At 60.1% G+C, this 54,028-nt stretch carries 41 protein-coding genes and 1 tRNA gene; 21 read left to right on the top strand and 21 right to left on the bottom strand.

Annotated elements, in window-relative coordinates:
* Nucleotides 1-202 precede the first annotated feature (202 nt).
* The 5 genes from HAT86_RS09485 (at nucleotide 203) to HAT86_RS09505 (ending at nucleotide 6,136) form a co-directional block, all read left to right on the top strand.
* The gene (locus tag HAT86_RS09485) at nucleotides 203-1,414 is read left to right on the top strand and encodes a helix-turn-helix domain-containing protein (RefSeq protein WP_167196401.1); all 1,212 of its coding nucleotides are present in this window, start codon (nucleotides 203-205) and stop codon (nucleotides 1,412-1,414) included.
* An 87-nt stretch (nucleotides 1,415-1,501) separates the two neighbouring features.
* On the top strand, nucleotides 1,502-2,632 hold the full coding sequence (gene ispG / locus HAT86_RS09490; protein ID WP_167196404.1) for a flavodoxin-dependent (E)-4-hydroxy-3-methylbut-2-enyl-diphosphate synthase: 1,131 nt from the start codon (nucleotides 1,502-1,504) through the stop codon (nucleotides 2,630-2,632).
* 72 nt (nucleotides 2,633-2,704) lie between these two features.
* The gene (locus tag HAT86_RS09495; protein WP_167196507.1) at nucleotides 2,705-3,451 is read left to right on the top strand and encodes an RNA methyltransferase; all 747 of its coding nucleotides are present in this window, start codon (nucleotides 2,705-2,707) and stop codon (nucleotides 3,449-3,451) included.
* Nucleotides 3,452-3,514: 63 nt separating this feature from the next.
* A complete protein-coding gene (ctaA, locus tag HAT86_RS09500; RefSeq protein WP_167196407.1) occupies nucleotides 3,515-4,654 on the top strand; it encodes a heme A synthase in 1,140 nt (379 codons plus the stop codon).
* Nucleotides 4,655-4,657: 3 nt separating this feature from the next.
* Nucleotides 4,658-6,136 carry a carboxypeptidase M32 gene (locus tag HAT86_RS09505; RefSeq protein ID WP_167196410.1) on the top strand — a complete coding sequence of 493 codons (1,479 nt, stop codon included), beginning with the start codon at nucleotides 4,658-4,660 and terminating at the stop codon, nucleotides 6,134-6,136.
* 35 nt (nucleotides 6,137-6,171) lie between these two features.
* Here HAT86_RS09505 and HAT86_RS09510 read toward each other — a convergent pair whose 3' ends face one another.
* The 3 genes from HAT86_RS09510 to HAT86_RS09520 all read right to left on the bottom strand — a co-directional run bounded on the left by HAT86_RS09510 (nucleotide 6,172) and on the right by HAT86_RS09520 (nucleotide 9,749).
* Nucleotides 6,172-8,046, bottom strand: coding sequence for a polysaccharide biosynthesis protein (locus HAT86_RS09510; protein WP_167196510.1), 1,875 nt, complete (start codon nucleotides 8,044-8,046; stop codon nucleotides 6,172-6,174).
* A gap of 237 nt (nucleotides 8,047-8,283) precedes the next feature.
* The gene (locus HAT86_RS09515; RefSeq protein ID WP_167196413.1) at nucleotides 8,284-8,907 is read right to left on the bottom strand and encodes a sugar transferase; all 624 of its coding nucleotides are present in this window, start codon (nucleotides 8,905-8,907) and stop codon (nucleotides 8,284-8,286) included.
* Entirely contained in the window at nucleotides 8,904-9,749 is an 846-nt protein-coding gene (locus tag HAT86_RS09520) for an NAD-dependent epimerase/dehydratase family protein (protein ID WP_167196416.1), read from the bottom strand. The genes HAT86_RS09515 and HAT86_RS09520 overlap by 4 nt, the downstream gene beginning before the upstream one ends.
* Before the next feature lie 201 nt (nucleotides 9,750-9,950).
* On the opposite strand from HAT86_RS09520, the gene HAT86_RS09525 reads away from it, so the two are divergent.
* On the top strand, nucleotides 9,951-10,973 hold the full coding sequence (locus HAT86_RS09525; RefSeq protein ID WP_231125870.1) for a polysaccharide biosynthesis/export family protein: 1,023 nt from the start codon (nucleotides 9,951-9,953) through the stop codon (nucleotides 10,971-10,973).
* 90 nt (nucleotides 10,974-11,063) lie between these two features.
* On the opposite strand, the gene gyrA is transcribed toward HAT86_RS09525, so the two are convergent.
* The gene (gene gyrA / locus HAT86_RS09530; RefSeq protein WP_167196419.1) at nucleotides 11,064-13,838 is read right to left on the bottom strand and encodes a DNA gyrase subunit A; all 2,775 of its coding nucleotides are present in this window, start codon (nucleotides 13,836-13,838) and stop codon (nucleotides 11,064-11,066) included.
* Between the two features lie 201 nt (nucleotides 13,839-14,039).
* Between gyrA and HAT86_RS09535 the strand changes: the two genes are divergently transcribed.
* The gene (locus tag HAT86_RS09535; RefSeq protein WP_167196422.1) at nucleotides 14,040-14,309 is read left to right on the top strand and encodes an usg protein; all 270 of its coding nucleotides are present in this window, start codon (nucleotides 14,040-14,042) and stop codon (nucleotides 14,307-14,309) included.
* A gap of 43 nt (nucleotides 14,310-14,352) precedes the next feature.
* Here the strand turns inward: HAT86_RS09535 and HAT86_RS09540 are convergent, their stop codons facing one another.
* Both HAT86_RS09540 and hemB read right to left on the bottom strand, forming a co-directional pair.
* On the bottom strand, nucleotides 14,353-14,913 hold the full coding sequence (locus tag HAT86_RS09540) for a lipid-binding SYLF domain-containing protein (protein WP_167196425.1): 561 nt from the start codon (nucleotides 14,911-14,913) through the stop codon (nucleotides 14,353-14,355).
* A 133-nt stretch (nucleotides 14,914-15,046) separates the two neighbouring features.
* Nucleotides 15,047-16,048, bottom strand: coding sequence for a porphobilinogen synthase (gene hemB, locus HAT86_RS09545; protein ID WP_167196428.1), 1,002 nt, complete (start codon nucleotides 16,046-16,048; stop codon nucleotides 15,047-15,049).
* A 119-nt stretch (nucleotides 16,049-16,167) separates the two neighbouring features.
* Between hemB and HAT86_RS09550 the strand changes: the two genes are divergently transcribed.
* From HAT86_RS09550 to HAT86_RS09560, 3 genes are read left to right on the top strand one after another with little or no spacing between them, the layout of a single operon-like run.
* A complete protein-coding gene (locus HAT86_RS09550) occupies nucleotides 16,168-16,701 on the top strand; it encodes a component of SufBCD complex (RefSeq protein WP_167196431.1) in 534 nt (177 codons plus the stop codon).
* 48 nt (nucleotides 16,702-16,749) lie between these two features.
* The gene (gene mfd / locus HAT86_RS09555) at nucleotides 16,750-20,211 is read left to right on the top strand and encodes a transcription-repair coupling factor (RefSeq protein ID WP_167196434.1); all 3,462 of its coding nucleotides are present in this window, start codon (nucleotides 16,750-16,752) and stop codon (nucleotides 20,209-20,211) included.
* Entirely contained in the window at nucleotides 20,204-20,797 is a 594-nt protein-coding gene (locus HAT86_RS09560; protein ID WP_167196437.1) for a GNAT family N-acetyltransferase, read from the top strand. Before mfd ends, HAT86_RS09560 begins: the two co-directional genes overlap by 8 nt.
* 33 nt (nucleotides 20,798-20,830) lie before the next feature.
* On the opposite strand, the gene HAT86_RS09565 is transcribed toward HAT86_RS09560, so the two are convergent.
* From HAT86_RS09565 to HAT86_RS09575, 3 genes are read right to left on the bottom strand one after another with little or no spacing between them, the layout of a single operon-like run.
* Entirely contained in the window at nucleotides 20,831-21,418 is a 588-nt protein-coding gene (locus HAT86_RS09565; protein WP_167196440.1) for an HD domain-containing protein, read from the bottom strand.
* Nucleotides 21,415-21,657, bottom strand: a complete 243-nt coding sequence (locus tag HAT86_RS09570) for a hypothetical protein (protein ID WP_167196443.1) — start codon at nucleotides 21,655-21,657, stop codon at nucleotides 21,415-21,417. The genes HAT86_RS09565 and HAT86_RS09570 overlap by 4 nt, the downstream gene beginning before the upstream one ends.
* 4 nt (nucleotides 21,658-21,661) lie before the next feature.
* Nucleotides 21,662-22,315, bottom strand: coding sequence for an alpha/beta hydrolase (locus tag HAT86_RS09575; protein ID WP_167196446.1), 654 nt, complete (start codon nucleotides 22,313-22,315; stop codon nucleotides 21,662-21,664).
* Between the two features lie 152 nt (nucleotides 22,316-22,467).
* Between HAT86_RS09575 and iscR the strand changes: the two genes are divergently transcribed.
* The 9 genes from iscR to HAT86_RS09620 all read left to right on the top strand — a co-directional run bounded on the left by iscR (nucleotide 22,468) and on the right by HAT86_RS09620 (nucleotide 30,654).
* Entirely contained in the window at nucleotides 22,468-22,929 is a 462-nt protein-coding gene (gene iscR / locus HAT86_RS09580) for a Fe-S cluster assembly transcriptional regulator IscR (RefSeq protein WP_167196449.1), read from the top strand.
* Between the two features lie 61 nt (nucleotides 22,930-22,990).
* The gene (locus HAT86_RS09585; protein WP_167196453.1) at nucleotides 22,991-24,034 is read left to right on the top strand and encodes a cysteine desulfurase family protein; all 1,044 of its coding nucleotides are present in this window, start codon (nucleotides 22,991-22,993) and stop codon (nucleotides 24,032-24,034) included.
* Between the two features lie 25 nt (nucleotides 24,035-24,059).
* Nucleotides 24,060-25,583: a Fe-S cluster assembly protein SufB gene (gene sufB, locus HAT86_RS09590; RefSeq protein WP_167196456.1), complete on the top strand. Its 1,524-nt coding sequence runs from the start codon at nucleotides 24,060-24,062 to the stop codon at nucleotides 25,581-25,583.
* Nucleotides 25,584-25,670: 87 nt separating this feature from the next.
* On the top strand, nucleotides 25,671-26,273 hold the full coding sequence (locus HAT86_RS09595; protein ID WP_167196459.1) for a hypothetical protein: 603 nt from the start codon (nucleotides 25,671-25,673) through the stop codon (nucleotides 26,271-26,273).
* A 32-nt stretch (nucleotides 26,274-26,305) separates the two neighbouring features.
* Nucleotides 26,306-27,061: a Fe-S cluster assembly ATPase SufC gene (gene sufC / locus HAT86_RS09600; RefSeq protein WP_167196462.1), complete on the top strand. Its 756-nt coding sequence runs from the start codon at nucleotides 26,306-26,308 to the stop codon at nucleotides 27,059-27,061.
* The gene (gene sufD, locus HAT86_RS09605; RefSeq protein ID WP_167196465.1) at nucleotides 27,061-28,350 is read left to right on the top strand and encodes a Fe-S cluster assembly protein SufD; all 1,290 of its coding nucleotides are present in this window, start codon (nucleotides 27,061-27,063) and stop codon (nucleotides 28,348-28,350) included. The genes sufC and sufD overlap by 1 nt, the downstream gene beginning before the upstream one ends.
* The gene (locus tag HAT86_RS09610; RefSeq protein ID WP_167196468.1) at nucleotides 28,350-28,835 is read left to right on the top strand and encodes a YIP1 family protein; all 486 of its coding nucleotides are present in this window, start codon (nucleotides 28,350-28,352) and stop codon (nucleotides 28,833-28,835) included. The genes sufD and HAT86_RS09610 overlap by 1 nt, the downstream gene beginning before the upstream one ends.
* Complete coding sequence (locus tag HAT86_RS09615; protein WP_167196471.1) at nucleotides 28,832-29,434, top strand: Yip1 family protein; 603 nt, start codon at nucleotides 28,832-28,834, stop codon at nucleotides 29,432-29,434. Before HAT86_RS09610 ends, HAT86_RS09615 begins: the two co-directional genes overlap by 4 nt.
* Nucleotides 29,434-30,654 carry a cysteine desulfurase gene (locus HAT86_RS09620; protein ID WP_167196474.1) on the top strand — a complete coding sequence of 407 codons (1,221 nt, stop codon included), beginning with the start codon at nucleotides 29,434-29,436 and terminating at the stop codon, nucleotides 30,652-30,654. The genes HAT86_RS09615 and HAT86_RS09620 overlap by 1 nt, the downstream gene beginning before the upstream one ends.
* Nucleotides 30,655-30,657: 3 nt before the next feature.
* On the opposite strand, the gene HAT86_RS09625 is transcribed toward HAT86_RS09620, so the two are convergent.
* The gene (locus tag HAT86_RS09625) at nucleotides 30,658-32,151 is read right to left on the bottom strand and encodes a fused MFS/spermidine synthase (protein WP_167196477.1); all 1,494 of its coding nucleotides are present in this window, start codon (nucleotides 32,149-32,151) and stop codon (nucleotides 30,658-30,660) included.
* Nucleotides 32,152-32,462: 311 nt separating this feature from the next.
* Between HAT86_RS09625 and HAT86_RS09630 the strand changes: the two genes are divergently transcribed.
* A tRNA-Arg gene (locus tag HAT86_RS09630) sits at nucleotides 32,463-32,539 on the top strand.
* A 449-nt stretch (nucleotides 32,540-32,988) separates the two neighbouring features.
* On the opposite strand, the gene HAT86_RS09635 is transcribed toward HAT86_RS09630, so the two are convergent.
* The 4 genes from HAT86_RS09635 to HAT86_RS09650 all read right to left on the bottom strand — a co-directional run bounded on the left by HAT86_RS09635 (nucleotide 32,989) and on the right by HAT86_RS09650 (nucleotide 38,041).
* Nucleotides 32,989-34,584: an ABC transporter ATP-binding protein gene (locus tag HAT86_RS09635; RefSeq protein ID WP_167196480.1), complete on the bottom strand. Its 1,596-nt coding sequence runs from the start codon at nucleotides 34,582-34,584 to the stop codon at nucleotides 32,989-32,991.
* 3 nt (nucleotides 34,585-34,587) lie between these two features.
* On the bottom strand, nucleotides 34,588-35,427 hold the full coding sequence (locus HAT86_RS09640; RefSeq protein ID WP_196780577.1) for an ABC transporter permease: 840 nt from the start codon (nucleotides 35,425-35,427) through the stop codon (nucleotides 34,588-34,590).
* Between the two features lie 12 nt (nucleotides 35,428-35,439).
* The gene (locus HAT86_RS09645) at nucleotides 35,440-36,405 is read right to left on the bottom strand and encodes an ABC transporter permease (RefSeq protein WP_167196483.1); all 966 of its coding nucleotides are present in this window, start codon (nucleotides 36,403-36,405) and stop codon (nucleotides 35,440-35,442) included.
* Between the two features lie 91 nt (nucleotides 36,406-36,496).
* Complete coding sequence (locus HAT86_RS09650) at nucleotides 36,497-38,041, bottom strand: ABC transporter substrate-binding protein (protein WP_167196486.1); 1,545 nt, start codon at nucleotides 38,039-38,041, stop codon at nucleotides 36,497-36,499.
* Nucleotides 38,042-38,274: 233 nt separating this feature from the next.
* Between HAT86_RS09650 and HAT86_RS09655 the strand changes: the two genes are divergently transcribed.
* Nucleotides 38,275-38,973: a GntR family transcriptional regulator gene (locus HAT86_RS09655; RefSeq protein WP_167196489.1), complete on the top strand. Its 699-nt coding sequence runs from the start codon at nucleotides 38,275-38,277 to the stop codon at nucleotides 38,971-38,973.
* A 15-nt stretch (nucleotides 38,974-38,988) separates the two neighbouring features.
* Here HAT86_RS09655 and eda read toward each other — a convergent pair whose 3' ends face one another.
* The 7 genes from eda to HAT86_RS09690 form a co-directional block, all read right to left on the bottom strand.
* A complete protein-coding gene (gene eda, locus HAT86_RS09660) occupies nucleotides 38,989-39,636 on the bottom strand; it encodes a bifunctional 4-hydroxy-2-oxoglutarate aldolase/2-dehydro-3-deoxy-phosphogluconate aldolase (RefSeq protein WP_167196519.1) in 648 nt (215 codons plus the stop codon).
* 8 nt (nucleotides 39,637-39,644) lie between these two features.
* Nucleotides 39,645-41,468: a phosphogluconate dehydratase gene (edd, locus tag HAT86_RS09665; RefSeq protein ID WP_167196492.1), complete on the bottom strand. Its 1,824-nt coding sequence runs from the start codon at nucleotides 41,466-41,468 to the stop codon at nucleotides 39,645-39,647.
* Between the two features lie 117 nt (nucleotides 41,469-41,585).
* A complete protein-coding gene (locus HAT86_RS09670; protein ID WP_167196495.1) occupies nucleotides 41,586-45,347 on the bottom strand; it encodes a translocation/assembly module TamB domain-containing protein in 3,762 nt (1,253 codons plus the stop codon).
* Complete coding sequence (locus HAT86_RS09675) at nucleotides 45,347-47,176, bottom strand: autotransporter assembly complex protein TamA (RefSeq protein WP_231125871.1); 1,830 nt, start codon at nucleotides 47,174-47,176, stop codon at nucleotides 45,347-45,349. Before HAT86_RS09675 ends, HAT86_RS09670 begins: the two co-directional genes overlap by 1 nt.
* Before the next feature lie 72 nt (nucleotides 47,177-47,248).
* Nucleotides 47,249-50,341: an efflux RND transporter permease subunit gene (locus HAT86_RS09680; RefSeq protein ID WP_167196498.1), complete on the bottom strand. Its 3,093-nt coding sequence runs from the start codon at nucleotides 50,339-50,341 to the stop codon at nucleotides 47,249-47,251.
* Entirely contained in the window at nucleotides 50,338-51,459 is a 1,122-nt protein-coding gene (locus tag HAT86_RS09685; RefSeq protein ID WP_167196500.1) for an efflux RND transporter periplasmic adaptor subunit, read from the bottom strand. Before HAT86_RS09685 ends, HAT86_RS09680 begins: the two co-directional genes overlap by 4 nt.
* 154 nt (nucleotides 51,460-51,613) lie before the next feature.
* A partial coding sequence (locus tag HAT86_RS09690; protein ID WP_231125872.1) for an ATP-binding protein occupies nucleotides 51,614-54,028 on the bottom strand: 2,415 nt, incomplete at its 5' end.

Here is a 54,028-nt window from a genome sequence, read left to right on the forward strand (position 1 = left end):
GCATGGCCCCAAGGAAATGGATGCGCTGATTGGCGCGATGGATGAATTATGGAGCCACTGCGCGCTGAATCGCGTCGAAATGACAGGATAATATTCGGTTAGCTGTAAAACGCCTTGCCTTGTGTTAAGATTAGGAAAACAACGGACATGCTGTCGAATCGAGTCAGGCGAAAGCGTGTAATAGGTGCAAGGGGCAGGCCGCATGATCGGGCGCAAGTTTACGCGCAAGGCTGAAGATCAAGAACCAGAGCCGCGAGGCTTTGACGATTTTGACTTGCGCCTCGGCGATTTGATGCGCGGAGAGCGCGCGACACTCGGAAAATCCCTTCTGGACGTTGAGCGAGAACTTCGCATCAAGGCGTCTTATGTGGCGGCGATTGAAAACGCCGATCCCAGTGCTTTTGACACTCCGGGTTTTATACCCGGCTACGTGCGCTCGTATGCCCGATATCTGAATATGGACCCCGACAAAGCCTTTGCCGCGTTCTGCGCGGAAAGCGGATTTTCCACAGCCCACGGGATGTCTGCCGAGGCGTCGTCGGTGCGCAAGCCGCAACCGGCGGCACAAAAACGATCTGCGCGACCGGTTGATCCTCTGGTCTCGCCCAATACGCCCTTTGCCCCGGCCAAAGAAAGCATGCTATCGCGGATTGAACCCGGCGCCGTTGGCTCGGTTCTGGTCTTGGTGGCTTTGATCGCCGCGCTTGGCTATGGCGGATGGAGCGTTTTGAACGAAGTTCAGCGTGTGCAATTTGCCCCGGTTGAAAACACCCCCGACGTTCTGGCCGATCTGGACCCGCTGAACGATGCGGGGCAGGGGTCGGATGAAGACCGTGACTTGGCCGGAGGGTTCGCATCGCCAGTGGTGGATGACCGGCTGGACCGCCTGTATCGTCCCGATGCGTTGGACGTGCCTGTCATGGTGGCGCGGGACGCACCGATTTCCACGCTGGATCCGTCACAAATGGGCACATTACGCCCTGATCTGCCGCGGGCAGATCGTTCAAGTACGGTTGAAGTCGCGGACAAGCCGCAAAACCTGCCAAGCCCGCAAGTCGTGGAAGACCCGTTACCGGGATTGCGCGTTGTCGCTGTGCGCCCGTCTTGGGTGCGGGTAAAGGCCACCGATGGCAGCGTGATCTTCGAAGGGATCATGAACGCAGGCGATACGTATGACGTGCCACAAACCCAAGAGCCGCCGACAATGCGCGTCGGCGAATCCGGTGCGATTTATTTTGCGGTCAATGGCAAGCATTACGGACCGGCTGGTGCGCGCGGCTCGGTCACATCAGACTTGGCGCTTGAGGCCGAGGGCCTAAGCACGGCTTACGACGTGGCCGATATCCAGCAAGACGAAGATTTGCTGCGCTATGTCGCCGAACTTGAGACCGGGGACCGCACGCCGCAGGACTAACCGTCGCGCCGCGATTGCACTGCGTGCGCTCGCGCCCTATCTTGCGCCTTGACACAGTCCATTTCATACAGTCCTTGGGGGCAAGCGATGTCGCTTAATCCGATCCGTCCATGGCGCAATATCGAACGCCGCAAAAGCCGCCAGATCATGGTGGGCAATGTTCCCGTTGGGGGCGATGCGCCGATCACCGTGCAAACCATGACCAACACAATGACAACCGATATCCCCGGCACAATCGCGCAAGTGCAGGCCGCTGCGGATGCAGGGGCGGATATCGTGCGCGTGTCGGTCCCCGACGAGGATTCGGCCCGCGCGCTGAAAGAAATCGTGCGCGAAAGCCCGGTGCCCATCGTGGCCGATATTCATTTCCACTACCGCCGCGGGATCGAAGCCGCCGAAGCCGGGGCCGCGTGCCTGCGCATAAACCCCGGTAATATCGGCAGCCCCGAACGTGTGCGCGAGGTGATCAAAGCGGCGCGCGATCACGGCTGTTCGATGCGGATCGGCGTGAACGCCGGTAGCTTGGAAAAGCATCTGCTGGACAAATACGGCGAACCCACGCCCGACGCCATGGTCGAAAGCGGATTGGATCATATCAAAGCCTTGCAAGATAACGATTTTCACGAGTTCAAGATTAGCTGCAAAGCGTCGGATGTTTTCATGGCGACCGCCGCCTACCAGATGCTGGCCGAGCAGACAGACGCCCCCATTCACCTTGGCATCACCGAGGCCGGGGGGCTGACAACTGGCACGATCAAATCTGCCATCGGGTTGGGCAACCTGCTGTGGATGGGCATCGGCGACACGATCCGCGTCAGCCTCAGCGCCGATCCGGTGGAAGAGGTCAAGGTTGGGTATGAAATCCTCAAGTCGCTTGGCCTGCGCCATCGCGGCGTGAATATCATTTCCTGCCCCTCCTGCGCGCGACAGGGGTTTGACGTGATCAAGACGGTCGAAGCTTTGGAAGAACGGCTGGAGCATATCAAAACCCCGATGAGCCTGAGCATCATCGGCTGCGTGGTCAATGGCCCCGGTGAGGCCTTGATGACCGATGTCGGCTTTACCGGCGGCGGTGCGGGCAGTGGCATGGTGTATCTGGCCGGTAAGGCCAGCCACAAAATGTCCAATGCCGAAATGATCGAGCATATCGTCGAACAGGTTGAAAAACGCGCCGCCGAGATCGACGCCGAAGAGGCCGAGCGCCCGGCCGCCGAGTAAAAGGCGCGGCGGGGCTTTTCAGTGTCGCGCCGCTGTCATATGAGGCAGGCAACCACTTTACCCGAGGATGCCATGCCCACCGATACCCCACAGCCCTCTTTCGTTCTGGTGCGCCCACAAATGGGGGAAAACATCGGCGCGGCGGCGCGCGCGATGTGGAACTTCGGACTGGACCGCATGTGCGTTGTGGCCCCGCGTGACGGCTGGCCCAACCCCAAGGCGGTGGCCATGGCCAGTGGTGCGGGCCGCTTGCTGGACGAGGCGCGGCTGGTCGATAGCCTGCCCGAGGCGGTGGCCGATTGCCATTTTGTCATGGCCACCACAGCACGGGCGCGCGGGCTGACCAAACCGGTGTTCAGCCCCGAACGCGCCATGCAAGAGGCCGCCAGCCGGATCGCCGAGGGGCAAAAAGTGGCCGTGCTGTTTGGCCCTGAACGGGCAGGGCTTGAAAACGACGATGTCGCGCGCGCCAATGCGATCATCAACGTGCCGGTCAATCCCGAATTTCCCAGTTTGAATTTGGCCCAATGCGTGTTGCTGACGGGTTATGAATGGCGGCGCGCGCAGGGCAATATCGTGGATGAACGTGTCGATATGGCGCGCGCGGATTGGGCCGAACAGATCGAGATTGAGAAACTGGCCGAGCACTATGATGAGCGCCTGACGCAGGCGGGATTCTTCTTCCCCGAGCACAAAGCCGAAGGCATGCGCACCAACCTGCGCAACATGTGGAGCCGCATGCCGTTGACACGCGCCGATGTGCAGATGCTGCACGGTGTGCTGCGGCAGATGGTCCGCTGGAAAGAGCGCGGCCGTTGACCGCGCTTGAAGCAGGCAGGGGCGCGCACTACTCTTCAGCGCAGAGCAGTCAAGGAAACAGGCATGACGAACAAGCGCAGCATTTTCGAGGACGTGACCGAGGCGCAACCGCGCCGTGAGGTGCCCAAAGGTGGTATGATTGATGCCGGGCGCCGTGGCGCGCGCGGCGCGATCCGTGTTTGGTTGATGCTGCTGTTTGCCTTGGTGGTCGTGATGATCGCCGTGGGCGGCCTGACGCGCCTGACAGATAGCGGCCTGTCGATCACCGAGTGGAAACCCCTGACCGGCGCCTTGCCGCCCATGAGCGCGGCGGATTGGCAGGTGGAATTCGACAAGTACCGGCAAATCCCTGAATATCAGTTGCAGAATAAGGGCATGAGCCTGTCTGAGTTCAAGGTGATCTATTGGTGGGAATGGGGCCATCGGCAATTGGGCCGGGTGATCGGCCTTGTCTGGGCGGTTGGTTTCTTTGGCTTTTTGGCCGCGCGCAAGATCCCTGCGGGCTGGACCGGGCGGCTGTTTTTGCTGGGTGTTCTGGGTGGCGCGCAGGGCGCGATCGGCTGGTGGATGGTCAGTTCGGGCCTTGAGGGCGAGATGTTGGATGTCGCCAGCTACCGCTTGGCCACGCATCTGGGGCTGGCCTTTGTCATCCTTGGGTTCATTGCGTGGTACACCATGCTGTTGGGTCGTGAAGAGCGTGATCTGATGCAGGCTCGGCGCGGGAAAGAGGCAAAGCTATTTGGCCTGTCCACGGGCTGGATGCATTTTGCATTTTTGCAAATTCTGATCGGGGCTTTGGTGGCCGGGATCGACGCCGGGCGCAGCTATACCGACTGGCCGCTGATGGCGGGCGGTTTGCTGCCGCCAGATTTCTGGATCGCGGAAATGGGCTGGCGCAACTTCTTTGAAAACCCCGGTCTGGTGCAATTCATTCACCGCATGGTGGGCTATGCTCTGTTGGCATATGGTGTAATGGTCTGGCTTAAGGGGCGGCGCAGCGCCTATGTGGCCACCCGTGCGGCGTTTACGGCAGCCTTTATCGCGCTCTGTGCGCAGGTGGTTTTGGGCATTGTCACGGTGCTGTATATTGCCGCTTGGGAGGTGGCGATCGTGCATCAGGTGCTGGCGGTTGTACTGTGGGTGCTGATCCTGCGCGCCCGGTTCCAAAGCCTTTATCCCGTGGCCCAATCGGTGCGGGGATAAGCCATGACCGCCTTTGACCGTCTGATGGCATGGTCGCGTGAGACCCAGGCACTGGCGCAAGTGGCGGGCCGTCTTGGCTGGGATCAAGAAACCATGATGCCGCGCGGCGCAGCCGGGCAACGTGCCGAGGAAATGGGCGCGATGGAGGCTGTCTTGCATGCGCGGCGGACCGACTCAAAGGTTGGTGAGTGGCTGGCCGAGGCTGAAGCCCCCGACACCGCAGGCCACGCGCAATTGAGACTCATTCGGCGTGACTATGAACGCGCAATCAAGGTGCCCGGCGATCTGGCCGCCGCATTGGCCCGCCTGACCAGCCGGGCGCAGGGTGTCTGGGCGCAAGCGCGCGCGACCGATGATATGGCGCTGTTTGCGCCGGTGCTGTCCGAGGTTGTTGAGCTCAAACGACAAGAGGCTGTCGCACTGGCCGATGGAACAGGGCGCAGTCTGTATGACGCCTTGCTGGATGACTACGAGCCGGGCGCCAGCGCCGCGCAGATCCAAGAGATGTTCAGCCAGATGCGCCCGCGTCTGGTGGCGCTGCGCGAACATGCGCTTGCCGGCCCTCAGCCGCCCGCTTTGACAGGCGACTTCGACGAGGTCGCGCAAATGGCCTTGTCGCGTGAGTTGGCAGAACGGTTTGGCTATGATCTGGGCCGGGGCCGGATTGACAAGGCTGTGCATCCGTTCAGTTCGGGATCGGGCGATGATGTGCGGATCACCACGCGGACGGTCGCCAATGATCCGTTTAACTGTCTTTATTCCACGATTCACGAAGTGGGCCATGCCTGTTACGAGCAAGCGATTGATCAAGCCTATCACCTGACCCCGGTGGGGCAGGGTGTGTCCATGGGGGTGCATGAAAGCCAAAGCCGGATCTACGAAAACCAGCTGGGCCGTAGCCGCGCCTTTTGTGGGTTTCTGTATCAGCAGATGCGCGACCGGTTCGGTGATCTCGGCGTCGACGGGCCGGATACCTTTTATGCGGCGGTGAACCGGGTGCATCGGGGCTTTATCCGCACCGAAGCGGACGAGGTGCAATACAACCTGCATATCATGCTGCGGTTTGATCTGGAACGCGCGCTGATGGCGGGTGACTTGCAGGTGCAAGATCTTGAAGCGGCTTGGAATGATCGCTTTGCCGCTGATTTCGGCTATGCCGTGGATCGTCCGGCCAATGGTGTTTTGCAGTATGTGCATTGGTCTGTGGGGCTGTTTGGGTATTTCCCGACCTACGCGCTTGGAAACCTTTACGCGGGTTGCTTGCACACGGCGTTGCGGCGCGACCTGCCAGATCTGGATGACGCGCTTGCACAGGGTGATCCGGGTCCGGCAACAGGGTGGCTGGCCGACAAGGTGCAGCGCCACGGCGGGCTCTTCGCGCCTCAAGAGGTGATAACACGGGCGTGTGACGGGCAAGCGCCCGATGCGGAGCCGCTACTGAGCTATCTTGAGAACAAATTCGGCGCGCTTTACGCGGGCTGAACCTGCAAGCATGCAACGCCTTTGGTGGCTGGCGCCTACTCAGCCACCACCAAGCGAGCAGCGGGCTTTTTCGGCGGCATCTCGATCCAAGTTTTCAGGGTGTCTTCCAGCAGTGTCATATCCCGGGTCTCAAGGGATTTGCGCAGGTTTGAAAGGGCCTTGGCCGTTTCCAGTTCTGACAAGCCGTATTCCTGAGCGCGCATGATCTTGGGATGTGGCGTCGACAACAAATTGCCTGAGCCGATCAACAATTCCTCGTGGAGCTTTTCGCCGGGTCGCAGGCCGGTGACTTGAATCTCGATGTCGCCATTCGGATTCGCCGCATCGCGCACGCACAGGCCCGCTTGTTCGATCATACGCCGGGCCAGATCACGCACCGGCACCGGACGACCCATGTCCAGAACGAAGACATCACCGCCATACGTAAAAGAACCTGCCAGCAATACCAAGCGGACGGCCTCGGGGATGGTCATGAAATAGCGGGTCACATCGCTATGGGTCAGGGTGACAGGACCGCCATTGGCAATCTGTTCTTCAAACAACGGCATGACCGATCCAGATGATCCCAGAACATTGCCAAAGCGAACCATGGAAAAGCGGGTATGCGACGACCGCGCCGCCAGATCCTGCACGATGAGTTCCGCAAAGCGTTTCGAAGCGCCCATCATGGATTTCGGGCGCACGGCCTTGTCGGTTGAGACAAGGATGAAACGGTCAACATTGGCTCGGCGCGCCGCCTCGGCCACGGTTTTGGTTCCCAGAACATTGTTGCGCATACCGGCAAGCGCGTTGTCTTCGACGATGCACACGTGTTTATACGCCGCGGCATGCAGCACGATGTTGATGCCGTGGCGCTGCATCACTTCGGAAATCAAGGCCTCGTCGCAGACCGAGCCAAGGATCGTGACGATCTCAACGCCAGTGTCCAATGCGCTTAATTGGCGGTGAACCGTGTAGAGGGAAAGTTCGTTATGGTCGAGCAAGACCAGACGCCGCGGCGCACAGGTGATCAACTGATGGCAAAGTTCCGAGCCGATGGAGCCCCCGGCGCCGGTGACCAAAATACTTTCACCTGAATAACTGAGGCTGACGCCCGGAAGCTCATGTTCCAACTGATCGCGACCAAGGATCGTATTCAGGTTCAAGGGGCGCGTTTCCCACGCTTGGCGCTGCGTATTGCCGACCAGATCGCAGAAGGACGGCAGAATATGCACCTCGCATCCGGCTGGCAGCAGGCGTTGCCGGATCGAGGCCTGAGTCGACAGGTTGACGCTTGGCATGGCCAAAACGATCCGGTCAATTTTTTTCCGGTCTACGATGGTTGGAATTTCTTTCGAGGAGTACACGCGCAGCCCGGCAATCGTGAGCCCTTGAAGGCGGCGGTCGTCATCTACGAAGGCAACCGCCTCCAATGCGTCGTCCGTCGAGAGCGCCGAGGCAAGTTGCTGGCCGGTCTGGCCAGCGCCGTAAATCAGAATGCGCCGCCGCGCGCGGTTGTCGCGGTAAAGTTTCAGAACCAATTGCCGGATGATGAGCCGCCCGGCGACACTGGCGATCAGAAACAGCATCCCGCCAACCGCGAATTCCTGTGGCGGTGTGGCGCTGCCAAGGGCCGCCGATGCGATCATTCCCATGGCCACCAACAACACGGCTGTCAGCGCCGTGTCACGTAACCCTTCGACTTGATAAGAATTTAGCTTGATCCGGTGCAGGCCTAGTAAAAACACAATGCCCGCAGCGGACAGCATCAAGATACCAAGCTCCAACAGACTGTGCCATTGCAACAAACGCTCGAACGCGGCAGGGCCAAACAAGACAAATTTTGCAAAAACAAAGCTGAACGCCGTGATCACAACGTCAAAACACAACAATAGTGTGTTTTTGCCACGGCGGCTGAGGGAGATCAGCATCTTATAAATCAAACTTACACCTCCGCACAGACACCGAACAAACGATCTAGACCTGACAAGATTTCCCTATGAGGGGAAGACGTGACGCACCATACGTAAATGTATAACAACTATAAGGCATTGTAGGGGGAATATATTTCCCTTCACAACCTTAATCATCATCAACGAGGGAATGAGTGCCTATTTTTTGGTCAAATGAAATCGTTTACAACCCGCAAAAAGGTTTAGTTCGTTCGATTAGCGCTTTTTGGCCGATGCGCCGATGATCCGCGCGACTGTTTCAAGAATCAATCTCATGTCAAAACACAGGCTTTGATTCTCCGCCCAGATCATGTCGAGCCGCGCTTTGACCGGGACGCAGCGGCGTGAATAGAGTTGATCGGTTTGCTCTGCGGTTTGGCAGGTTGCCAATAGCCGTTCTTCGGTGCGGTGATAGCGCAGGGTGGCCAGTCCGGTGACGCCCGGACGATGCGTCAAAACCTGTGCGTAAATTGCGGGATGCTTTTCGACATAGTGGCGCAAGGGGGGCCGGGGGCCAACAAAGCTCATGTCGCCACGTAGGATATTGAGCAGTTGGGGAAGTTCGTCGAAACGGGTTTTGCGTAAGATGCGCCCGGTGCGGGTGACGCGTGCCGCCTTGTCGCCGCCTGACACACCGGAATCATGGTTAGCCACTGTCATCGTGCGAAATTTCCATAAGATAAAGGCTTGGTCGGGCGTTTTCATACGTTCTGACAGGTAAAATACAGGTCGACCGTCACGAACCAAAATCAGCAAGGTAATCAGCAAAATTATGGGCGAAAGCACCAAAGCCAGCACCAGTGCCAGAACCAGATCGGTGATGCGTTTTGACACTCTCATGACCCCGCTTGCGTATTTTTGAGATCTTCGATCATTGCGACAGCATCGGCATCAAGCGCCACATCGGGCAGCGCAGAGGAAAGCCGCGTGACATCAAGCGTGACAGTTTGCACCGCCTCGGCCGGGGCATCGCGCCATGATATCTTGCGCCCGGCGGCGTGCAGCAAATTGGCCATGGCGACAGGGTGCCGTGCGGCCACATTCACAACGCTTGGCAGACGATCCGGGGGCAGGGCCGCCAGCCCGGCCAACACCCGTGCCAACATTCCGGGGGCAATGTAGCTGCGCACCGGGCCGCCGCCATCGGGAAACCTGTCCAGTTGCGCAAGGTTTTGACCGGTCAGGGCCGCAGCAAGGCTGTCGGCCCCGACGACATTGGCAAGCCGCAAGCAGCAATGAGCCACGGGGCTGTTCGTGGCAAGCCGTGCAACCCGCTGCTCCATGCGCAATTTCGCATGGCCATACTGTGTGGCTGGACGCGGCTGCGCGGTGGTTTCGCTCATGTTGCTGCCCGGTCCATAGATTCCAGCGGACGACATATGCAGCACACGCCGCGCCCCAAGCTGGAGGGCCAGATCGTGTGCGGTCTCAGCCAAACGGATGTTGCCGTTCAAAGCCACGGGATCGCCAGCGGTGATGCCCCACAGGGCGATGATCGTGTCACAGCGCGGCAACACATCTATCGGGTCGCCGGGGGACCACCGGATATCACCGGCATGTCCGTGTGAGACGGTCACAGTGGTTAATGCCGTGTCGCCCGCGCCCCAAACCGGGCCAAGCCGCCCGGCCAAGCGGCCCCCGGCACCTGTAACAAGGATATCGCAGGCTAATCGGTGTTTCATACGCACATCTTGGCAACAGAATTCAGGGGCTGAAAAATATTCTGTTTGTCTAGCATTGTTTACATGCGGTAGGAAACCGACAATAGATTGTATCGGAGAGCAGGTTTGCAACGTTTGGGACGATTGGTGTTATGCGCCACGGTAGCGGTCAGTGTCGCAGGGTGCAGTTTGCCAAGGGGCGCGGCTATTCAATCAGAAGTTTTGCGTGAGGATCAGGCTGAAGCGCCCAGTTTCCAAGTGGTCCCTGTCACCCGTGATGCGGCCAGTGCACTGGCACAGTGGCCCAAGACCGGGTGGAAAGGGCATTATAATTGGTTCAAGGACAGCCGCGGTGCCGATTCTTCGGTGATCCAAACCGGTGATACGATGCAGATCGTGATCTGGGATAATCAGGAAAACTCGTTGCTGGCCGGACAAGGCACGAAGCTTACGCAAATGCCTCCGACGACCGTGTCGTCATCGGGTAAAATTTTCATGCCCTATGTGGGACATGTGCCCGTGCGTGGGTTGACCACGGATGCGGCGCGCGACCGTTTGCAAAAACGATTGGAACAGATTGCCTCTTCGGCGCAGGTGCAGCTTGCCGTGACAGAAGGCCGTAACAATTCGGTCGATGTTGTGGGCGGGGTTGCGACGCCCGGCCGTATTCCGCTGGAATCACGTAACACCGGCATTCTGAGCGTGATCGCGCAAACGGGCGGCATCAAGGATGGTTTGCGCAACCCATTGGTGCGCTTGCAACGCGGGGGGCAGACCTATGATATTCTGGCCCGCGATTTGTTGGCTGACGCCAGCTATAATGTCCGGATTCGCGGTGGCGACCATCTCAACATTGTCGAAGATGAGCGCAGCTTTAACGTTTTGGGCGCCGCGGGCACCCAACAACTGATCTATTTCGAAAAAGAACGTATGAGCGTGATGGAGGCCCTGTCGGCAATGGGGGGGCTAGAGGCCAACCGTGCCAACCCGAAGGGTGTGCTTATCTTGCGTGAATACAAGGCCGAACATCTAAAACCCGGTATGGCAGGGCCCGACATGCAGCAGGTGGTCTTTACCCTTGATCTGACAAGTGCCGACGGCCTGTTTGCCGCGCGTCAGTTCGATATTCAGCCCAATGATACCTTGCTTGTCACCGAATCGCCGGTCAATGCGGCCCGGACGATCCTTGGTTTGATGGGGAATGTTGTTGGCTTCGGGAGTACGCTGAACAACGTGTCCAACTAAACAGCCCGTCTTGTAACAAAGCGCCCCGCAATCAAATGGTTGCGGGGCGCTTTTTATGTAGAAGTCGGGTTTGTTTCAGTCAGGCCGGGGCTATTCCGGCGCGCTGTCCGACGCGGGCGTCTCGGCAGTTTCGCTGATATCACCAGCATCAAGATCGGCGGCTTCCTCACCCTGATCCGCGATCCACGCGACGCTGACCACTTTTTCGCCTTTACCGGTGTTGAATACTTTGACCCCACCAGCACTGCGCGAGCGGAAGGAAATGCCCTGAATCGGCACCCGGATGGATTGGCCACGCGATGTGGCCAGCATGATCTGATCCTCAAGCGAGACCGGGAACGACGCCACCAAGGCCCCGCCGCGCATCGCCTTATCCATGGCCTGCACGCCCATGCCGCCACGGCCGCGCACCGGATAGTCATGGCTGGAACTGAGTTTGCCGGTGCCATATGCGCTGATCGTCAAAATCAGGTTTTCCGCGGTGTGCATTTCTTCAAACCGCTCGGCCGGAATATCGCCGGTGGGGGTATCTGCCTCATCGGCTTCTTCCGGTGCGCCCGCCAGGGCCCGGCGCATTTTCAGATAGGCGGCGCGTTCATCCGATGTGGCCTCGAAATGGCTGATGACGGACATCGATACGACCTGATCGTCACCTTGCAGACGAATACCGCGCACGCCTGTGGATTTGCGCCCCTTGAACACCCGCACCTCGGTGGTGGGAAAGCGGATCGCACGGCCCGAGTCGGTGACCAACATCACGTCATCGTCTTCGTTGCAGATCCGCGCATTGACCAGTTCTGTCCCGTCGGGCAGGTCCATGGCGATTTTGCCGTTGCGCTTGACGTTGATGAAATCCGACAGCGCGTTGCGCCGGACATCACCTGCGGTGGTGGCAAAGATAATTTGCAGATCGTCCCATTCGGTCTCGGGGCGGTCCACCGGCATGATGGCCGCGATCGACACGCCCTGCGGGATCGGCAGAATATTGACAATCGCCTTACCCTTCGAGGTGCGCCCGCCAAGCGGCAAGCGCCATGTCTTGAGCTTATAAACCATCCCGTCTGTGGTGAAGAACAACAGCTGCGTATGGGTGTTGGCCACGAACAGGGTCGTGACCACGTCCTCTTCTTTGGTGGCCATGCTGGACAGGCCCTTGCCGCCGCGCTTTTGCGCCCGGAAATCGGCCAGAGCTGTGCGTTTGATATAGCCGCCTTGGGTGACGGTCACGACCATGTCTTCGCGTTCGATCAGGTCTTCGTCGTCCATGTCGCCGGACCAATTCACAATCTCGGTGCGGCGCGGCACGGCGAACTGGTCTTTCACCTCGCGCAGTTCTGTTGCGATGATGCCCATGATCCGTTCGCGGCTGGCCAGAATGGCAAGGTACTCCTTGATCTTCGCCGCCAGCTCTTGCAGCTCGTCGGTAACTTCCTTGACGCCCAGTTGGGTCAGACGTTGCAGGCGCAATTCCAGAATGGCGCGCGCTTGGGTTTCAGACAGGTTATAGGTGCCGTCTTCGTTGGCCTTATGGGTCGGGTCGTCGATCAATGCGATATATTCAAGGATATCGCCGGCGGGCCAGCGGCGGGTCATCAATTTCTGGCGCGCCTCGGCCGCGTCAGCCGAGCCACGGATGGTTGCCACCACCTCATCCACATTGCTGACCGCGACGGCCAGACCGCACAGGATATGGCTGCGGTCGCGGGCCTTGCGCAATTCAAACGCGGTGCGCCGCGCAACCACCTCTTCGCGGAAGGCGATGAAGGCGGTCAGGAACCTGCGCAGGGTCAGTTGTTCGGGCTTGCCCCCGTTCAGCGCCAGCATGTTGCAGCCGAAATGCGTTTGCATCGGGGTGAAGCGGAACAATTGGTTCAACACCACCTCAGCGGTGGCGTCGCGCTTCAGCTCGACCACGACGCGCACGCCGTGACGGTCGGATTCGTCTTGCACATGGGCGATGCCATCGACGCGCTTTTCGCGGACGATTTCGGCGATTTTTTCGATCATCGCCGCCTTGTTCACCTGATAGGGGATCTCGTCGATGACGATGGCGTAGCGATCTTTGCGAATCTCTTCGACGCGGGTCTTGGCGCGGATCACGACACTGCCGCGCCCTTCAAGGTAGGCCTTGCGTGCGCCGGTTCGGCCCAGCATGATACCACCGGTCGGAAAATCGGGGCCGGGCACATACTCGATCAACTCTTCCGAACTGAGATCGGGATTGTCGATCAGGGCCAGCGTGGCCTCGCAAATCTCACCCAAGTTATGGGGTGGGATATTGGTGGCCATGCCGACGGCGATGCCACCTGCGCCATTGACCAACATATTGGGGAAGCGCGCGGGCAGAACCGTAGGCTCCAGATCCTTGCCGTCGTAATTGTCCTGAAAATCGACTGTATCTTTTTCGATATCGGCCAGCAGGGCTTGTGCGGGCTTGTCCATGCGCACTTCGGTGTAGCGCATGGCGGCGGGGTTGTCACCGTCCATTGACCCGAAATTGCCCTGACCATCCAGCAGCGGCAGCGACATCGAGAAATCCTGCGCCATCCGGACCAAGGCGTCGTAAATCGCGCTATCGCCGTGCGGGTGGTATTTACCCATCACGTCACCAATGGCACGGGCCGATTTGCGGTAAGGCTTGTCGTGGGTGTTGCCAGCTTCGTGCATCGCATAAAGGATACGCCGGTGAACCGGTTTCAAACCATCGCGCAGATCGGGGATCGCGCGGCTGACGATGACCGACATGGCGTAATCCAGATACGATGCCTTCATCTCGTCCGAGATCGAGATGCTGGGGCCATCGTAAGCAGGGCGCTCTGGCGGCGTTTGTTCTTCGTTTTCAGGGGGTTGCGGCGTGTCGTTCACGTTATTTCCCGTCCTGTCATATGAGGGCTATATACTGTGGCTGAAACTATATCAGAGGCCGGATATTGGGTGCAATGGCCCAGACAACTGCACGTTGGCAGCCACCCTATAAGCCTGCTAACATACTGTTTTTATTGTAAAGTAATTTTCCTGTGGCATGATTTGAAGATAACAACAAAACAGGCCAACAGGAGATCGAACATGACCATGTCAGAAACCGAAATGATGCTGAACGGCTATGGGCTGACCACTGCGGAATTTTTCTATCATATGCCGGACTATGCACATGTGCTGAACACATTCATCTGGCAGGATTACGATACCGCGCCCGATCATCCGCGCCTGTTCGATTTTGTTGAATTCTGGCAGGAGGAAATAGAGGGCCCTTTGCATTCGGTCCGTTTTACGCACCGCAAGCTGATCAGCCCCGGAGAGTGGCGCAATATCGTGGGCGAATTCACCTTGCATTAACCGAACGGTCAACGGTGAGGGGGCAATGCCCCCTCGACCCAGATCAGGGGATAATGCGGTTGTATTTAAGGCCTTCAAGCGACACGCCCGCCATCGCCCCGGCCTGACCAAAGATGACGGCCACAACCGGTGCTGTGCTGGTGGTGGTGTCGGCGCGCAGGTTCTCGCCCTTGTCGCTGAACACATATTCGATATCCGCACCGGCCACCCAACCAGACGACCGGCGGAAACGGCTAAGCGCATCTTCGGTCATGAAGAACAGGACATGCGCAAATTGCTGCGCCCCGATCTGCAATCCGACACTGCCCTTGGTGGCCGAGTAGTAATCGACCGTGCTGTTGTTGATCCGCAAAGCGCCACGGCCATACCCGCCGCCAAACATAAATCCGGCCTCTGTCATCAATGGCATGATCAGCATGCCAGTGGATTTCCCGGCCAGATCCCGTGTGTTGGGGTAGGTGTTATAAAGGTAATTCAACGTGGTATCGACGCGCGCATCGATTTTCTGGGCGTTGTTGCCGCCAACACCGTTCCCGCAAGCCGCCAAAAGGGGCGTTCCTGCAAGCACGCCAAGCGTGAAGCCGCGTCTGGAGATATTGCTCATGGTATTGCCTGTTCGTTGCCTGACATAAATGCCGGCGTTTTTTGTTATGCCGGTCACCGCAAGTATACGGGCGGATTTTCGCTGTGTCACGCGCCTTTGGTGGCTATGCGCAAGGCTTTGCCGCCTGCGACGTCTATGAGCCGTTCATCATCCGCGCGGCCAGCGGGGCAAAATAGCTTAGCACACCGTCACACCCGGCGCGTTTAAACGCCATCAGGCTTTCCATCATGGCGCGGTCGCCATCTATCCAGCCTTGCTGCGCGGCGGCTTGGATCATCGCGTATTCGCCTGACACCTGATAAGCAAACGTGGGCGCTGCAAATTCGTCTTTCACCCGGCGGCAGATATCCAGATAGGGCATGCCGGGTTTAACCATCACCATATCGGCCCCTTCCGACAGGTCACGCGCCACGCAGCGCAGCGCCTCGTCCGTATTGGCCGGATTCATCTGGTAGGTTTTCTTGTCGCCTTTCAACGCACCGCTGGCGCCAACCGCGTCCCGGAACGGGCCATAGAAGGCGCTGGCATATTTGGCGGCATAGCTAAGCAGCATGACATCGTGATGGCCTGCCGCCTCAAGCGCCGCGCGGATCGCACCGATGCGCCCATCCATCATGTCCGAGGGGCCGATGATATCAACCCCGGCGTCGGCTTGGCTGAGCGCCTGTTTGACCAAGGCGTCGACCGTTTCATCGTTGATGATTTTCCCGTCCACCACAAACCCGTCATGGCCAGTGTCGGAATAGGGATCAAGCGCGACATCGGTCATGATCGCGATATCGGGCACCGCCGCCTTGACGGCGCGCGTGGCCCGGTTTGACAGGTTGTCAGGGTTCCACGCCTCGGCGCAATCCGACGTGCGGTTGGCATTGCCGGTATAGGGGAACAGGCAAATCGCCGGGATGCCAAGGGCATGGGCCTCTTGCGCAGCCTCGACAACCTTGTCGACACTGCGCCGGATCACGCCCGGCATCGACGGCACCGGCTCTTCGATCCCTTCACCATCGCGCACAAACAGCGGCCAGATCAGGTCGGCCGGGGTCAGGGTGTTTTCGGCCACCAACGCGCGAATGGCGGGGGACCGGCGCGGACGGCGCAGACGGGTGGTGGGAAAGGCGGCTTGGGTGGTTTTCATGATGGGCCTTCACTGTCGGTTTAATTGCGTGATTGGCATGGAACTTCGGTCTTCTCAAGGGTAGGAATTGCCGCGCCGCACCGCTAAGACAGGCAAAACGCAAGATAAGGCCATTTGTATTGGACTGGTACGAAACGATTTTCGAGCTGATCGACATGCGCAGCTTCAGCAACCTTTGGTTCTGGATTGCGCTTGCGGTTTTATGGTCTTCGACCAGCCATTGGGTGCTTGGTGTGCCGTGGGACATGATCATTCGGGCGCGCAAAAAAAGCGCCGATGCCCAAAGTGTGGTCGATCTGCATGATCTGGTGCGGATCAATGTGAACCGGATTTTGTATATCATTCACGAGTCGGGCCTGCTGATTGCCGGGTTTGTCTGTTTCGCGCTAACCGTTCTGGGGCTGACAGGTTTTGTTTACGGCAAGGAAATTTCGCAAGCTTTGTTCTTGCTGGGGTTCCCGATGAGCCTTGTTGGCGTGTTCTCGGTGCTGACCGCGCGCAAGATCAGGCACAGCGGCCTTGAGAATGCAGCCCTTTACAAACAGCTCTACCGCCACCGGCTGATCACGCAGGTGATCGGCATGCTTTCGATCTTCGTCACCGCGATGTGGGGCATGTTGCAGAACATGAATGTCGGTGTTCTGGGCGGCTGACGCGCGGCGCGGTTGCACCCTGTGCGCCGTCCGGGTATCGGGCACAGCATGAACGGATATGACCATATCAAAGTGGGCGGCGCGCCCGAAGGGTTTGACGCACGTCTGATCCTTGATGAGGTGGCGCGCCAATCGGGCCCGGTGGCCCATGTGTCGCGCGATGACAAGCGGCTGGCGGCGATGGCCGACGCGTTGCGCTTTTTCGCGCCGGATATGCCGGTGATCCGGTTTCCGGGGTGGGATTGCCTGCCGTTTGACCGGATGTCACCAAACGCTGATATCTCGGCGGCGCGCATGGCAACATTGGCCGGGCTGGTGCACGGGATGCCCAAGCAGTTCGTGCTGCTGACCACGCTGAATGCGGCCACGCAACGCATTCCGGCCCGCGACACCCTGCAAGAGGCGGCATTCTCGGCGCGGGTGAACTACCAGATCGACGAGGACGCGTTGAAGGCGTTTCTGGTGCGGATGGGGTTTTCGCAGGCCCCCAAGGTGATGGAGCCGGGCGATTACGCGGTTCGGGGCGGCATCATCGACATTTACCCGCCGGGCGAAACCGGGCCAGTGCGTCTGGATCTGTTTGGCGATGTTCTGGATGGCATCCGCAGGTTTGATCCGGCCACACAGCGCACGACGGAAAAACTGGATCAGATCGAATTGGCCCCGGTCAGCGAGGTTATTCTGGACGAGGCCGCGATCACCCGGTTTCGGCAAAATTACCGCATCGCCTTTGGCGCGGCGGGCACCGACGACCCGCTCTATGAGGCGGTCAGCGCCGGGCGCAAACATGCCGGTGTTGAACATTGGCTGCCGTTTTTCCACGAACGGCTTGAGACGCTGTTCGATTACCTGCCCGAGGCGACGATCACGCTGGATGATCAGGTCACCCCGGCGCGGTTGTCACGGTGGGACACCATCGTTGACCAATACGAAGCGCGCCAACATGCCTTGCAGCAAAAAAGCCGCGAGGGGACGATTTACAAACCCGTGCCGCCCGAGCTTTTGTATCTGGATGATGCTGCATGGGAGGCGGCCTTGCAGGGGCGGCGGATCTTGCAGTTTGCCCCCTTGCCACAGGCGACCGGACCGGGGGTGATTGATGCCGGTGGCCGCATCGGGCGCAACTTTGCGCCGGAACGACAAAGCGAAACCCTGAACCTGTTTGCCGCTTTGAAGGACCACATCCAAGCCAAGATGGCCGATGGCCCGGTCTTGGTTGCCAGCTATTCCGACGGGGCGCGCGAACGTCTGGAAGGGCTTTTGGAGGACGAAGGCTTGATTGGCCCGGCCACGGTGCCCGACGCCACCCGGATCGGCAAGCACGGGCTGCATCTGGCGGTCTGGCCGCTGGAGCATGGGTTCGAGGCGCCGGGCCTGACAGTGATTGCCGAACAGGATGTCTTGGGCGACCGGCTGATCCGATCCCCGAAAAAGCGCCGGCGCGCGGATAATTTCCTGACCGAGGCGCAAAGCCTCAGCCCCGGCGATCTGGTGGTTCACGTCGATCACGGGGTGGGGCGCTACACGGGCCTTGAGGTTGTCAGCGCGGCAGGCGCGGCGCATGAATGCCTGCTGCTGGAATATGCCGAGAATTCCAAGCTGTATCTGCCGGTTGAGAATATCGAACTGCTCAGCCGATATGGCCATGACGAGGGTCTGCTGGACCGTTTGGGCGGCGGCGCGTGGCAGGCCAAGAAGGCCAAGCTGAAAGAACGCATCCGCGAGATGGCCGACCGGCTGATCCGCATCGCCGCCGAGCGCGAGTTGCGCAAGGCCCCGGTGCTGGAGCCCGAGCATCACCCGTGGGAGGAATTCTCGGCCCGGTTCCCCTATACCGAAACAGACGATCAGCTGCGCGCCATCGAGGATGTGCTGGCTGATCTTGAGGCGGGCCGCCCGATGGACCGTCTGATTTGCGGTGATGTGGGCTTTGGCAAGACCGAAGTCGCGATGCGGGCGGCCTTCGTCGCGGCCATGTCGGGACAGCAGGTGGCGGTGATCGCGCCGACAACCCTGTTGGCGCGCCAGCATTACCAAAGTTTTGCCGAACGGCTTCGCGGCTTTCCCATCAACGTGCGGCCCTTGTCGCGCTTTGTGACCCAGAAAGACGCAAACCAAACCCGCGAGGGGATGGCCAAAGGCGAGGTGGATATCGTGGTGGGGACCCATGCACTGTTGGCCAAATCGGTGCGGTTCAAGAACCTTGGGCTGCTGATCATCGACGAAGAGCAACGCTTTGGCGTGGGCCACAAGGAACGGCTGAAACAATTGCGCAGCGATGTGCATGTTTTGACGCTGACCGCCACGCCGATCCCGCGCACGCTGCAACTGTCGCTGTCGGGCGTGCGCGATTTGTCGATCATCGGCACGCCGCCTGTCGACCGGTTGTCGATCCGCACTTATGTGTCAGAGTTTGACACCGTCACAGTGCGCGAGGCGCTGTTGCGCGAACATTATCGCGGCGGGCAAAGTTTCTATGTGGTGCCGCGCGTCAGCGATCTGCGCGAGATTGAGGAGTTCCTGAAAGAGCAGGTGCCCGAGGTGTCGTATGTCATCGCGCATGGCCAGATGGCCGCGCGCGAATTGGACGACCGGATGAACGCCTTTTACGACGGCAAATACGATGTGCTGCTGGCCACCACAATCGTCGAGTCGGGGCTGGATATTCCTACGGCGAACACGATGATCGTGCATCGCGCGGATATGTTCGGGCTTAGCCAGCTTTACCAGATCCGGGGCCGGGTGGGGCGCGCCAAGACACGGGCCTACGCCTATCTGACCACCAAGCCGCGCGTGCGCCTGACACCGGCGGCGGAAAAACGTCTGCGGGTTCTGGGCAGTCTCGACACGCTTGGCGCGGGGTTCACGCTGGCCAGTCAGGATCTGGACATTCGCGGGGCTGGCAATCTTCTGGGCGAAGAGCAATCGGGCCAGATGCGCGATGTCGGCTATGAACTTTACCAGTCGATGCTTGAAGAGGCGATTGGCAAGATCAAGGCGGGCGAACTGCAAGGGCTGAGTGATGACGATGGACAGTGGGCGCCGCAGATCAATCTTGGCGTGCCGGTGCTGATCCCCGAGGATTACGTGCCCGATCTGGATGTGCGCCTTGGCCTGTATCGCCGCCTCAGCGGGCTCAGCACCAAGGTTGAGCTGGAAGGCTTTGCCGCCGAATTGATCGACCGGTTCGGCAAATTGCCGAAAGAGGTCAACACGCTGATGCTGATCGTGCGGATCAAGGCGATGTGCAAAAAGGCGGGCATTTCCAAGCTGGATGGCGGGCCCAAAGGCGCGACGATCCAGTTTCACAACGACAAATTCGCCTCGCCGCAGGGATTGGTCGAATTTATCAGCGCGCAAAAAGGGCTGGCAAAAGTGCGTGACAACAAGATCGTCGTGCGCCGCGATTGGCGTAAGGATAGCGACAAGATCAAAGGGGCCTTTGCCATTGCCCGCGATCTGGCCGAACGTGTGATTGCCGAAAAGAAAAAGGCCAAAGCCAATGCTTGAAGACGGCTTGCATGGCGTTCCGGCGGGGCATACGGCCTCGGTTGTGACGCATCTTGAGATGCAGGCCCAAGCGCCGCAGCGCCCCGAGGCTGATTTGCCGCTGACGTTGGAACGGATCACAACGCCAGACCCTGATTGGTATCTTGGGCTGTTTCGCAAGGTCGGCGCGCCATGGCTTTGGTTTGGCCGCCTGACGCTGACCCGCGACGCGCTGTTGACGGTGATACACGATGCGCAGGTTCACGTTTATGCGGTGCGCGAGGCGGGGCAGGATGTGGGGCTGCTGGAGTTGGATTTTCGCCACCACCCCGATTGTGAGCTGGCCTATTTCGGGTTGACCGAAAGCGCCGTTGGACGCGGCGCAGGCCGGTGGATGATGAACCGGGCAATCGGGTTGGCATGGGCGCAGGGCATCACTCGGTTTCATGTTCACACCTGCACGCTGGATCATCCGGCTGCCTTGGCGTTTTATCAACGCAGCGGTTTCGTGCCCTATGCGCGAGAAATCGAAATAGTAGAAGACCCGCGCCTGTCGGCGCTTTTGCCCATGGATGCCGCGCCGCATGTGCCATTGATTGGCCGCTGAGGGCTCATCAGGCCTTGCGGCCTGCCTCGTGGCTTAGCGGTTGCGCGCGAACCACTCGCGAATTTTGGGCAAAATCCAATTCCACAGCACCGGCGCACCGCGCGTGATCGGCTGGCCGACGCGGGTTTCCACCTGATCCAACGTTGCGTTGTGATCGCGCCAGCTGATCCCGCCGGACGCAAGGTTTTGATTGGGCGGCTGAAACCTGTCGAGGGCTTTGGCAAAGCGCGCATCGGGTGTTTGGGCCGCCTCAAACCCATCCCACAGGGCGCGCAGCGCCGTGGCCTGGTCGGCGGGCAACAGGCCAAAAAGGCGCGTGGCGGCGGCGTCTTCTGCTTGGGCAATGGCGCTGTGATCGGTCTGGGCGTAAAGCGGCGTGTCGCCGGCATCGATCTCGACCAGATCATGCAGCAATAGCATTTTGATCACGCGGTCGCGCGACACGCCTTGCGGGGCGTGCTCGCTCAATATCAGGGCGTATAACGCGACATGCCAGCTATGCTCGGCCGAGTTTTCATAGCGTGACCCGTCGCATAGGGTATTGGCACGGGTTACGGATTTCAGGCGGCAGGCCTCGGACAGAAACGCCATTTGCGCATCAAGTCGATCTGTTTGGCTCATTCCTTGGGGGCCTGCCCGGCCTTGGCCTGAAACGCCTTGGCGCGATCCATCAGCATCTGGCGGGCTTTGACATTGGCGCGGCGCACGCGAAGCGACGTCAGAAAAGCCTCTTCCGCTGTTTGCGAGGTCGCGCCAAGAACCTTGACCATGTCCGAGACAATCTGCTCGTCGCCGGTGGCGTCGATATATTTCAACACATCCAGTGCCAGTTGATCCGCAAGGTCTTCGGTGACGCCCATCAGATCACCGGGTTGTTTCGGTCAGCCGGCGTTTCACATACCCGGTGACCGTGTCGATCATGGTGTCCATATAGGGCTCTTTGAAAAAGTGGTCAGAGCCTTCGATTTCCTCATGCGTGACCGTAATGCCCTGCTGTTCGTGCAACTTGTTGACCAGCGACGTGGTGTCGGCGGGCGGGGCCACGCGATCGGCGGTGCCGTTGATGATCAACCCGGACGAAGGGCAGGGGGCGAGGAACGAGAAATCATACATGTTGGCCGGCGGCGAGACCGACACGAACCCTGTAATTTCAGGGCGGCGCATCAAAAGCTGCATGCCGATCCAAGCACCAAAGGAAAACCCGGCAACCCAGCAATGCTTGGAGTTGTTGTTCATCGACTGCAGGTAATCCAATGCCGAGGCCGCATCGCTAAGCTCACCAACGCCCTGGTCATACTCGCCCTGGCTGCGGCCGACGCCGCGAAAATTAAAGCGCAAGACGGTGAAGCCCATGTTATAAAACGCGTAGTGGAGGTTATACACCACCTTGTTGTTCATCGTGCCGCCGAATTGCGGGTGCGGATGCAGAACGATGGCAATCGGGGCGTCCTTTTCGCGCTGCGGGTGGTAGCGTCCTTCAAGTCGGCCTTCGGGACCGGGAAAGATAACCTCGGGCATAGAGCCTTGTTCTCCGTATATGGGTGCGCGAAATTCTTGACGAATTCGCTCAATCACCTTAGAACGTTTCTAAATTTCCTACCGGGGCCGGAGGATGCAAGCGGGATAAGCCTTGCAAGGCCCCGCGTCAATCAATTCGCGGGAGCGTGCCCATGAAACTAAGCACTAAGGGCCGGTATGCGATGGTGGCCTTGGTCGATATCGCGTTGCAGGACAATGACACGCTGGTGACGCTTGGTGAGATTTCCAAGCGGCAGGATATCTCGCTGCCCTATCTGGAACAGCTGTTCGTCAAGCTGCGCCGCGCCGATCTGGTCGCGTCGGTGCGTGGCCCGGGCGGGGGCTATCGGCTGGCCCGGCCCGCCTCGGAAATACGGGTGGTCGATGTGTTGTCGGCCGTCGATGAAACCGTCAGCGCCCTGCAAAAAGGCGCGGGCGCGTCAGGCGGGGCCAGCGGATCGCGGGCGCAATCGATGACCAACCGCTTGTGGGAATCCTTAAGCGCGCAGGTCTACGTGTTCCTGCATCAAACCCGGCTAAGCGATGTGGTCAGCAACACGCTGGCCCCGTGCCCGGCCGTTCCGACGTTGTTTTCCGTGGTGGACGAAGAATGACCCCAACATCGCCCCTTCTGTTTCCGTCGGTTTCCCGACGCGCAATGCGGGCGCACCCGTGATGGGCCGAGTCTATCTTGATCATAACGCCACAGCACCTTTGCGGCCCGAGGCGCGCGCCGCGATGATCGACGCTATGGACATCGTGGGGAACCCCTCCAGCGTGCATACCGAGGGGCGCGCGGCGAAAGCGGTAATCGAACGTGCTCGTGGGCAGGTTGCGGCCGCTTTGGGGGCGGACGGGGCGGATATCATCTTTACCTCGGGCGCGACCGAGGCGGCGGCCTTGGCCTGCGCCGGTCGCGGCCTGCACGGATCAGCGGTTGAACATGATGCGGTCAAGGCGTGGGTTTCGTCTGATTTGCAGGTGGATGCAAAAGGCCACGTCGCGGTGACAGACCCGGCGCAATCGGCGCTGCAATTGGCAAATTCTGAAACCGGGATCATTCAAACGCTGCCAGAGGGGCTGGAGGTCAGCGATATGACCCAAGCCTTTGGCAAACTTCCCTTGGCGTTCAACTGGTCGGGGTGCAAGATGGCGTTGGTATCGGCGCATAAACTTGGTGGCCCGAAAGGCATTGGTGCGCTTGTCGTCCGGCGCGGCACCGATTTGGCCGCGCAGATCAAAGGCGGTGGGCAAGAAATGGGCCGCCGGTCGGGCACTGAAAACGTCATTGGCATTGCAGGATTTGGGGCCGCTGCCGAAGCGGCAGCGCGCGATTTGGCCAACGGGGTGTGGGACCGGATTGAAGAATTTAGAAAGATTCTAGAAAATACCATTGCAGCCGATGCGAACGAGACTATTTTTGTCGGGAAAGGGGCGTCTCGCCTTCCCAACACGTCGTGTCTGATCGCGCCGGGCTGGAAGGGGGAAACCCAAGTGATGACAATGGACCTGTCTGGGTTCGCCATTTCGGCGGGATCGGCCTGTTCCAGCGGCAAAGTTCGCGCCAGCGGCGTTTTGCAGGCCATGGGCTATAGCGACGCCGAGGCCGGTTCGGCGATCCGCATATCACTTGGGCCGGACACCTCGCAGGATGACATTACACGCTTTGCCGAAACCTGGCTGAAGCACTGGAAAAAACACCGCGCCCGTGCGGCGTGAGGCCACGACCAAGGAGGTGACCAACATGGCGGCACTCGACGACACACAAGTCAAGGACGGCGTTGATCAGGAAACAGTTGATGCGGTCCGCGAAATGGCGGGCCCCTACAAGCACGGCTGGAACACCGATATCGAGATGGATTATGCGCCCAAGGGCCTGACCGAAGATATCGTCAAACTGATCTCGGACAAGAACGAAGAACCCCAGTGGATGACCGACTGGCGGTTGCAGGCCTATGAGCGGTGGCTGCAAAAGAAAGAGCCTGACTGGGCGATGCTGGATTACCCAGAGGTCGATTTTCAGGAGCAGTATTACTACGCGCGCCCCAAAAGCATGGCCGAAAAGCCCAAGTCTTTGGATGACGTGGACCCCAAGATTCTGGAAACCTACAAAAAGCTGGGTATCCCGCTGAAAGAGCAGATGGTGCTTGCCGGCGTCGAAGGTGCCGACGAGGCCCCCGCCGAGGGCCGCAAGGTGGCCGTGGATGCGGTGTTTGACTCGGTGTCGGTCGGCACGACCTTCCAGAAAGAGCTGGAAAGCGCCGGGGTTATCTTCTGTTCGATCTCCGAGGCCATCCAAAAGCATCCCGAGCTGGTCAAGAAATACCTTGGCTCTGTCGTGCCGGTCAGCGACAATTTCTATGCGACGCTGAATTCGGCCGTGTTCTCGGACGGGTCGTTTGTTTACGTGCCGCCCGGTGTGCGCTGCCCGATGGAGCTGAGCACATATTTCCGGATCAACGCGGAAAACACCGGCCAGTTTGAACGCACGCTGATCATTGCCGACAAAGGCTCTTACGTCAGCTACCTGGAAGGCTGCACCGCACCGCAGCGCGACGAGTCGCAGTTGCACGCCGCCGTGGTCGAGATCGTCGTCGAGGAAGACGCCGAGGTGAAATATTCCACAGTGCAAAACTGGTTCCCCGGTAACGAGGACGGCACAGGCGGCATCTACAACTTTGTCACCAAGCGCGCCGATTGCCGGGGCGACCGGGCCAAGGTGATGTGGACGCAGGTGGAAACCGGCAGCGCCGTGACGTGGAAATACCCGTCGTGCATCCTGCGGGGCGACGACAGCCAAGGCGAGTTTTATTCCATCGCCATCACCAACAACTATCAGCAGGCCGATACCGGCACCAAGATGGTTCATCTGGGCAAGAACACACGCTCGCGCATCGTGTCCAAGGGGATCAGTGCGGGGCAGGCGCAGAACACCTATCGCGGGTTGGTGTCGATGCATCCGAAGGCCACGAACAGCCGGAACTACACCCAGTGTGACAGCCTGCTGATCGGTGACAAATGCGGCGCCCACACGGTGCCTTACATAGAGGTCAAGAACAACTCGTCGCGGGTCGAGCATGAGGCCACCACCAGCAAGGTAGACGATGATCAGATGTTCTATTGCCGTCAGCGCGGCATGGACGAAGAAGAGGCCGTGGCCTTGGTCGTGAACGGGTTCTGCAAGGACGTGTTGCAGGCGCTGCCAATGGAATTCGCCATGGAAGCACAGCAGTTGGTGGCAATTTCGCTGGAAGGATCGGTGGGCTAAGGCCCGCCGAACCGCCGCAATGGTCATGCGCGTGCCTTTTCCCGCTGACGGGCCTGCCCGTCCGCTTCCCCGGCGGGGCACTGTCGCATGACCGGCTCGGCCACCATATCGCGCCCTGAACTGACGTTACCCGAGGCCGAGGCAGACCGGTTGCGCACAGCTTATGACGACGCGCAGGTGATCTTGGAATACGGGTCTGGCGGGTCAACGGTAATGGCGGCGGAAATGCCGGGAAAGTTTGTTTTCTCGGTCGAAAGTGACAAGGACTGGGCCCAGATGATGCGGGGCTGGTTTGCTGAAAATCCACCGGCCACGGGCACCGAGGTGGATGTGATCTGGTCGGATATCGGGCCGACTAAGGCATGGGGCTACCCCGCGTCAAACCGCGAATGGCAGCGCTTTGCGCGCTATCCGCTGGAGGTGTGGGATTTGCCCGAATTTCGCCAGCCTGACGTGGTGCTGGTGGATGGCCGGTTTCGCGCCGGATGTGCGATGGCGACGGCCTTTCGCACGCAACGCCCGGTGACGGTGTTTGTCGACGACTACGCGCGGCGCAAGCACTACCACCGGATCGAAGAGTTTTTGGGCCGGCCAGACATGACCGGCCGGATGGCTGAATTTGCGATTGAACCAATGGCTGTGCCTGCGGAAAGATTGCTGACGATAGTCGAAATGATGACGCGGCCCTGAGCCGATTGTGAATAAATATGAGGAGCTGAAAAATGCTGGAAATCAAGAACCTGCATGTCGATCTTGAAGAAGAGGAAAAGACCATCCTCAAAGGTGTGGAACTGACCGTTGACGCCGGCAAGGTGCATGCGATCATGGGGCCTAATGGGTCGGGTAAATCGACGCTCAGCTATGTTTTGGCAGGCCGCGACGGCTATGAAGTCACCCAAGGCAGCGCCACGCTGGACGGTGTGGATATCCTGGACATGGAGCCCGAAGAGCGCGCCGCCGAAGGCTTGTTTTTGGCATTCCAGTATCCGGTGGAAATTCCCGGTGTCGGCAACATGACCTTTATGCGCACCGCCGTGAACGCACAGCGCAAGGCCAAAGGTCTGGATGAGATGAGCGCAACGGATTTCCTCAAGCTGATCCGCGAAAAAGCCAAGGAGCTGAAGATGGACAGCGACATGCTCAAGCGGCCTGTCAACGTGGGCTTCTCGGGCGGCGAGAAAAAGCGCAACGAGATTTTGCAAATGGCCATGCTTGAACCCAAGATGTGCATCCTTGATGAAACCGATTCCGGGCTGGATGTGGACGCGATGAAACTGGTTGCCGATGGCGTCAACGCCCTGCGCCAAGAGGGGCGCGGATTTCTTGTGATCACCCACTATCAGCGCCTGCTGGATCATATCAAACCCGATGTTGTGCACATCATGTCGAACGGGCGCATCATCAAAACCGGTGGCCCCGAACTGGCGCTTGAAGTCGAAAAGAACGGCTATGCTGATCTGATCGAGGAGGTGGCGTAATGGCGTTGCCACAAGTGAAACAGGACGCGACCGAAGCGCGATTGGCGGCGACCGACCGGCCCGCCAAAGGCGCGGCATGGGCGGAAACCGCGCGCGACGCGGCGCTGTCCCGCGTGCGCTCTATGGGCTTGCCGCATCGCCGCGATGAGTATTGGAAGTTCACAACGCCCGATAGCCTTGTTCAGCCCGACGCCCCGGCAGCGGCTGTGCACGTCTCGGACGAGACAAATACCTTTGACGAGGTGGAGCGGCTGCATATCGTGTTTGTCGATGGTGTGTTCGATGCCTCGGCCAGCGATGAGTTGGCGCTTGAAGGCGTAAATATCGAACGTCTGGCCGATGCGGTCAGCACCGATATTCACTGGGCCAAGGATGTCTATGGCGTGCTGGAACTGCGCGGTCAGGATCCGGTGGCGCGGCCTTTGGCGGCACTGAACACCGCCTTGGCCAGCGATGGCGTGGTGATCCACGTCACCGGCAAAGCCAGCAAGCCGATCAATCTTGTGTATCATCATACCTCCGACACATCGGATGCGATCCTGCACCATGTTATCAAGCTGGACCAAGGGGCCGATCTGACGGTTTTGGAAAACGGACCAGCCGCGGCGCGGTTCAACAAGGTTATGGAGGTCGATGTGGCGGATGGTGCAACCTTCCATCACGTGCGCACCCAAGGCCGTGATCACGAACGCCGTGCGGTCACTCATCTGTTCGCCCGCTTGGGCGAGGAAAGCACATTCAAGTCCTTTACACTGACCGCCAATGGCGCTCTGACGCGCAACGAATGTGTGGTTGAGCTGACCGGCGACAACGCTGCGGCGCATGTCGCGGGGGCCTGCGTGGGCGATGGCGATTTCTTGCATGACGACACGGTTTTCATCACTCATGACGCGGTCAATTGCGAAAGCCGTCAAGTGTTCAAGAAAGTGCTGCGCAACGGCGCGCGTGGTGTGTTCCAAGGCAAAATTCTGGTTAAGCCTGGTGCCCAGAAAACCGATGGCTATCAGATCAGCCAATCCTTGCTGTTGGATGGCGATAGCGAGTTTGACGCCAAGCCCGAGCTGGAAATCTACGCCGATGATGTTGCCTGTTCGCATGGGTCGACGACCGGCGCGATTGACGAGGACGGCTTGTTTTATCTGCGTGCACGCGGTGTGCCCGAGGATATCGCAACCAACTTGATGACGCTGGCCTTTTTGGCCGAGGCCGTCGAGGAAATCGAGGACGAGAGCCTGCGCAACATAATCGTTTCCCGGCTGGAAGGCTGGTTGGACCGTCGGCTCGGCTGATGCCTGTCACAACGGATATCGCGGCCACCTACAAGGGGCCGCGGGCCGTCTTTCGGCGGCTTTTGGCTATGGACCAGAACGAAGGCCGCGCCCTTGCGCTCGTGATGGCGGCCTGCGTTGTGGTGTTCGTCGGTCAATGGCCCCGTCTGGCCCGTGAAGCGCATCTGAATGAACAAGAGCTGAACCCGCTTTTGGGCGGCGCATTATTGGGTTGGGTGTTTATAATGCCGCTGGTGTTATATGCGCTGGCCTTTGTCAGTCACCTGTTGCAACGCGGCTTTGGTGGGCAGGGTGACGGCTACACCAGCCGTCTGGCGCTGTTCTGGGCATTTCTGGCGGCAAGCCCGCTGATGTTGTTGAATGGGCTTATTGCCGGCTTTGTCGGGCCCGGACCGGGGTTGAAACTTGTTGGCGTGATCTGGATTGTCATTTTCCTTTGGTTCTGGCTGTCTAACCTGCGCGAAGCAGGCTGGGGGACATCGTGAACACCGTAAATATAAAACAGTTGTTTGTTCTGACACTAAAGGCCCCGAAAGAGGCGGGCGCACAGGTTCTGGCACTGGACCTGCCAATTCGGGGCCTGTGGTTGGCGCTGTCGCTGGTGTCGGTGGTGACGTCGATTATTTTTGCGTCGCTGATGCAGCTTGCCCCGATGGGTGAGGATCAGTTCAGCGATTTGATGCGGACCTCGCCGGCGCACAGCGCACCGTTGGTTTTTGCGCTGCTGCAATGGGCACGCGCCGTCGTATCCGTGCTTGTGATCTACTATGTTGGCCGCATGATGGGCGGCACCGGGCAGTTGCGCGATGTCTTGGCCGTGATGGCATGGCTTCAGGCGGTGACGTTTGTCTTGATGGTTGGCTTGGTGATTATGGGCGCAATTTTACCAATGCTCAGTTCTTTGGTGATCCTTGCCATGGTCATCTGGTGGGTTTGGGCTATCGTTTCACTTCTGAACGTGGCGCATGGGTTTGACAGTATGTTCAAGGCCGGCGGTGTCTTGATCGTGTCATTGCTAGGCGTGACGGTTGGCATGTCGATTTTCTTTGGGGCCATATCGGCCTTATTTGTGGGGGCCTCCTGATGCTGGATATCAATAAGATCCGGGCCGATTTTCCGATTCTCAGCCGCGAGGTGAACGGTAAACCGTTGGTTTACCTTGATAACGGGGCATCGGCGCAGAAACCGCAGGTGGTGATTGATGCCATCACCACGGCCTATTCGCACGAATATGCCAATGTGCATCGCGGCCTGCATTACCTCAGCAACCTTTCGACCGAGAAATACGAGGCCGTTCGCGGGACCATCGCACGATTTCTGGGGGTTGCGGATGAAGATCAGATCATCCTGAATTCCGGCACCACCGAGGGGATCAACATGGTCGCCTACGGCTGGGCCATGCCACGGATGCAGGCGGGCGACGAGATTGTCCTGTCGGTCATGGAACACCACGCCAATATCGTGCCATGGCATTTTCTGCGCGAGCGGCAAGGCGTGAACCTGAAATGGGTCGATACCGACGCCACAGGTGCGCTTGACCCGCAAAAAGTGATTGATGCCATCGGTCCCAAGACGAAGCTGGTGGCCATCACGCATTTGTCGAACGTTCTAGGCACCAAGGTGGATGTCAAAACGATCTGCGATGCGGCCCGCGAAAAAGGCGTGCCGGTGCTGGTCGACGGAAGCCAAGCAGCCGTGCATATGCCTGTGAATGTCGATGAGATCGGCTGTGACTTCTATGCGATCACCGGGCATAAACTCTATGGTCCATCCGGATCGGGTGCGATTTTTGTGCACAAGGATCGCATGGCCGAAATGCGCCCCTTCATCGGGGGCGGCGACATGATTCGTGAGGTCAGCAAAGACGCGGTCAGCTATAATGACCCGCCGATGAAATTCGAGGCTGGCACACCGGGGATCGTGCAAACCATCGGTCTAGGTGTCGCACTCGACTACATGATGGATGTCGGGATGGAGACCATCGCGGCGCACGAGGACGACCTGAGCCACTACGCCCAAGACAAGCTTAACGGGCTGAATTGGTTGACGACTCAGGGCACAACGCCTGACAAAGCGGCGATCTTTTCGTTCACCATGCAGGGCGCGGCCCATGCGCATGACATCAGCACGATTCTGGACAAGAAAGGCGTCGCCGTGCGGGCTGGCCAGCATTGCACCGGGCCCTTGATGGAGCATTTGGGCGTGACGGCCACCTGCCGCGCATCCTTCGCGATGTATAACACCCGCGACGAGGTGGATGCGTTGATCGACGCGTTGGAACTGGCGCATGATCTGTTTGGCTGAGCGTTAACCGGGGCCAAGCAGCCGATCAATCGGAGCATAATCATCGGTTAGGACCAAAGCGTCTTTGTCGGCCAATATGCTGTGTTCAAAGCGTTTCGACAGAACGCCAAACCGTTTTCTGTCGGGGGCGGGCAGCAGCAGGCTGTCCACCGGGCTTTTACTGTCTGAGGCGACCAGAACAAAGACCATTCGTTGCCCCGGTTCTGGCGCGCGCTGTTCCGTCCAGATTTCGACGGTTTCAAACACGTCCGATAAGGTGCGATGGATCGACGCCAGAGCCTCAAGCCGGTGTTCGAAGTCGATGACGTTCATCACGAACACGCCACCGGGTGTCAGCCGATCTTGCACCAGTTGGAAAAACTGTTGTGTGATCAGATGTGAGGGCACGGCAATATCGGCAAAAGCATCGCCCACAACCACGTCATAGCGGGTGTCGGGGCGGATCAGCAGCGCGCGGCGGGCGTCTTCGTGCAGCACGGTCACGCTATCGGGATCAAACCAGAAGTCGCGCGCGGCGGTTTGCGTCACGGAGGGGTCGATCTCGGCCACGGTCATCGGGCCGATCCCTCGGTCCGTCCATGCACGCGGGATGGAATAGGTGCCACCGCCCACAAAAAACGCCGAAAACGGCCTGTCGCCCATGCGCATCCGGGCAAGCCCGTCCAGCATGGCGGCGTGATCGGTGAACATGACGCGCGGCGCGTCGCGGGCGCTGATGCCATGTGCCAAATGGTCGATCACCATCAGGTTGACCGGACTGTCGGAAATGGCCGAAATATCTTGTGTCCGGATGCAGAAATAGCGGCTTTCTGTGTCGCATGGGCTGGATATGAACGCGGCGCTGCCCGAGATCGCAAACGCAATTACTGCCGGCACAAAAACGCCTGCCGAATTCAACTGCCGCGCCAATCCAAAACAAATCAGCGCCGCCACGACATAGCATATGGCGACGATACTGATGGTCAGCGCGCTGCCCAACCACGAGATAAAGACAAAGCCAGCCAACAAGGTGCCTGCGATTGCGCCGATCGCCCCCGCAGCGAACATGGCCCCAAGCGCGCGACCTGATTTATCAGCCCCGCTGACGGCAATCTGCGCCAAGACCGGGGCTGGCACACCGGCAAAGAAAGACGGCGCAAAAAACGCCGCTGCGCACAGCACCGTGATGCCCCAAACCGGATTGGCCACAACATCCAGCACCGGCATAGCGGTGAGCCGCAAAACGCCCCCGGCGATGGCCGTGGTCAGGGCGGCGGCCAGCAAGGCCCACCCGGTCGATGCCATGGCACGCGGAGCAGGGCGCTCGGCCACGCGGCCGCCCCACCAATGCCCGGCGGAAAACCCCGCCAACACAACGGCGATGATCGCGGTCCATGTATAAAGGGACATGCCGACATAGGGGGCCATCATTCGGCCTGCCACGATCTCGACCACAAGACTGGCCGCAGAAACGGCGCCTTGCAGGGCAATCAACAACCAAAGCGGGGCATTCAGCATTCAAGTCTCATTCATCAAACTTAACAATTGCAGCCATAACGCCGCATCTGCCCCGCAGGTGCAAGCCGGAACATCGGGGCTTTGATATCCCATGTCAGGCCCGCGCGCTTTGGCCTGTGCCACAACAGGCAAGTATATGACCGCCGGACAACGCGCGGCCCCAAGAGTGCCAGAGCCTATCTTTGAGCGCCAGTGACTTAGAAAACAAACCGCGCCACGGTGAAAATTATACGGTGCAAAATATCCAGAAACGCCCCGGAAACTATGGGATTGCACAGGGTTTTGGGACAGGTTAGAAGGCGCTTATACGCGGTCCTGTAGCTCAGCTGGATAGAGTACTTGCCTCCGAAGCAAGGGGTCACAGGTTCGAATCCTGTCAGGACCGCCATTTCCAAACTGTCAGATGTCGCGCAAAACTGACTTTTGTGTCACATCACTGACCCAGATTACTGCCTCAGAATTACAAAGCGCACATTCACGCCTTAGGGCGGCTAAGGGCTGGTCAGGGCCCCAATCGGCCGCTGGAACAAGCCGCGCATCGCCTGACCGTGGGCTGGCGATCCGACCTGCGAGATGCAGAGCTTTATGCCTGCCTAGTCATTGCTTCAGTCAGGCCACGCACCAAGCCCCGCCAAATCGCCAGACCGCGGGACGGTCAGGCGATGCGCGGCGGCCTTCGGCCTTGATTCCGAGTGGGGCATCGAAGGACCGGCAGCAAATTCCGCTCTGCCAGCTAGACTGACCCCGCGTAAAGGTCTGCTCTAACCTGTCCGGCGGCTTCGGGCCACGTCGGCTTCGGGCTGTAACAGATGACGTCCTGCCCAAAGCTGCGCTCTCCTACCAATCCGTGCCCGGCACGGCGGCCAACAGGCTGCGGGTGTAGTCGGCCTTTGGGGTGAGGAACACCTCGGACACGGGGCCAATTTCCACCAGCTTGCCGTGCTGCATCACCGCCACACGGTCACACAACTGGGCGGCCACGCGCATATCGTGGGTGATAAACATCAACGACAGGTTCAGCCGCTTTTGCAGGTCGCGCAGCAGGTCAAGCACCTGTGCCTGAATGGACACATCCAGCGCTGACACGGCCTCATCCGCGATGATCAGGTCAGGGTCCATCGCCAAGGCGCGGGCGATGCCGATGCGTTGCCGCTGACCGCCGGAGAACTCGTGCGGGTAGCGATCGGCGGCGCCAGCGTCCAGTTCGACGATTTCCAGCAACTCGCGTGCGCGGGCATAGGCCTGCGCCTTTGGCACGCCTTGCACAATCGGCCCTTCGGATAAAGCATGCAGGATTTTCTTGCGCGGGTTGAGCGAGGCGTAAGGATCTTGAAAGATCATTTGCACCCGGCGGCGGGCGCTGCGCAATTCCGCGGCGGTCAGGCTGTTCATGTCCTGACCATCAAGGATCACCTCGCCGCTATCAGCCTCGACCAGCCGGACGATGGCGCGCCCGACTGTGGATTTGCCCGAGCCGGATTCGCCGACGATGCCCAAAACTTCGCCGCGCGCGATAGTGAACGAGACTCCGTCAATCGCCGTGACACTGCGCTTGGGTTTGAACATGCCTCCCGAGGTGACAAAGGTTTTGCGCAGATCACGCACCTCAAGAACCGGGGCGGAGGTCACCGGAACGGGGGTTGGCACGCTATCGGTGGGAATCGCTGCAAGCAGGGCTTGTGTGTAGGCGTGCTGCGGGGTGGTCAGCACATCATCGGCGCTGCCCTGTTCGACGATGTCTCCATAGCGCATGACGATCACACGGTCGGCGATTTCGGCGACGACGCCGAAATCATGGGTGATGAACATCACCGCCATGCCGTGGCGCTGCTGGATTGTCTTGATCAGGTCAAGGATTTGCGCCTGTGTTGTCACGTCAAGCGCGGTGGTGGGCTCATCCGCGATCAGGATCGCCGGATCAAGGGCCAAGGCCATCGCGATCATGGCGCGCTGCCGCTGCCCGCCGGACAGTTGGAACGGATAGGCGCGGATGATCTTTTCGGGGTCGGGCAGGCCGACCTCTTGGATCAGGGCCAGTGCCTTTTCGCGCCGTTCGGTCGGGGTGTGGCGATTGTGGGCTTCGAACACCTCGGTGATCTGGTCGCCAATGCGCATCAGCGGGTTGAGCGCGGTCATCGGCTCCTGAAAGATCATGCCGATCCGGTCACCGCGCAGTTTGCGCCGCTCGGTATCGGGCAGGGCCAGCAGATCGCGGCCCTCAAAAATGGCAGAGCCTTGCGCCACCGCTACCTGATCGGGCAACAGGCCCATCAACGCATTTGCCGTCATCGACTTGCCCGAGCCGGATTCACCCACGACACACAGGATCTCGCCGGCGTTCAGATCGAATTCAACATTCTGAACGGCATAGTCGCGATCCGCCCCCGGCGGCAGGGAAATCGCAAGGTTGCGAATGGAAAGAACGGGTTCCATCGGTCAGCGTCCCTTTCTGGCCAAGCGCGGGTTCAGCGCATCGTTCAGGCCTTCGCCGATCAGGTTCAGCGCCAACACGGTCAACAGGATCGCCACACCTGGAATAAAGCTCAGCCACCATGCCGAGCGGATCACCGTGCGCGCCGCGCCGATCATGTAACCCCAGCTCATGATATTGGGGTCACCAAGCCCAAGAAACGACAGCGAGCTTTCCAGCAAGATTGCCGTCGCCACCATCAGCGACGCCATCACGATGATTGGCGACATCGCATTGGGCAGCACATGGCCAAACAGGATGCGGCTATTCGACAGCCCGGCCAGCCGCGCAGCATCGACGAATTCGCGCTTGCGCAAAGACAGCACCTCGGCCCGGACGAGACGCGCCACCGGGGGCCAACTGACAATGGCGATGGCCAATGTGATGGTGGGCAGGGTCGGCTCTAGGATCGCGACAAGAACGATCGCCAGTGCGAAATTGGGGATGGTCTGAAAAAACTCGGTAAAGCGCATGGCGCCGTCGTCGATCAGGCCGCCGTAGAAACCGGCAAAGGCCCCAAGCGGCACCCCGATCAAAAGCGCCACCAGCGTCGAAACCAACCCAACGATCAGCGACACCCGCGCGCCATGCACCAGCCCGGCGGCCACGTCACGGCCCAATGTATCGGTGCCCAACGGAAAGCCTTCGGTGCTGAACGGCGGCAGGAATGGCCGCTGCACCATTTTCCAAGGGCTGTCGGGATAGATCAGCGGCGCGAACACGGCCAGCAAGATCACCGTGATCAAGATCAGCGCGCCGATAACAGCGCCGCGATTGCGCGAAAAGCGTTTGAGGAAATCCATCATCGTTTAGCCTCCTCAAATCCGCGGGTCGATCAGCCGATAGACTATATCGGTGATGATATTGAAGGCGATAACCATGGCCGCAGACACAAGGAACACGCCCAGCAAGGTGTTGTAATCCCGGGCGGTCAGGCTTTCGAACATCAGCCGTCCAATGCCGGGCCATGCAAACACCGTTTCGGTCAAAACCGCACCGCCAACCAGTTGGCCCGCTTGCAGGCCTGCCAGTGTGACCACCGGCAACAGGGCGTTGCGCAGGATGTGGCGGCGGCGGATCGTGCCCTCAGTCAGTCCCTTGGAACGGGCGGTCTTGACGAAATCCATCTGGCTAACCTCAAGCACCGAAGACCGTGTCATGCGCAGGTAAACGGCCATGAAGAACAGCCCCAAGGTCAGCGCGGGCAGGAACAAATGTCGTAACCGGTCGAGAACCATCTCAAAGCCCGACAGATCTGCGCCGACGGTCCCGTAACCGAAGGCCGGAAACCAACCCAGCTTGACCGAGAACAGGACCACCGCCATCAGCGCCACCCAGAACAGCGGTGTGGCGTAAAACAGCAGCGCCATCGAGGTGATCGCGCTGTCGCCCCATTTGCCTTGCCGTGCGGCGGCGGCCATCCCGAAGACCACCCCAAGAAGCAAGGACATGCCAAAGGCGGTCAGCGTCAGCAGCAAGGTAGCGGGCAGGCGATCAAGGATCAGGTCCAGCACCGGCATTTGCTGGCGGTAGGAATAGCCAAGGTCCAGTTGCAAAACGCCCGAGACATAGTTCCAAAACTGCACGTAAAGCGGCTGGTCGAGCCCGAATTGTTCGCGCAACTGCTGGATGAACTGTTCATCGGCTGCACCTGCTTCACCCGCCATGACCATGGCGGGGTCACCGGGGGCGGCATGGATCAGAAAGAAATTCAGGATGACGATCAGCAAAAGGGTGATCAGCGCCTTTGCGGCACGCCCAAAAATCGCGGCGGCAAGTGTCATTCAATTAAACCTGACGGGTTGTCTGTTGAGACGGGACATCTGACCTGTCGGCCCAACCAAGGGCCGGGCCGACAGACGTTAAGCGGTGCGTTTATTGTTCGATCCACGCGTCGCGCAGGCCGTCATTCACGCCGATGGCCGTGGTGACCAGATCCTTGACCTCGCAGCGGTAGATCGTTGGGAATTCGATCTCAAGCAGCCATGCGACCGGCACATCGTCGACCAATTGCTGTTGGATCTTGGTGTACAGCTCTTGGCGGGCTTCGGGTGTCGCGGCAACCGCGGCCTCGTCAAACATGGCGTCCACCTCTTCGTTGACATAGCCTGCCACGTTGTTCCAAGGGCTGCCCTTTTCGATGTTCGAGCTAAGGTAGCTACGCGACACCCCCAAAGCCGGATCGCCGTATTGATACAGGTAGGTGAAGGCGATATCGAAATCCCAATCGGATTGTTTCTGGTTCCAGCCCGCCACATCGGTGGCCACGACGGTGCTGTTGATGCCAACCTCGTCAAGGTTCTGCTTCATCGCCTCGGCCCAACGCTGCCATGTTTCGCCATAGGGCAGGGGCAGGATGCGGACCTCTTCACCGTCATACCCGGACGCGGCCAGCATTTCCTCGGCCTTTTCGGCGTTGTGATCATACATGATCGTATCGTCGGTGTAGAAGTTCGTCTTGGACGAGACCGGGCTGGTTGCGACTTTGCCAAACCCGTTCCAGATCACGTCCCTGACAAATTCGCGGTCCATGGCATACATCACCGCCTTGCGGAAATTCTTGTCTGCGGTCGGGCCTTCGCGGTTGTTCATCCACGCCATGGCGTGCGGGGCGAAATATTCCCAGCCCTTCCCGGTTGAGCAGACGCCGTCCATCTCCACCAAGCGTTTCACATCCCAGTTTTCGACCGAACCACCGGGCAAAACATCAACCTCGCCGTTTTCAAAGGCAACCGCGCGGGATGCGGCATCGGGGATGATGCGATAATAGACTTCGTCCAGATAGGGCTGATCATCGAGGTAGTAATCTTCGTTCTTGACCAGATGGATATAGTTGCCCTTTTCCCATTCGTTGAACTTGTAAGGCCCGGTGCCGATGGGTGTGTTGTTGGCAGGGTTGTTCAAGTAATCGGTGCCTTCATAGATATGCTTGGGCAGGATCGGCATGGTGCCGGCCTCGAACACACCGATAAACGGGCCAAACGGGTTTTTCAGTTGGAAAACCACGGTGTGGTCATCAGGGGCGGTGATCGATTCTACATGCTCAAGACTGACCCGCAGGCGCGGGTTGGTTTCGCGCAACAGCTTGTCCACGGCAAACACCACATCAGCCGAGGTGAACGGTTCCCCGTCATGCCATTTGACATCCTCATGCAGCTTGAACGTATAGGTCAACGCATCCTCGGAAATCTCCCATGATTTCGCCAAGGACGGCTGTGGGTTCAGATCGGTATCGTAGCGCAGCAGGCTTTCAAAGATATCGCCCGCCACGAGCTGGGTCGGGGCGTTCTGAACCATTCCGAGCATCAGGCTGGGTGGTTCGGGCTGAAGCACGATATCAAGGCGCCCACCGGAGTCTTGCGCCGCAGCCGGCAGGCCCATTGCAACTGTTAAAAGCGATGCGGTTACAAGGTTTCTCATATGTATCTCCCTATTGAAATGGGCCGGGTGCCGCACGCGGGCTTATGATAAAGCCATGTGCGCTTGCCGGACTATCTCGTTCATGCCATGCCGATGGTTCCGGTCTTTTGGCGGTCTGTTGTGTCTGGGGCGGGCAATGCCTGCCCCTCGCGTGGAGATAGGTTCATCGGGGCCGCTGGCCAAAGTCAAGCAAAATTGTCGACAGCCGACAATCATGGCGATAGCGTTACGTCATGAACCGCGACGCTGATCCACTTTTCAAGCCGCTTGCCCGCGATGCGCTGTCGCAACGCATCGCGCAAATGCTGACCGATGCAATTGTGTCCGGGCGGCTAAAACCCGGTGACAGGGTGGCGGAATCGGTGATCGCGCGGGATTTAGGCGTCAGCCGCGCCCCGGTGCGCGAGGCCGGACGGCTGCTGGAAAGTGCCGGTTTGCTTGTGTCCAAGGCCAACCGCGGATTTTTTGTGCGCACCATCGACGCGACCGACCTCGATTCGCTATATGAACTGCGCCTGTGCATCGAACGCGAAGCGATTGCGCGGGTCGTGCGCGAAGGCCGTGTTGCGCAGATCATGCCGGTTTTGCTGGCGCAGATCGAAGAGATGATAACCTCGGCCAGCGAGAATCAGTTGATCTATCAGATCGGCGTGGATTTGCAGTTTCACCGCTGCATCGTCGAGGCGAGTGGCAATGGACGGTTTTTGACGGTGTTCGACAATCTGGCGTCTGAAATTCAAGCTTGCACCGCATTGATCGAGCGTGTGTTTGACGAACCCGGACTGGTGGCACGCAATCATTTTCTGATCATCGAGGCACTGGAAACCGGCAATGAAGATAGGGCGCGCGCCGCGATGGAATATCACATCGGTGTCGCGCGCAAGGCGGTTGTCGGGCATTTCAGATCATTGGAAACCGGTGCCGCGCAATAGGGCGGTTGCGCCGTTCTAATTGTTGCCCGACAGGCCGCGCGCGGCGCGTGCCAGATCGGTAATTGTAGCCCAATTCTGGGCTTTCACGGCTTCCGACGGGGCTACCCAACTGCCGCCGACGCACAGCGTGTTGGACAGGCGCAGGTAATCCGGCGCGTTGGTTGGGCTGATTCCGCCGGTCGGGCAAAATGTGGCCTGTGGCAGAGGTGCACCAAGCGCTTTCAGCGCGGCCGACCCGCCCGACGCCTCGGCAGGAAAGAACTTGAGCATGTCATAGCCGCGCTCCAGCAGGTGCATGACCTCGGTGGCGGTGGCCGCGCCGGGCAGCAGGGGCAGGGCGGTGGCCTCGCACGCGTCCAGCAGGCGGGGCGTGCTGCCCGGTGACACGGCAAAGCGCGCCCCCGACCCTTTGCAGGCTGCCACATCTTCGGGTGTCAGAACCGTGCCCGCGCCGACGATTGCGCCCTCGACCTGTGACATTAAGTGGATCGCCTGAAGGGCCGCCGGGGTGCGCAGGGTGACCTCAAGCACCGGCAGGCCGCCCGCCACAAGCGCCTGCGCCAATGACGCGGCGGTGCTGGCATCGTCGATCACCAGAACAGGGATCACCGGCGCAAGGCTGCACAGGGCGCGGGTTTGGCGGCTGGCCTCTTGCGGGGTCATGCCCTTTGTCATGTCTGCGGCTCCGTCGGCAAAAGCGGCGAGGCGCCCAAGGTGGCGGGGCCTGCGGATTGGCGGAAAAGCTCGAACAACTCGCGCCCGGTGCCGTGGGTATTGGCCGACAGATCGGGCGTGGCTGCTTCGCGGTCTAGCGCGCCGTCGGTCAAAACCTCAAGCCGTCCGGCGCGAGCGTCAACACGTAGAATATCGCCATCCTGCAAGCGCGCCAGCGGGCCGCCAAGCGCCGCCTCGGGGCTGACATGCAGCGCGGCGGGCACCTTGCCCGACGCGCCCGACATGCGGCCATCGGTGACCAGTGCGATCTTTAGCCCCCGGTCCAGCAGGACCGACAAAATGGGGGTCAGCCCGTGCAGTTCCGGCATTCCGTTGGCGCGCGGCCCCTGAAAGCGCACCACCACGATGCAATCCCCGGTAAACTCCCCGGCGCGAAACGCGGCCTTGACCTGTTCTTGATCCTCAAAGATGCGCGCGGGCGCTTCGATCATGTGCAGATCGGGGGCGACGGCAGACACCTTCATGATCCCGGTGCCCAGATTGCCCGCCATGTCCTGTAGCCCGCCGGTGGCCTTAAAAGGGTCAGATGCAGGGCGCAAGATTTTCTCATTCCCGGATGTGTCAGGGCCATCTGTCCAGACAAGGGTATCTTGGCTCAGCTTCGGCTCGTGCGTGTAGCGCGACAGCCCCGGCCCGGCGACGGTTTTGACATCGTCCTGCAACAGACCCGCATCCAGCAGTTGGGCGATCATGTATTGCAGGCCGCCTGCCGCGTGAAAATGGTTCACGTCGGCCAGACCGTTGGGATAGACCTTGGCCATCAGGGGCGTGACGGACGAGACCGCAGCAAAATCCTCGGGCAGCAGGATGATCCCCGCCGCCCGCGCCATGGCAGGCAGGTGCAGCACAAGGTTGGTTGACCCGCCTGTAGCCATCAGGCCAACCATGCCGTTCACAAAGGCGCGTTCATCCAACACCTCACCGGCGGGCGTATAGGCATTGCCAAGCGCCGTGATCGCAAGCGCGCGGTCGGTCGCCGCACAGGTCAGCGCATCGCGCAGCGGCGTGCCGGGGGTGACAAAGCTGGCTCCCGGCAAGTGCAGGCCCATAAACTCCATCAGCATCTGGTTGGTGTTGGCGGTGCCGTAAAAGGTGCAGGTGCCGGGGCCGTGATAGCTGGCCATTTCGGCGGCCATCAATTCATCACGGCCAATCTGGCCCTCGGCGTATTTCTGGCGCACTTTGGATTTTTCGTCGTTGGGCAAGCCCGAGGTCATCGGACCGGCAGGCATGAACACCGCCGGGATGTGGCCAAAGGTGGCCGCGGCGATCACAAGCCCCGGCACGATCTTGTCGCACACACCCAGAAACGCTGCCGCATCAAAGGTGTTATGGCTGAGCGCCACACCGGCCGCCAGCGCGATGACATCGCGCGAAAACAACGACAGCTCCATCCCCGGTTGGCCTTGGGTGACGCCATCGCACATCGCCGGAACCCCGCCCGCCACTTGCGCCGTGCCGCCCGCTGCGCGCGCGGCTTGCTTGATCAGCTGTGGAAAGCTTTCAAACGGCTGATGCGCCGACAGCATATCGTTATAGGCGGTGACGATCCCCAGATTAGGCGCGCGTGTCGCGGCAAGGCGGTCCTTGTCGTCGCCCATCGCGGCATAGGCATGCGCGGCGTTGCCACAGCTTAGATGCGCCCGGTTTGGCCCAGCATGCGCGGCAGCCTGTATGCGCGCAAGATATGTCTCGCGTGTCTTGGCCGATCGGTGGCGAATGCGGTCTGTGACGTCCAGAATTGTGGGGTGGAGTGGCATGATATGGTCCAGTCCGTAACTATGATGGCGACGTGCCTGAAGTGGCGTTAGCGGTAACATACCACTGCTTGTGCCAAGGTTCAAACGCTGCGCCGCGCCGCTGACGGCTGGGGCGGATCAATAATCTTTCTCGAAATAGATACCGATGCCGGTATTGCCTTCTGAATTCAGCCGTCCTTTGACGGTGACATTGCGCGACAGATCGATGTTGAGGTCGATTTGTTGTTCGCCGCTGCTGTCGGCGCTGATCTCGGAATAAATGTTTTCGCTGATATAGGCCCCAGCACTGAGTTGCGTGGCCCCTGTGTCAGAGGTTGTGACATCAAGGTTGCTCAGGCCGACGGATTCGCGCAGCCCGCCCAGCAACCCATCATCAAGCCGCCCGGCCAGCGTGGCCACCGCCGCCGCCAACTGCGCGGCCTGAAACGGCGAGATACTATCAAGGCCACGGCCAAAGATCAGGCGGGCCACGACCTCTTCTTGCGGCAGGTCCGGGGACGAGGTGAAGCGGATGTCCGGCTCGCTGGCCAGACCTTCGACAACCACACGCAAGGTCACATCATCGGCATCAGATTCGGCAACGAAGCGCAGATAGGGGTCGAACGCGCCGCGCAGATCAACGCGCCCCTCCGTCAGGGTCAGGCGTTTGCCCAATATATCCAACCGGCCACGGATCAATTCGAACATGCCGCTTGGCACAACGTCATTCGTGGTGCCGGTCACGCGCAAGCGCCCGCCCAGTTCCGCATCCAGCCCGCGCCCCCGCACGAAAATTCGGTTGGGGGCAAGGATCGTCAGGTCAAGCCCGTAAGCGGGGCCTGCCGCATCGGGCTCGGCCTGCTGAATACGGCCCGCCCGGCGGCGGGTTTCGGTGACAGCGGGCGGTTCGTCGACATGTCGGATTTGCGGTAACAACCCGACGTTGGCCAAGTTCGAGGACGGCACACGAATCTCGGTGTCGCCCAGTTGCAACTGTCCACCGATCTGCGCGCCACCTGCCAATGGCCCGGTCATGGAAACAACTCCGCTGACCTTGGTCTTGTACAAATCCGGGTCGCTGTGGCCCAAGGCGTTCAGCAGCACGGTCAGATTGGCGGAATAGGGCGGCTGCAGGTCGATCGGGCCGTTCACGGCCAATGATCCACTTTCGCGGCCATCGGCGGTGATGCTGATCTCGGCGCTGCCGTTGCGCAGGTCGATGCCGCCTTGCAGATTTGCAAAGGCGGCGGACAGCGTCGGCAGGGCAACGCGCCCATCGGCCAGCGTGACGCGCCCGGAAACAGACCCAAGCGCCGGTGCGCCGGACACGCGCAAATCAAACTCAGAGCGCCCTTCGACAGATCGGGGCGCAATGAACCGGTTGGCCAATTCCAAAGGCGCGGCCCCGGTCAGGGCAAGCTCAAGAGATTGGCCCAGATCGCGAATATCGCCCGAAACAGTCGCGGTGGTGCCCGCCGGGCCGGAGGCGTGCAGATCAACGCCGATGTCACGGCCCATGTCATCGCGCAGCACAAAGCTGCCGGTGGCCTGTGCGGGCCCATCAAAGCCAGGCGTCAACAGCGCCAGATCCGACAGGCGCGCGTTAACATCTATTGGCGCGCCGGGTGTGCTGCCGTCTGCTGTGACAGAGACACGCGGCCCATCAAGGCGCAGCGTGCGTAGGCTGATACCCTCCGGCGCGCGGCTGGCATCAAGGCTGGCACTGATTGCCCCGGTCAACATATCGTCCAGCGTCGCGATCCCCGTGCGCAGGTTTTGCCCGGTCAGATCGGCGCTAAGCGTGGCGCTGTCGCCTTTGATCGCGCCATCGCCTTGGGCCTCAAGCCCCAGTTGCCCGCCCAATGAGCGCTGTGCCAAGCGCGAAAACCGCGACAAATCATCGGCCTTCAGCGACAGCGCGCCACTGACCGGCAGGCTGGGATCGGTCGGGTCCAGTGTCCCCGACAAGTTCAATTGCGTTTGCGCCAGTGCCGCTTGGACATCGTCAAGCCGGATCACGCCGCCATCCCTCCAACCCAGACCGCCCTGCACGGTCAGCGGGCCATTCAGACGGGGCTCGGCCAAGGAGATATCGGGCAGTTCGGCACTGATCTTCAGATCGGCGGCGGCTGGCGTGATCGTTCCGTTGATCTGTGCTTTGATTGCGGAACTGGACAGGGAAAGACGATCAAGGGTGGTGCCGGTTTCGTCGCGCCGGGCCGCGATGATCAAGTCGGTTTGCGGCTTTAACAGGCCATCAAGACGCGGCTCACCCACGGCCAGACCGGTGGTTTGTGCGCTGATATCCGCGTCGAATGCACCGCTGAGCAGCGTGGCGTTGCCCGACACCGTGGCCTGCGCCGCGCCTTGCAGATCGCGGCCAGCCAGCGGCGCAAAGCGCGCAAGGTTGCCAAGACTAAGATCGGCTGTCCCGGTGATGGGAACACCCTCGCGCAGCGCGTCCAGCCGGGCATCGGCCCGCAATTCCGCATCACCGCTTGATACCGTCAGTCCTGAAATGCGCAAGGGCGCATCATCTTGCCACGTCAGCCCAAGCGCGCCGTGCGGGGTGGGGCCAATGGCCTGCGCCAGATCGGCGTTGTCATGGCTGACAGCTTTGGTGGAAAAGCTGATATCGGCGCTGACATCGCGGGGCACCTGCGGGCTGATACGCCCACGGGCTTCAAGATTGGCTTGGCCAACGCGCACCCCGTCGTGCCGCAGATCGCGCAGGCGCAGGTTGGCCGTCCAGCGATCTCCTTGTGCGGCATCGTAATCGGCCTGAATATTGGCCCCTGCGATCCGGACAGCCGCGCCCGGGACAGGCAAACGAACCAGACCGCTCGGGCTGCCGATCCGGCCTGACACCGCAAAGCGACGCGGCCAATTGCGCGAATCCAGTGCCAGCTGTCCTGACAGGGCCATTTGTGCGGTGCGCAAGCTGAAATCATCCAGAACGGTTGCACCCTCCGTGGTGCGCCAGCCGTTCAGCTTTAATGTTGAGCGTCCGTCGAAGAAGGCCTGCAGTTCGGGCGTAAAGAATGGCTGTATGTCGCCATTCAATTGCGCGCTGAAGCGTTGCGCAATCCTATCGTTGCCCGGGTCTTCTTCGGTATCTGTGGCAGGTTCGGTGCGCAGGGTGCCCTCAAGGTGGCGAACGCCATTGCGGGTCAGGGCCAACCGGGCCTCAAAGGCATCCAACGGCCCTGCGCCTTTCACCGTCAATCCAAGGGCGGGACGTTCGGGCAGGTTCATCATCCCCGAAAGAATGCCGCCTTGCCCTTCGTTCACCTCAAGGTCTAGCGACAGCTCTTTGGTAGTGTTGGAATATCCTGCCGCAAGCGCAAAGGTGCCCTCGCCGTCGAGACGGTCAATATCCAGATCGGCCTGACCGTCCCCATCCGCCAAAGACAATGACCCAAGCACGGACAGCTCCAACGCCTCGCCCAGAATGGGGGCGCCAAGCGAAAAGCTGCCAGCTTGCAATTGGTCGATGCGAACAGACACTGGCAAATCGGGCAGGGCAAACGGCGCGGCGGCCGCGTCCTTGGTATCCAGCCCATCTTTGCTGACGGGAAGGCGGGGCAAAATGATTTGATCGGCGCTTAGTTGGTTGACTTCAAGGCGACCGCGCAACAGCGCGCTGCGTGTCCAGTCCAGCGTCACCCCCCGCAGGGTCAGCCATATGCCCTCGGCGTCGGCGATTGTCATCTCGTCCAGCGTCGCCTGAGAGGACAGCGCGCCTTCAAAACCGCTGATCCGCACCTCGCGGCCCGCAGCAGACAGGTTGTCTTCGATGAAACTTTGCAAAATGCCGCGCTCGCGGAGGTCGTCGGCGTCTTGCGCCACGACTGGGACCGTCCAGACACAGACAAGGAGTATGCTCAGAAGTTTACGCATCAAAAGGCCTGCCCGATGCCAATATAAAGCTCAATATCCCCGCGGCTTCCCCCATCGACAGGGGTGGCCACATCCACACGGATCGGCCCGATGCCGGTAGCATAGCGCAGACCCAGCCCGATGCCGCTATGCCAATCGCCGTTATCCGCGCTCCAGCTGTCACGCCCGACAAACCCGACATCATAAAAGGCCACAGCCGAAAAATCGCCCCTGAGCGGCGCGCGCACTTCACCTGAAAACGCCATGAAAGAGCGCCCGCCAACGCGCCGCCCGCCACCCAGATCAATCGCCAGATCCTGATAGGGCAGGCCGCGCACGGTGCCCGCCCCGCCTGAGAAGAACAGCATGCCGGGTGGCAGCTCTGTCAGGCTTGCGCCGTTGACCGATCCGATTTGCGCCCGTGCGGCCAGCACAAAACGATCATCCTTGCCAAAGCCCCAATAGCCGCGGGCATCCCCCATGACCCAAGCCCCGGCTGTGTCTTCGTTCAATCCAACAAACGGGGTCACATTCATATCAAGGTAATAGCCGTTGCGCACATCCAGCGGATCATCGCGGCTGTCCCATGTCAGGCTGACCGGCAGCAGCAGATGTTCCAAGGTGCGCGAGCCCAGATCGTCGTCGATCTCGGAATAGCGATAGGCGATACCCGCTTCACCGGTCAGCGTGTCGTTAAAAATATGAGTGACGCCGCCGCCAACTTGTAGGCTGCGCTCGCGATAATCGGGTTCGTCTTCTTCTTGCAGCGTGGCCTCAAGGTAAACCCCGGTGTCCGGCGTAAACGTGGCGGGCCGGTCAAATCGCCCGGACAATCGGTAATCAATGCCACCCGAGTCGCCGCCGATGCCTTTGACCTCGCCTTCGATCCGCAAGCGTTCAGCGCCGCCCAGAAGGTTACGGTGCATCCAGAACGCCGAAAGCCCAAATCCTTCCAGTGACGACAGCTCTAATCCCGCGCCGATGCGGCGGGGCTTGGCATCAACCAGCCCGGCGTCGATATCAAGCCGTTGACCGGGGCTGATGGTGTCGGCCTCGGTGAGCTTGACGGAACTGAACGCACCGGTGCGGCGCAGCCGTTGTGCGGCCTCCTCCAGATCATCGGGTGAAAACACCTGACCCGAAGGCAGCCCCGCAATTGCCCGGATACGTTCGGGCCTGACGGCCCCCGTGTTGGGCACCTGCAATTGCCCAAACCGCAGCCGCGGACCGGGTGTCAGGGTGATGTCAGCCGAAAGTCGGCGCTGCGTGTGGTTGGCGGTGATGTCCTGAGCGGCGATCTTGGCCTTGGCATGGCCAAGTGCACGCCAGCCGTCCACGCCAGCACGCGCCGCATCACCGATCAGATCGCTTGGCGCGGGCTGGCCCGGTGCAAACCCATCTGGCAACTCGGTGCCTTGGGCCAAAGGTGTCACGCGGGCGGTCGAGAAGGCAAATTTTGGCCCGGATTGGACCAGAATGGCAATCTGGCTGACCTGATCGGGGGGCGAAAGCGGCGGAATATCGGCAGCCTCGCGGCCATCGACGGCGATATTGACGGTGCCGCTGTAATAGCCCGCTTGATACAGCACCCCGACCATCCGCGCGTAATCCGCCTGCGCGGCGGCAAGGAGATCCTGACGCGTTGCCGTGTCACGCTCAACCGTGTCGCCCACGGTTGATGCAGCGCGCAACCTGTCGCCAAGGTCATCCGGAGCGCCGGGCGCGACCAAGCCCCATTCGGCCGCAAGGGCAGGGGCCGCCCATAGCCCCGAGCAGAGCACGAGCGCCCCCAAGCGCGTCAGAAATGGCCGCGTGATTCCCAAAAATACCCCCATGACTGGCCAAGTCATACCTTGATTTTGCAGCGAATAAAGGCCGGTTTCCACATCTTTGGCGGAAATCAGCGTATGGTCACTTTGGGATCAACTGGCCTGTTGGCTCTGTTTCAATTCGGCTTCCAACGCTTTTTCAACGGCACCCCGAGGCCGCGTAAAGCGGGCCAACAAATTGTATAGAACCGGGGTAACCACCAGCATCAAGACCGTCGCCAAGGACAACCCCGCGATGATGACCGTGCCGATGGCGTTGCGGCTTTCGGCCCCGGCGCCGGTTGCCAGCACCAGCGGCAATGCGCCCAGAACGGTTGAAATCACCGTCATCATGATCGGTCGCAGACGCAGCACAGCAGCCTGCAAGACGGCATCGCGCACCTCAAGACCTTCGTCGCGAAGCTGATTTGCGAATTCGACGATCAAGATGCCGTTCTTGGCCACCAGCCCGATCAACAAGATAATCCCGATCTGACTGTAAACATTGAGCGACAGCCCCCCAAGGGCCATCGCATAAATCGCCCCGGCCACCCCGGCAGGCACGGTCAGCAGGATCGTGATCGGGTGCAAAAAGCTTTCGAATTGCGCGGCCAGCACCAGAAACACGATCAGCAGCGACAACGCAAACACAAGGCCCACACCGGCTGATGTGTCCTTGAAGGTGCGCGATTGCCCTTCGTAGCCCAGTGCGGCTTCGGCGGGCAGGATCTCGTCTGCCGCCGCCTCGATCTGGCCCAAGACGGTGCCCAGCTCGGTGCCGGGGGCCAAGGCACCCGACAGCTGGATCGAAGGCAACCGGTCAAACCGGCGCAACGACGGCGCGGCGGCGTTTTCATCTAGCGTGACCAAAGCCCCGAGTGGCACCAGTGTTTGACCATCGCCGGACCGCACAAAGATGTTGTTGATATCGGACGGCGTGCGGCGATCAGCCTCTTCGGCCTGCGCGATAACCGGGTATTCGCGGCCCCGACTGACAAATGTGGTCATCTCTCGTGACGCCAGCATGGTCTGCATAGTATTGGCGATGGTCTCGACTGAAATGCCAAGATCGTCGGCGCGTTCGCGATCAATCGTGACATCCAGTTGCGGTAGATTTTGTTCAAAGTTGATCTCTGGGTTGACCAACCCCTCAATCTGTTCGGCCCGGTCCAGCATTTGCTGTGACCAGTCTTTGACGCTATCGAAATCCGGCCCGCCGATCACCACGCGAACGGGTGTGGAACTTCCGCGCAAGCCAAGACCGGCCGGCGTGACCGGAAAGCCCCGCGCAATGGTGACTTCGGCCATTCGCGGCGCGATGCGGCCGACCACGTCGGATATCGGCACATCGCGGTCCTCCCAGGGGACCAGCCGGAACACCACAAACGAGCGAAACGCCCTGTTCCCCCATCCTGTGAAGGTGAACACGGTTTCGATGATCCCTTCCTCGCGCAGCGGTGCAAGGATGTCTTCGACCTGACGGGCGGCTTGATCGGAATAGGCGACAGTGCTGCCTTGCGGGGCGCTGAGCGGCACAAACCCGACACCGCGGTCTTCGCGCGGGGCCAGTTCGCGGGGCAGGGTGTCGTAGAACACATACGCGCCCGCTGTCACCGTAAACCCAATCGCCAGCACCACAAGCGGCGCGCGCAGGGCGCGGGCCAAAAGCGCGGCATAGCCGGTTTGCAACCATCCACGCGGCGCATATTCATCGGTTGGTGCAACACCCGTGCCGGGTTTGAGCACTTTGGATGCGAGCGCGGGGCAGGCCGTCAAAGCCACAAAGGTCGAGATCGCCACCGTGCCGGCCATGACCCAGCCAAACTCGACAAACAGTTTACCAACCTGGCCCGGCATGAATGACAGGGGCACAAACACCGCAATCAGCGTGACCGAGGTGGCCAGCACCGCAAAGGTCACCTGCCGCGCGCCTTTGACGGCGGCCACAAGCGGGGTTTCCCCGTTTTCGATCCGGCGTTGGATGTTTTCCAGAACCACGATGGCATCGTCGACCACAAGCCCGATGGCCAGCAGTAGAGCCAGCAACGTCAGGGTGTTGATCGAAAACCCCCAGGTGGCGATCAAGATCACGCATCCAAGCAGCGACACAGGGATGGTGATTGCCGGGATCAGCGTGGCCCGGACGCTGCGCAGGAACAGCAAGATCACCAACACCACCAGCACCAGCGAGATCACCAATGCGGTGACAACCTCGCGGATCGACGCGCCGACAAACAGCGCGTCATCCGAACCGATGATAATTTCCATGCCCTCGGGCAGGGTGGGGGTCAGACGCGCCACCTCGGCGCGCACGGCGTTGGAAATCTGAAGGGTGTTGGATTGGCTTTGACGTTGAATCGCCATACCCACCGCATCGCGGCCATCGCTGCGGGCAATGGTGGTGTCGCTTTCCACCCCCGGTTCGACCCGCGCAACATCGCGCAGGCGCACCGGATAGCCTGCCACACGATCCAGCACGACATCGCGGAAATCCTCGATGCTGGCCAAGCGGCTATCAAGACGCACGGTCAGCTGTCGGTCTTGCGATTCAACCTCGCCTGCGGGCAGTTCGACATTGTTGCGGCGCAGGGCCTGTTGCACATCTTCGACCGTCAGCTTGCGCGCGGCCAGTGCGCGGCGGTCCAGCCAGATACGCACGGCAAAGGCCCGGTCGCCATAGACCCGGACGTTGGCCACGCCATCCAGTGTGGCCAGTCGGTCGATGATGAAACGGTCGATGTAATCGGTGATTTCGGGCGTTGTCATCCGGTCGGATGTCACGGCCAGCCGCATCACCGGGTCGGCATCGGCATCGGCCTTTTCAACCTCGGGCTGATCGGCCTCTTGTGGCAGGTTGTCCCGAATGCGGCCCACGGCATCGCGCACGTCATTTGACGCCACGTCGATATCGCGCCCGGCGTCGAATTCGATGGTCACGCGCGAGCGGCCCTGACGGCTTTCGGAACTGATCGAGCGGATCCCCGCGATCGACGCCACAGCGCCTTCGACGGTTTCGGTAATGTCGGTGTCGATCACTTCGGGGGCGGCACCACGGTACGTGGTGGTGATCGAGACAACCGCATTATCGACATCGGGCAATTCGCGCACCGGCACATCGCGCAGGGCGCCAATGCCGAACACGATCAGCAAAAGGCTGGCGACGGCCGCCAGAACCGGGCGTCGTACGGAAATGTCGGACAAGGTCATGTGTTGTCGCCTTCGGCTGCGGATTGTGCCGTATCGGCGGCGCCGTCTGGGGCATTCAAGACCCTCACGGCGCTTCCGTCACGCAACGTTTGCAAGCCGCGCACGGCCACCTGCTCACCTGCCTCTATCCCGTCCAACACCGCCACATTCCCGTCGCGGCGTTGGCCGGTGGTGACCGTACGACGCGACGCTGTGCCGTTTTCGATGACGAAAACATAAGTTTCGGCGGCCTGAAACACCAACGCCTCTTCCGGGATCACGACATGCTCGGCCTCGGACAGGACCAATTCCAACGAGACGAACATACCGGCGGGCAGGGTGCCTTCGGGGTTCGGCAGGATGGCGCGGGTGCGAAAAGAGCGGCTGACCGGATCAATCCGGCTGTCTTTGGCGTCAATCTGCCCCTCGAAACGTTGGCCCGGAAAGGCCACGCTGCTGGCGGAAACCGGCTGACCTTTGGACACCTGCGAGAAAAGAGTTTCCGGTAGTCCAAATTCAATCTCGACCTCTGCCAGATCGTCCAGGCGGGCGATCATCGTGCTTTGGTCGACACGCGCGCCGATATCGACATCGCTGAGCCCGACCACGCCCGAGAACGGCGCGGTGATGGTGCGTTCCTCAAGGCGGCGGGCGGCCCGGTCAAGCTGTGCCAAGGCCTCGGCCTTGCGGGCTTCGGCCTTTTGCAAGGTGGCCTCGGCGGCGGCATTGCTGAGGCGTAGTTGACGGATACGGGTCAAGACCTGCTCGCGTTCCTTAAGGCGCGCCTCGGCCTCGGCCAGATCGGCGCGCGCTATGGCATCATCCAGACGCACCAGAACCGCGCCTTTTTCAACCAGTGCGCCGGGCGTTATCGCCAAATCCACAATGCGCCCCTCGGCTTCGGGAACGATGTCGATGGATTGCAGGGCGCGCGTGGTGCCGACGGCTTCGACGGTTTGGCGTAACGTAGCGGTTTCAGCAAGGGCGATTTCAATGACCGTCTGGCGCCCACCGGACCTGTTGGCCGATCCATTTTCGGCTTCATCACCCGGCAGCATGTAGCGGTTATAACCCTCGTATCCACCATAGGCCAAAGCGGCCAGCAGGCAGATTGTCAGAATTTGCTTCCAGATCGGCATTATCGGTATGTCCCGCATCATCATCGCGAAAGGTTTTCAACGAACTATCTAGCGAACCTATAGCAGGCGGGGCAATTGGCAACTCACAAAGGTGTGGCGCTGTTGCGCGCATCTCATCGGTGTTGTCCGCTGTGCTTTTATTATAACAGGTTTTTTATGGTCTGGGTGCCTGATCGGTGCTGACCAATGTGGCTGTCATGTTGGTCAGGGTGACGGGCAGCACGTCTGCCAATTCCTGCAGGGCCTGATCAAGCGCGCGGTGGTCTTGAAGCCACGCCGACTCTTCTGCCTGTGCCAGCAGCGAATGCGCGCGCGCGGCCCCCAGAACCGCCGCTGATCCTGCCAGCTTGTGCAGTTTGCCTGCAAATCCAGTATCGGCCTTTGTGGACTGTGCATTCAGGCTCTCGACAATGGTTTGGGCTTCGGTTGCGAACTCGTCGACAAAGGCTGTAAGACGATGCAGCGGAACGCTGCTGCGCAGATCAGTCAAGGCGTCGGTGACGATGTCAGGCCGGTCTGCAGCGGCGGTGTCGGGGGGGATGTGTGGGGCTTTTGATTGCGGTCCGAAATCATCGGTCAGGGCACGCAAATCTTCAAGTTTCAGAGGCTTTGTCCAAACTTCATCGATCCCGGCGGCAACCATGGCTGTGCGATCCGTCTCCGAGAAAAATGCTGTCAATGCAACGATACGTGGCTGAGAATTCTGGCCGATGGCCATGCGGATGCGACGGGTTGCCTCGATCCCGTCGATATCAGGCATGTTCACATCCATGATGATCAGATCATACGGCTGGGCCGTCGCCATGGCGACGCCGTCGCGCCCGCAGTTGGCCAGCGACACGGTATGCCCGTCCGAAACCAGCATCCGTTCAATGACAAACCGGTTGATGGCGTTGTCTTCGACCACAAGAATGGTCTGGCTCCGAGCCTGCTGTTTGGCTGGGCTGGCGGTGTCGATGGTTTCGCATTCGACGTTTGGAACCTGTGGCAATGGAAGACGCACCCAAAACACGCTGCCCTGACCTTCAAGACTTTCGGCCCCAATCTGTCCGCCCATCAGGGTCACCAGATTGCGCACGATGCCAAGGCCCAGACCGCTGCCTTCAACCGCGTCATGCCCCGCAGGCGAAAGCCGCACATAATCATCAAAGATGCGCGACATGTCGTTTTGCGCGATACCTATGCCGGTATCGGTAACCTGAAATTCAATGACATCGTCGGTCTTGCCATCGGTGGGAAGTCGGCAGGCCTCCAAGGTGACCTGTCCGTTTTCGGTATATTTGATCGCGTTCGAGATCAGGTTCAGCAAAATCTGTTGGACCCGGTCTGGATCGCCATACACGCTGCCAAATCCGAGGCTGCCCTGTGTAAGCGACAAGTCAGTGTTGCGCGCGCGGGCTTTGGACTTTTGGGTGAAAATCAGATCTTCCAGCAAACGGTCCAGATCAAAAGGCACCGGCGAAAGGTCAAGTTTCGGACCACCTGACCGGCTGACGCCCATGGCATCCTCGATCTGACCCAATAGAATTTGCGCCGAGGATTTCATCACATCCGCATAGCGCGCCTGATCCGGGCGCAGCGGCGTTCCCTTGAGCAGATCAAGCGCGCCTATGACGCCATGCAGCGGGGTGCGCATCTCGTGGCTTATGCGGGCCAAAAACGTGGCTTTGGCACGTTCGCCCTGCAAGGTCTTGTCGCGGGCCGCGCGGATTTCGGCATCGGCGGCCAGCCGATCCGTGATGTCGCGCAGAAAACACACGCAAACCTCATCGTCGGGGTGCGATGCTAGATTGGCAGAAACTTCGACCGGGACCAATTTCGCGTCATGGCGGCGCGCGGTCAGAACCGTCGGCAGCTTGGTGCCTGCGCGACAGGCTTGCAGCAAAGTCTGGGCCGGCACGGGCGTGCACTGACCCTGATCGTCTTTTTCGGACAGGATATCCGCGATGTTGGGGGCGCGCTTGGCAGCACTGGCCCATTGCAAGGCCCATCCGAAAAGATGCCGCGCCGTATCGTTGGCGTCCACGATCTGGCCGTCGTTTTGAAATACGACAACCGCATCTTCCGAGGTGTTCAAAATCGTCTTGAGACGTTTCAGGGTGCTCTGGTTTTCCAGCGCTCGGAACCGATACAGCAGGAACAAACGCCACAACAACACCATCAAAGACACCAAGGTTACCACAAGCAACAGGCTGAGAAGCGTTAACTGCATCAGCTTTTGGGTCAACGCCTCGCGTTCCGCATCGCTGCGGGTTGCATCTATGGCGATGCCTTCCATGGAAATGGCACGCGTATCTGGCGCCAAGGCGTTCACCGCTTGCAAAATGCGGTCTTGCTGCGCCGCCAGCGTCTGATCGTCGGCATCGAACACGGGGATCAGGGCCTTTAGCTGGGTGTGCAGCGACTCCAGCCGTGGGTCTGCATCGGTGCCGCGAAGGACGGTTTGATAGGTTCGGCTGCCTTGCAAGGTGTTGATACGATTATACAGCGCGTTAGAGCGTGTCGCGTTTAATCGGTTTTGTATCCTGCTGCCTTGAAGAAGTTGTAGCATTCCTCGTCGGTGAAGAGG

The sequence above is a fragment of the Roseovarius gahaiensis genome (genome assembly GCF_011601345.1).
GTDB lineage: Bacteria > Pseudomonadota > Alphaproteobacteria > Rhodobacterales > Rhodobacteraceae > Roseovarius > Roseovarius gahaiensis.

What these genes read in the sequence shown, in the direction of transcription:
- HAT86_RS09485 (WP_167196401.1), top strand. Translation starts at nt 203, where the DNA reads ATGATCGGGCGCAAGTTTACGCGCAAGGCTGAAGATCAAGAACCAGAG.
- ispG (WP_167196404.1), top strand. Translation starts at nt 1,502, where the DNA reads ATGTCGCTTAATCCGATCCGTCCATGGCGCAATATCGAACGCCGCAAA.
- HAT86_RS09495 (WP_167196507.1), top strand. Translation starts at nt 2,705, where the DNA reads ATGCCCACCGATACCCCACAGCCCTCTTTCGTTCTGGTGCGCCCACAA.
- ctaA (WP_167196407.1), top strand. Translation starts at nt 3,515, where the DNA reads ATGACGAACAAGCGCAGCATTTTCGAGGACGTGACCGAGGCGCAACCG.
- HAT86_RS09505 (WP_167196410.1), top strand. Translation starts at nt 4,658, where the DNA reads ATGACCGCCTTTGACCGTCTGATGGCATGGTCGCGTGAGACCCAGGCA.
- HAT86_RS09510 (WP_167196510.1), bottom strand. Translation starts at nt 8,046, where the DNA reads ATGCTGATCTCCCTCAGCCGCCGTGGCAAAAACACACTATTGTTGTGT.
- HAT86_RS09515 (WP_167196413.1), bottom strand. Translation starts at nt 8,907, where the DNA reads ATGAGAGTGTCAAAACGCATCACCGATCTGGTTCTGGCACTGGTGCTG.
- HAT86_RS09520 (WP_167196416.1), bottom strand. Translation starts at nt 9,749, where the DNA reads ATGAAACACCGATTAGCCTGCGATATCCTTGTTACAGGTGCCGGGGGC.
- HAT86_RS09535 (WP_167196422.1), top strand. Translation starts at nt 14,040, where the DNA reads ATGACCATGTCAGAAACCGAAATGATGCTGAACGGCTATGGGCTGACC.
- HAT86_RS09540 (WP_167196425.1), bottom strand. Translation starts at nt 14,913, where the DNA reads ATGAGCAATATCTCCAGACGCGGCTTCACGCTTGGCGTGCTTGCAGGA.
- hemB (WP_167196428.1), bottom strand. Translation starts at nt 16,048, where the DNA reads ATGAAAACCACCCAAGCCGCCTTTCCCACCACCCGTCTGCGCCGTCCG.
- mfd (WP_167196434.1), top strand. Translation starts at nt 16,750, where the DNA reads ATGAACGGATATGACCATATCAAAGTGGGCGGCGCGCCCGAAGGGTTT.
- HAT86_RS09560 (WP_167196437.1), top strand. Translation starts at nt 20,204, where the DNA reads ATGCTTGAAGACGGCTTGCATGGCGTTCCGGCGGGGCATACGGCCTCG.
- HAT86_RS09565 (WP_167196440.1), bottom strand. Translation starts at nt 21,418, where the DNA reads ATGAGCCAAACAGATCGACTTGATGCGCAAATGGCGTTTCTGTCCGAG.
- HAT86_RS09570 (WP_167196443.1), bottom strand. Translation starts at nt 21,657, where the DNA reads ATGGGCGTCACCGAAGACCTTGCGGATCAACTGGCACTGGATGTGTTG.
- HAT86_RS09575 (WP_167196446.1), bottom strand. Translation starts at nt 22,315, where the DNA reads ATGCCCGAGGTTATCTTTCCCGGTCCCGAAGGCCGACTTGAAGGACGC.
- iscR (WP_167196449.1), top strand. Translation starts at nt 22,468, where the DNA reads ATGAAACTAAGCACTAAGGGCCGGTATGCGATGGTGGCCTTGGTCGAT.
- HAT86_RS09585 (WP_167196453.1), top strand. Translation starts at nt 22,991, where the DNA reads ATGGGCCGAGTCTATCTTGATCATAACGCCACAGCACCTTTGCGGCCC.
- sufB (WP_167196456.1), top strand. Translation starts at nt 24,060, where the DNA reads ATGGCGGCACTCGACGACACACAAGTCAAGGACGGCGTTGATCAGGAA.
- HAT86_RS09595 (WP_167196459.1), top strand. Translation starts at nt 25,671, where the DNA reads ATGACCGGCTCGGCCACCATATCGCGCCCTGAACTGACGTTACCCGAG.
- sufC (WP_167196462.1), top strand. Translation starts at nt 26,306, where the DNA reads ATGCTGGAAATCAAGAACCTGCATGTCGATCTTGAAGAAGAGGAAAAG.
- sufD (WP_167196465.1), top strand. Translation starts at nt 27,061, where the DNA reads ATGGCGTTGCCACAAGTGAAACAGGACGCGACCGAAGCGCGATTGGCG.
- HAT86_RS09610 (WP_167196468.1), top strand. Translation starts at nt 28,350, where the DNA reads ATGCCTGTCACAACGGATATCGCGGCCACCTACAAGGGGCCGCGGGCC.
- HAT86_RS09620 (WP_167196474.1), top strand. Translation starts at nt 29,434, where the DNA reads ATGCTGGATATCAATAAGATCCGGGCCGATTTTCCGATTCTCAGCCGC.
- HAT86_RS09625 (WP_167196477.1), bottom strand. Translation starts at nt 32,151, where the DNA reads ATGCTGAATGCCCCGCTTTGGTTGTTGATTGCCCTGCAAGGCGCCGTT.
- HAT86_RS09635 (WP_167196480.1), bottom strand. Translation starts at nt 34,584, where the DNA reads ATGGAACCCGTTCTTTCCATTCGCAACCTTGCGATTTCCCTGCCGCCG.
- HAT86_RS09640 (WP_196780577.1), bottom strand. Translation starts at nt 35,427, where the DNA reads ATGATGGATTTCCTCAAACGCTTTTCGCGCAATCGCGGCGCTGTTATC.
- HAT86_RS09645 (WP_167196483.1), bottom strand. Translation starts at nt 36,405, where the DNA reads ATGACACTTGCCGCCGCGATTTTTGGGCGTGCCGCAAAGGCGCTGATC.
- HAT86_RS09650 (WP_167196486.1), bottom strand. Translation starts at nt 38,041, where the DNA reads ATGAGAAACCTTGTAACCGCATCGCTTTTAACAGTTGCAATGGGCCTG.
- HAT86_RS09655 (WP_167196489.1), top strand. Translation starts at nt 38,275, where the DNA reads ATGAACCGCGACGCTGATCCACTTTTCAAGCCGCTTGCCCGCGATGCG.
- eda (WP_167196519.1), bottom strand. Translation starts at nt 39,636, where the DNA reads ATGACCCCGCAAGAGGCCAGCCGCCAAACCCGCGCCCTGTGCAGCCTT.
- edd (WP_167196492.1), bottom strand. Translation starts at nt 41,468, where the DNA reads ATGCCACTCCACCCCACAATTCTGGACGTCACAGACCGCATTCGCCAC.
- HAT86_RS09670 (WP_167196495.1), bottom strand. Translation starts at nt 45,347, where the DNA reads ATGCGTAAACTTCTGAGCATACTCCTTGTCTGTGTCTGGACGGTCCCA.
- HAT86_RS09675 (WP_231125871.1), bottom strand. Translation starts at nt 47,176, where the DNA reads ATGACTTGGCCAGTCATGGGGGTATTTTTGGGAATCACGCGGCCATTT.
- HAT86_RS09680 (WP_167196498.1), bottom strand. Translation starts at nt 50,341, where the DNA reads ATGACCTTGTCCGACATTTCCGTACGACGCCCGGTTCTGGCGGCCGTC.
- HAT86_RS09685 (WP_167196500.1), bottom strand. Translation starts at nt 51,459, where the DNA reads ATGCCGATCTGGAAGCAAATTCTGACAATCTGCCTGCTGGCCGCTTTG.